This window comes from Streptomyces sp. CB02414, from assembly GCF_001905385.1.
Taxonomy (GTDB): Bacteria; Actinomycetota; Actinomycetes; order Streptomycetales; family Streptomycetaceae; genus Streptomyces.
This window is the reverse complement of the sequence record NZ_LIPF01000004.1, coordinates 227,903-285,573: the sequence shown is the minus strand read 5'-3', so window position 1 is coordinate 285,573 and position 57,671 is coordinate 227,903. Positions and strand designations below refer to the sequence as shown.

Sequence of the window (57,671 nt, the reverse complement as noted above, 5' to 3'; positions counted from 1 at the left end):
CACTCGACGGCGCGACCGCCGAGGTCAACGACGCCGTGCGCGGCGCTGGTTCCCACGCCACCGCCCTGCGCGCCATGGGCCACCTGGCCGACGCCGGGATGAAGAACTTCAAGCTCTCCGTGGTGTGCACCCGGCACAACATCCCGCAGCTCGACGACTTCAAGGCGCTGGCCGACCGGTACGGCGCCCAGCTGCGGCTGACCCGGCTGCGTCCGTCCGGCCGGGGCGCGGACGTGTGGGACGACCTGCACCCGCTGCCCGAGCAACAGCGCGAGCTGTACGACTGGCTGATCGCCCACGGCGACAACGTGCTGACCGGCGACTCCTTCTTCCACCTGTCGGCCTTCGGGGAACCGTTGCCGGGGTTGAACCTGTGCGGCGCGGGACGCGTGGTGTGCCTGATCGACCCGGTCGGCGACGTGTACGCCTGCCCCTTCGCCATCCACGACGAGTTCCTGGCCGGGAGCGTGCGCGGGCAGGGCGGCTTCGCCGGCGTGTGGCGCACGTCGGAGCTGTTCCTGCGGCTGCGCGAGCCGCAGCAGGGCGGAGCCTGCGCCTCATGCGCCTTCTACGACACCTGCAAGGGCGGCTGCATGGCCGCCAAGTTCTTCACCGGACTGCCGCTGGACGGCCCGGACCCCGAGTGCGTCCAAGGATACGGCGAACCGCTCCTCGCGACGCGGGGCGCGGTGCCGAAGCCGTCCGGCGACCACTCCCACCGCACCGAGCCGCGCGCCCGCCGCTCGACCGCCGTCGACGTCGCCATCGTCCGGCGCGAGGACCTCGACGGACCTCCGGTCAGCGCGTGCGCCGAGTCTCCGCTGGCCGGGCTCCGGCCGGCACACCTCACGGACGAGGCCGGGCATCTCGTCAGGTGACCCCACACGCTGCAACAGGAAATGGGTGCATGGTTCCATGAGCAGAAACCCCTGGTTCGAGACGGTCGCCGAGGCCCAGCGCCGGGCCAAGAAGCGCCTGCCGCGCATGGTGTACGGCGCGCTGGTCGCCGGGTCCGAACGCGGCCGCACCCTTGACGACAACAGCCGCGCCTTCGCCGCACTGGGCTTCGCCCCCCGCGTGGTGGGCCACCACGCGCAGCGGGACCTGAGGACGACGGTTCTGGGCATGGAATCGGCCTTCCCGGTGATGATCTCACCCACCGGGGTCCAGGCCGTCCATCCGGACGGCGAGGTGGCCGTCGCCCGGGCCGCGGCGAACCGGGGCATCCCGATGGGGCTCAGTTCGTTCGCCAGCAAGCCCGTCGAAGAGGTCACCGCGGCCAACCCCGACACGGCCTTCCAGATGTACTGGTCCGGCAGCCGCGACACCATGCTGCAGCGTATGGAGCGGGCCAGGGCCGCCGGGTGCAAGGCCCTCATCGTCACGCTCGACTGGTCGTTCTCCAACGGCCGCGACTGGGGCAGCCCCACCATCCCCGAGAAGGTCGACCTCAAGACGATGCTGAAGCTCGCACCGGACGTGCTGCCGCACCCCGGCTGGCTGTGGCGGTTCGCCCGCAGCGGCCGCATCCCGGACCTGACCACGCCCAACCTCACGGCCCCCGGCGGCGCGGCGCCCACCTTCTTCGGCGCGTACGGCGAGTGGATGCAGACCGAGCCGCCCACGTGGGAGGACGTGAGCTGGCTGGCCAAGGAGTGGGACGGGCCCTTCCTCCTGAAGGGCGTCACCCGCGTCGACGACGCCAAGCGCGCCGTGGACGCCGGCGTCACCGCCCTGTCCGTCTCCAACCACGGGGGCAACAACCTCGACACCACCCCCGCGACCGTCCGCGTCCTGCCCGCCGTCGCCGAAGCCGTCGGCGACCAGGTGGAGGTGCTCCTCGACGGGGGCGTACGGCGCGGCGGCGACGTGGCGAAGGCCCTGGCCCTCGGCGCGCGGGCCGTCCTGATCGGGCGGGCGTACCTGTGGGGCCTGGCCGCCAACGGGCAGGCCGGCGTGGAGAACGTCCTCGACATCCTCCGGGGCGGCCTCGACTCCGCCGTGCTCGGCCTCGGGCACTCCTCCGTCGGCGAACTGGGCCCGGACGACCTGGTGATCCCCGACGGCTTCACTCGCACCCTGGGCGCCGGCGACTGACCCGTGAGGATCGAACTCGCCCGCGCCGTTTGGCCGGCCGTGCCCGCCGACGGCCCGCTCGTGCTCGTACCGGTCGGCTCTACGGAGCAGCACGGACCACATCTGCCGCTCACCACCGACAGCGTCGTCGCCCGCGCGGTCGCCGACCGAGTGGCGGGCCGGCTGCCGGGACCCGTGCTGGTCGCACCGACCCTCGCGTACGGCAACAGCGGTGAGCACGCCGGTTTTCCCGGCACGGTCTCCATCGGTCACGAGGCCCTGCGCATCGTCCTGATCGAGACCGTGCGGTCACTGGCGCTGTGGGCCTCGCGGGTGGTGTTCGTCAACGGGCACGGCGGCAACGTGCGCACCCTCGACGAGGCGGTGACACAACTGCGCGACGAAGGGCACGACGTCTCCTGGACGGGGTGCGCCTTTGCGGGCGGTGACGCGCACGCGGGCCGGACCGAGACCTCCGTGATGCTCCATCTCGCGCCGCACGAGGTGGCGGTGACCGCGGCCGCCGCCGGGGACACCCGCCCGTTGGACGTCCTGATGCCGGCGCTGCTCGCCGGTGGCGTCCATTCGGTCGCGCCGAACGGAGTGCTGGGCGATCCGGGGGGCGCTTGCGCCGAGGAGGGCCGCCGACTGGTGGACGCGCTGGTCGACGCGACGGCGCGGCGCATCCTCACCGCCGCCCCGGACCGGCGCGGTCGCCTGGCCGGCCCGGCCGCGGAGGCCTCCCGGTGACCGGGCTGCCGCACGGTTTCGCCGTCGCCCTCGATCCGCACGCTCTCGTCGTCGACGACGGGCGTGCGCTGCTCGGCGGCGCCCCGGTGACCCGCCTGCTGCGGCTGACACCTCGCGCCCGCGCGTTGTTGGAGGGACGCACAGCGCGGGTGCGCGACGCCGCGAGCGCCGTGCTCGTCGACCGGCTGCTCGACCTCGGCCTCGCCCATCCGCTCGTCGCGGAACTGCCGCCGCACCCGGATCCACGGTGCACATACGTCGTACCGGTCCGCGACCGGGCGCGGCAGCTCGACCGGCTCCTCGGCAGCATCGCTCCCGGCAGCGAGGTGATCGTCGTGGACGACGCCTCACGGGACGCGGCCGCGATCGAGGCGGTCGCGGTGCGGCACGGCGCCCAGTTCCTGCCGCTGTCGGAGAACCTCGGCCCGGCGGGTGCGCGCAACGCGGGCCTCCGTCTGGTCCGCACCCCCTTCGTCGTGTTCGTCGATTCCGACATCGTGCTCGCCGAGGACACCGTGCCCACCTTGTTGAGGCATTTCACGGACCCGCGCCTCGGTATCGCCGTGCCCCGCATCACCGGGCTGAGGACCGCCGGGTCGGACAACTGGATCGGCCGGTACGAGCAGGCCCGCTCCTCCCTGGACCTGGGTTCGCGCCCGGCGCTGGTCCGTCCGGGATCGTTCGTGTCCTGGGCTTCCACCGCCTGCGTGGTCGCCCGCGTCGACGCGCTCGGTGACGGCTTCGACGAACGGATGCGGGTGGGCGAGGACGTGGACTTCGGCTGGCGCGTGATCGCGCGGGGCTGGCGGATGCGGTACGAGCCGGCGTCGACGGCCGCCCACGAGCACCGGGTCGACTTCCGCGACTGGTTCGTCCGCAAGGCCGAATACGGCACCGGTGCGCATCCCCTCGCCGAGCGGCACCCCGGTTCGGTGGCCCCGGCGGTCCTGGCACCGTGGAGCACCGTGGCGGTCGCGGCCCTGCTGGCCCAGCGGCGCTGGTCGGTGCCGGTCGCCGCGGCGTGCGGCGCGGTGACGGCGATGCGCATCGCCCGGAAGCTCGGCCCCGTCGAGCACTCCGGCCGGCTGGGGGTACGGCTCACGGCCAACGGCGCCGTCGCCGCGCTGAGCCAGACCGGCGCGCTGATGACGCGGCACTGGTGGCCGCTCACCGCCGTGGGCTGCCTCGTCTCCCGCCGGGTGCGGCGCGCGGCGGCCGTGGCAGCGTTCGCGGACATCGCGCTCGAGTACCGACGCTCGCGAGTCGGACTGGATCCGGTCCGCTACGGACTGGCGCGGCGCCTCGACGATCTCGCGTACGGAACCGGGGTGTGGATCTCCGCCTTCAGAGGCCGTTCCGTGGCGGCACTGCGGCCTCGGCTGCTCCGCGCCTCCGGGGCCGCCGGGGAGCGGACCACTAGGGACACGTCAGCTCAGAAACCGGCCGCGAGCCGCCGGAACGCCGCGTCCATCAGATCCGGCAGCTCGGCCGTACCGTCCTCCAGCCACAGTTCGTAGGACGCGACGGACGCGGCCAGTGCCAGGTTCCCGATCAGCCGGGGTTCCAGGTCGCGCGGTGTGCACCCGGTCCGTTCGGCGACGAATTCGGTGATGATCGAGCGCCAGGAGTTGTAACGCAGCGCGGAGTCGGCCTGCAGTGCGGGCACGTTGAGGATCAGCTCCATCCTGCGGCGGTGCCACGGCACGGTGTCACGGTCGAAGCTGTTGAACTCGATGATGGTGGCGCGCAACCCGTCGATCAGCGACACGTCCTCGGGAACCGCCGCCAGCAGTTCCCGCAACCGGACCAACTGTCCCTCGAAGTCGCCCCACACCAAGTCGTTCTTGGAGGCGAAGTACCGGAAGAACGTCCGCCGGCTGATGCCCGCCGCGCCCGCGATGTCGTCGATCGTGCTCTCCTCGAACCCCTTCCGCTCGAAGAGTTCGAAGCCGATCCGCTCGAGATCGGCCCGCGAGGTCGACCTCGGACGGCCGCTCCTGCCCCGGGCGTCGTCGACCGTGCCGATCGCGGACGGCTCCACCGGTTCTCTCCCCTCACCACGGCCTCGGCCCCCTGGGCGGGCCGCGCTGCACTGCACTGCACTGCACTGCACAAAGATACGCCGCGTGCGCGCTCGCGCCCAAAAAGCGCGGAAATACCGACGGTGATCGTCGGGAAATTCGCGGCGCCGAGTGACCCGCTGCATTCCTTTTTTCGTCCCCACCGCGCTATTGCCCAAGCTTTTGGCCCCTCATAAAGTGAGTGCGCTCCTCACCGTTGCATACGCCTTGGTCCGCGGGACGACCGCGCCTTTCGGACAGGAAAGTGAGGCCGACGTGATACCCGTTCAGCGTGACCTGATGCATGCCCGTGCGACCTTGCGGCGATGGCTTCAAGCGCGCCACACCACGGGGCGAGTGGTGGAAGTCGGCGACCTCCGCGCGTTTTCCGACGGATTTTCCGGAGAGCTGTACGCCTTCGAGGCGACCTACCGCGACGAGCACGCGGAGCACAGCGAGGATCTGGTCGTCCGCTTCGAACCCGGCACCGGGTACCAGCTCTTCCTGGAGACGATGTTCGAGGAGCAGTACCGCGTCATGGCGGCGCTGCGTACGCACGCCGTGCGGGTGCCACGGCCCATCGGCTTCGAAGCCGACGCCGGCGTCCTCGGGGCCCGCTTCTTCGTGATGGAGAGGGCTCGCGGCAGGACCGGCCAGCTGGGGCAGGACTGGATGAACGAGATCGGCCCACAGGGTCGGGAACAGACCTGGTGGAGCGGGCTTGCGGCCATGGCCGAGCTGCACCGGTGCGATCCACGGCGGTTGGACCTCGGCTTCCTGGACCGACCCGGGCGAGGATCGGACCCGATCGACCAGCAGCTGCAGTACTACTGGGAGTACTACGCGTGGGTCTCCGCGGGCGATTCGCATCCGGTGATCGAGGAGGCCTACCAGTGGCTCCGCAGGCACCGGCCGCCACTCCCGCCGCCGGCCGGACTCGTGTGGGGCGACGCCAAGCGCGGCAACCAGTTGTTCACCGAGGATTTCAAGTGCAGCGCGATCCTTGATTTCGAGATGGTCGCGCTGGGTCCGGCCGAGGTCGATCTGGCGTGGTGGCTCGAGGGTGAGTACCAGACGGCCCAAGGGTTGGGCTTCGAGGCGCAACCGACGGTGGAGGAGACGACCGAACGGTACGCCGACCTCCTCGGTCGTGAGATCGCGGACCTCGACTACTACATCGTCTTCGCAGCCTTCAGGCTCGCCGTGCTCCGCATCAAGCTGTACCAACTCAGAGAAGGCCAGAAATATCGCGGAAAGCCTCGCGACGGGGACAAACGGCTTGCTCGCGTCCTCGCAGAGTGGGCCGGTATCACCGGACTCCGCGTGTAGCGGCTCCGCGATCCGTCACAGGAAGGGCAATCATGTCGTCACTGACGCGCAACGACGACCTGTTCGTGCACCAGTCACCACTGCTGCTGTCGCAACCAGCCACCACCGACATGCGTTTCTTCGAACGCTGCTACTTCAACGTCCATGATCAGCAGGGTGAGTTCTCGCTGTGCGTCGGCCTCGGTTCGTACCCGAACCTGAACACGATGGACGGGTTCGCCGTGGGGGTCACCAGGGACGACCCCCAGCAGCACAACGCACGCTTCTTCCGCGAGCTGCACGGTGACCCCGCTCGACTCGACGTCGGATCCCTGCATCTCGACATCGTCGAACCCATGCGCCGTTGGAGGCTTCGGATGGAACCGAACGCCTACGACATCGACTTCGACCTGGAGATGGAGGTGCGGTTCGATCCCTGGGACACCCGCCTGCACGCCACCCACGGAGGCGTCCTGGTCTTCGACTACGCCACCTTCGTCCAGTCGGTGACCTACCGCGGCCGGGTGCGCATCGGCGACCGGACCATCGAGAGCGAGGAACTCTCCGGATGCCGCGACCGGTCCTTCGGCCTGCGTCCCGTGGGCGGCATACCGATGCCCGCAGGTGCCGGCCGGCCGTTCGGGGCGCACTACTGGCTGAACCCGCAGTTCGAGGACGCGGCCTACTTCGTGCTGTGCACGGAGAGCGACGAGGGCGAGCAGTTGTCGGTCCACGGGGGCATCGCGGGCGGCAAGTACGACGGTCGTGCCATCGTGGCGATGGAGCACGAGCTGACGCTGCGCCAGGGGATCCGGATCCACGAGGAGGGGGTCATCCGGCTCACCGACGACACGGGGCACGTGCACGAGCTGCACACCCGGGCGGCACTGCCCGGGGTCTACCTGCTCGGCGGTGGCTACTTCGGCCAACAGGGCAAGCCGCTCGGGGACCACGAAGAGGGTGACAAGTACGACGTGGCCTCACAGGATCCGCGCGTACTGAGCCGGTATCTGGCCGACTTCGGTGCCGACCAGCCTGCGGTGTACACCCTGGCGGAGACGGGCGAGCGGGGCTACGGCGTGCTGGAGTACCAGCTCGGACCCGACCATCGGAAGTACCCGGCGAACAACCTCCATTAGCTGCTCCGCGCCCACCGGGCCAGAACGCCGGCGGTCCCGGTACCGGGACCGCCGGCGACACCGCGGGTGGCCGCGGGATGCCTGAGCGGGCGGAGCGGTCAGGCTGCCCTCATCGGTCCACGAACCTGAGAGCCTGGTTGGGGCATGAGGCGACCGCGCTGCGGACGGCGGCGAGCCGGTCCGGCGGCACCTCGCCCGGGCGCGCCCGGACCACGCCGTCGTCCTGGACCTCGAAGTGTTCGGGAGCCTGCAGTTCGCAGATCGCCAGGCCAGCGCAGCGCGTCCGGTCGACCTCTACTTCCACATGGTTGCCGCGATCGGTTGCTGGTTCCATGGGGCGTGTGTGCCTTTCCCTCAGCTCCAGGCGTTGCCCGGCAGCAGATTCTGGTGCAGGACGTGCATGTCGGTGAACTCATGGAGGCCCCAGACCCCGTTCTCCACGCCCAGCCCGCTCCATTTGACGCCACCGAAGGGCAGCGAGGGCAACAGGTAGAGGTGGCAGTTGACCCAGGTCGTCCCCGCCTCGATACGGCGCGCGATGTCGCCGCCCCGTTCGACATCGCCGGTCCAGACAGAGGAGCCGAGGCCGAAGGGTGAGGCGTTGACGCGGGCCACCACGTCGTCGAGGTCGTCGTACGGCAGCACGGGCAAGGCTGGGCCGAACTGCTCCTCCGACACGATGGGCATCTCGTCGGTGACGTCGGTGAGGATCGTCGGGGCGTGGAAGTATCCCGGTCCCTCGACGGTCGCCCCGCCCGCAACGACGCGGGCACCGGCGTCGACCGCGCTCGCGACCAGGTCCGTCACCCGGTCCAGTTGCGGTCGGTTGTTCAACGGGCCGTGCGTGACGCCTTCGTCGAGACCGTTCCCCAGGCGCACGTTCTTGGCGCGCTCGCTCAGTGCTGCGAGCATGTCGTCGTAGACGGCACGCGCCACATACGTGCGCTTGACCGCCACACAGATCTGCCCCACGTTGGTCATGGCGCTGCCGAAGATGCCGGCCGCGGTCGTCTCCACGTCGGCGTCCTCCAGAACGATGGCCGGATCGTTGCCGCCGAGTTCCAGGGTGACCCGCTTGAGATCCTCGGCGGCCGCGATGGCCACTTTGCGCCCGCTGGCGGTCGAACCGGTGAAACTCACCTTCCGGATCGCCGGGTGCGAACTCAGCTTGGCCCCGAGCGGGTCGCGTCCCGAGATGACGTTCAGGACGCCCGGTGGAAAGACGTCTGCCAGGAGTTCACCGATCCTCAGCGTCGTCAGAGGCGTGTACGGCGAGGGCTTGAGCACGACCGTATTACCGGCACGGAGCGCGGGTGCGAGTTTCCAGAACGCCAGCCCGACCGGTGCGTTCCAGGGCGTGATCGCCGCGACCGGGCCCAGCGGCCGCCGCGACAGTTCGATCCGGGCGTGCGCGCTGTCCGCGAGAACCTCGGTCGGGGACTCCATGTCCGCGTAGTGGCGCAACCACTCGCTCGCCTGGAGCACTTCTCCCGTGGCCTCCCGCACGGGCTTGCCCTGCTCCTTCGTCAGCAGGGTGGCCAGGTCCCGGGTATGGCTCTCGATCCGCGCCGCAGCCTCCCGCATGGCCTCGCGGCGGCCCCGCTCGTCGGTCCGCCACTGCGCGAAGGCGGTGCGCGCCGCGCTGACGGCCCGTTCCAGGTCGGCGTCCGAGCAGTCGGGGGCAGCGGCGAAGACCTGGCCGGTGGCCGGATTCACCACGTCGAAGGATTCGCGACCCGCGACTCGCTCGCCGCCGATGGTCATGTCGAAGTCCGGCACATCGTCTCCTGTCTTCCGTTCACAACGCTGTGGTCTGGGTGGGTGTCGGAGCGGCCCTCAGAGGTGGGCCGGTGCGGGCCGTGAAACGACCAGCGACACGGCTCGGCACGCCCGGGACAGCCGCCCTCCGGTTCCTGCCCGGTCATGGCGAGAAACCCGGTGCCGCATTGGCACCGTTCGCGGCGAAGCCGTATCCGCAGCCGCGGAGCACCATGTCGACAAGGTCGGACAGACACGCGTCGCCGTCGGCGGCCAGCTCCGTGTGCGGCGTGGACGAGGCAGTCATGACATGCATGGCGACGCCCCCGATGATCGCGTCGATCACCGCGTTCGCGGACGGGGCGAGGGGAAGACTCCCCCGGCTCATGGCCAAGCGGACCACTCCCCGTGCCCGGGAAACGGTTCGCGGAAAGAGGCCGAGGTGCAGGGCGTCCAGCAGCTCGGGATTGTGCATGGCCTCGATGTAGACGCGCAGGTACTCCAGGCGCGTCTCCCTGGTGTACATGACGAAGTGGTCCTTCGCCACGGCGATGAGGTAGTCCCGGATGCCGGCATCGGCCGGCAGGGCCAACTCGTGCCGGTGTGCCTCCTCGTTCTCGGGCCAGCTCGCCGTCAGCAGGTCGACCTGACTCCCGTACCGCCGGTAGATGGCGTCCTTGCTCACCTGCGCCCGGCGGGCCACGGTCTCGAAGTTGAACCCTGACCGGCCGCGTTCCGCGTACACCGCCTTGGCCGCCGCGAGGATGCGTTCGTCGATGTCCGTGTCCCTGGGGCGGCCGCGTCGGGACGCCCTGCCGCCCCGACCCGCGTGCGTCATGCGGTCGTCCGTGCCCGAGTCGTTCATCGTCTGCCCTCCTCGCCTCGGCCTCGCGATCCGACCGCCCAGTGGTCGGCAAGGACCGGGCGTCCACCCCTGCGGCCCGCTTCCCCCCGAACTCGGCGGGGCAGGAGACAGGGGTTCACGCACCCTCACATCGCGTTCCTCGTCCTTTGGGTCGGCACAGCGGCCCGGCCGGCGTCCCGGCGTCAGCCTGTCTCGTGCCGGACGGGCAGATGCTTGATGCTGTGGAACATGTTCGAGCGCATGAGACTCGCCTCGCCGGCAAGTTCCAGGTCGGGGAGCAGCGTGAACAACTCCTCGAACATCACCCGAGCCTCCATACGGGCGAGACTGGCTCCCAGGCAGAAGTGCGGCCCGCCACCTCCGAAAGCCACGTGCGGGTTGGGATCGCGTTTGATGTCGAAGCGGTAGGGGTCCCGGAAGACCGCCGGGTCGCGGTTGGCCGCGATGTACCACAGCACGATCTTGTCGCCCGCGGCGATCTGCTGTCCCCCGAGCACCGTGTCCTGCGCGGCGTCTCGAGCGAAGTGGATCACGGGTGTGCCCCAGCGCAGCATCTCCTCTACCGCGCGCGGGATGAGACTGCGGTCCTCGCGCAACTCGGCGCGCTGGTCCGGATGCTCGATGAGCGCGAGCATGCCGTGGGAGATCAGGTTGCGAGTGGTCTCGTTGCCTGCCGCGCTCAGCAGCTGGAAGAAGGCGAGGTACTCCGCGTCTGTCAGCTTCTCACCGTCCAGCTCGGCCTGGAGCAGCAGGCTGGTGAGGTCGGAGCCGGGCTTCTTGCGGCGCTCGACGGCCAGCTCCGCCGCATACGCGTACAGCTCCGACACAGCGCTGCGGGCATCCTCGACGCTGGCGGAATACTCGGGGTCACCCGGCCCCATCATCCTGTTCGTCAGCTCGAAGATGAGCGGCTTGTCGGCGTCGGGGATGCCCATCAGGTCGCAGATCACCGACAGCGGGAGCTCCGCCGAGATCTCGTGGACGAAGTCGAACTCGTCCTTGTCCGCGACCCTGGCGACGATCGACCTGGCCAGTTCCCGTGTACTGTCCTCCAGCCGGGCGATGACCCGCGAGGTGAACGCCCGGCTCACCAGTCCTCTCAGGCGGGTGTGGTCGGTGCCGTTCATCATGTGCATCTGGTTCATCATGGCGCGGCCGATCTCGTCCGGTTCGGCACCCACCGGATACTGATCGCTGGCCGAGTTGTTCAGGGTGCACAGGAACCGCGCGGTGTCCCGGCTCGCCTCGACGAGTTCCGCGTGGCCCGTAACGGCCCAGAAGTCACGTCCGGCCGAGTTGGCGTGGCGTTGCACGGGGCCGGCGTCGCGCAGCGTGTCGAAGGCGTCGTACGGGACTCCGCCCGCCCAGGTGTCGAGGTCCACCAGCCCTACGTCAGCCATGGAGGTCTCCCTGCGCCTTGATGCTGCCGACGCTCACTCCGGCGACCAGGCCGCCGTCAACCGGCAGATCCGCACCGTTGACGAAAGCGGCATCGGGCCCGAGCAGGAACACGACCACCTTTGCCACGTCCTCGGGCGTGGCGTGCCGCCCAAGGGCCTTCTCGGACCAGTCGATGGCGCCCTCCTCCATCGACTGCTTGAAGTCCTCCAGGATGCCGGTCGTCGTGGCACCGGGACAGACGGCGTTCATACGGACGCCATGGCGCCACGCGGCGTGCGAGCGCCGCTTGGTGTAAAGGATGGCGGCCTGCTTGGAGACGTCGTACGCCCTCGTTCCCGAGGACGGCCCCTTCTCCACGACCCACTTGAGTCCGGTTTCGAAGTCCGGCGAGTCGACGAGTTCGGTGAGTTTTTCGACGTGCATCTGCCACGCCGCCCCCGCGATGGATGCGACGTTGACGACCGCGCCTCCGGGGCGGATCCGGTCGATGACGCTCTCGGTGAGTTGCCGCAGTCCCAGGAAGTTGACCCGGAACACGGATTCGGCCGGGCGCGTTCCCGGGATGCCGGCGACGTTGGCAAGTCCGTCGAGCTGGTCCGGCAGCTCAGCGACGGCCTGCTGGATGGATGCCTTGTCGGAGAGGTCGCACCGCACGTACGTCACGCGCGGATCGCCCGGGTCGTCCCTGTCGAGAGCGACCACCCGTGCCTCTTCGGCCAGCAGTCGCTCCCGCACCGCGGCACCTATCCCCGCCGTGGCGCCCGTCACCGCGATCGTCCGCCCTGCCCATGTCATTCGGGTCTCCTTCTTGCCCTGTTCCTGTTCCATGCTCGATGCGCCGCGCTCGCGGCGTGCCCTTGCTCCCGCATACGAGGTGGAGGCCGATGTCGGGGAGAAGGTGTCGCTTGTGGCGTCACCGTCGCTCCGCCCACGCCGTCGCCGGGCGAGTGGTGGTCCCGCACGACGGCCCCGCAGCGGCCAGTGGTGCCTTTCCTGTGCGAGCCGATCGTCAGTGGCGGCTCTGTCGCCATGAGGACAAGAGAGGTCCTTGACGCGTCGCAGGAACCCGCGTCCCGGAAGGGCCGACCCCCGGGATCGCCGTGAACGACGGTTCCGGCGTCCAGCGGGTGAGCGAGCCGGGAACCGAGGTCTCCTCCCCCGGACCTCCTTATAGTGCAGTTCAGAACCTGGTTCTGAACGCTAGTCGTCGCGGAGGCACCGGGTCAACAGCCCGTGCGTCTCCACATGTTGCGCCACGGACCGGCGCGATGAGCCAATGAGAGGATCAGCGAATGAGGATCGCCCCCGAGATGAGCGTCCGCGAGGCCGTGGCCGCGATGCTGGCCCGGCACAATGGGAACTTGTCGGCCCTCCACCCCTTCTGGACGGCGTCGCGCGCCGGCCAACAGGAGCGCTACGAAAGGATCCTGGTCGCCGCCATAGAGCTGGCACGCACCCAGGGGTACGACGCGATGCAGATGCGCAACGTCGCCCTGCGCTCGAACGTCGCGCTCGCCACGGTCTACACGTACTTCCAGTCTCGCGACCACCTGATCCACCGGGCCTCCGTCGCCTGGAACTCGATCTTGACGGAGGCCGCTGCCGAGCACGCGCACGCCACCCGCGCATCCGACGAGGGCGGGCGGACCCCTTTCCTCACCTTCATCACCGCACTCACCGGCATGTTCGTCGCACAGCCCAAGGTGCTCGAGGTTTGGGTACGGTCGACCATGACTCGGGACAAGTCGGTGACGAGTACCCAGGCGAACATCGACTGGCTGCACTGGGCGCGCGCCTTCGATCACGACGTGTCGCCCGGAAGCGACCTCGAACACCACATGCTCGTGATCGGCGACGTCTTCTACGCCGGCGCCGTACGCTGGGCGTTCGGCCAGGCCGAACTCGACCAGGTCATCGATCGCACCCTCGGCGTCACCGAACGCCTCCTTGGCGCGCCGAACAGCGTCGACGGGTGACGGTCTCGCACGCGCCTGAAGGCCTCCATGTCCTGCTCTCGATGGCTGATCCCGGAATGCGGGCGAAGGCTGAGCCTGGAAATAGTGTGGTGGCACATCACAAATGTCGACCGCACCTACGCGGTGTCCGTTTCGCCGGCCCTTCCGTGTGCGACAGGCCGGAGGTGCAGCCGCGATGGAGAGTGAAGTCGGGCACCGCCCCCGCCGCGGAACAACCGCCGGTGGGCGCGATGGCGCTATCGTCCACGAGCCCCGTCGGTTCCGCCCCGGTTACCCTTTCGTGGCTCCGCAACGGGACTACCGGCCTCCAGGTCCGGCATGACTTTCCCCCTAGTTGTTCATGATCTGGCGCCCCGAGATCCGTGTGCCCTTCACCTCCGGCGGCGTGGAGGTCGAACAGGGACGCGTCCTGATGGTGGAAGCATCGGACGGGCACACCGTCTACCGGGCCCAGTCGCACCGGACAGTTCTGCGGATCGCCTGACACATGAAGGGTCCGGGCACCCTGGGCGCCCGGGCCCCCAGTTCTGCCAGGTGACGACACCGAAGCTGTGACGCAGTATTGACCTTGCCCAAAATCTAGCTCTATAAAATTTTTAGAGCTAGCCTGCGCCCCCGGGACTACAGGACTCCACCTGATGGAAAGCCGGGAACCCGCCATGACACTCAACGTCGAGTCATCGAACCGAGATGAGAAGGCCGGCGGCACAGCCGGCTTCGGGGCACGCTTGGCCCTCATCCTGATCGCACTCCTGTGGGCATCGCAGTTGAACGGCCTCATCGGCCTGATCTCCGGAAACGTTCAGTCCGAGATCGCCATCAACTTCCACACCACGCAGATCGTCTGGTTCAGCCAGATCAGTCTGCTGGTAGGCACCTTCACATCACCGTTCGTCTTCAAGTACGCCACGATGTACGGCAAGAAGCGCGTGCTGGTCGTCATCACCGTGCTCGGCCTCATCGGCGACACGATCGCCGCCGTCGCGACGAACTACGAGACGCTTCTGGTCGGCCGAGCCATCGCGGGCTTCTACGCTCCGTCGATCGCACTCGTCTACGCCATGGCCCGTGACGTCTTCCCACGGCATCTCGTGGGTCAGGCAAGCGGATTTCTCGGCGGCGGCATGGGGGTGCTCGCGCTGGGCGGCCCGTTCCTGTCCGGCTGGATCATCGACGACTTCGGATACCGCGGCGCCCTGTGGTTCATGGTCATCGCCACCGCGATAAGCCTGCTGGGCCTGCTCGTCCTCGTCCCCGAGAGCCCGGTCCGCGAACCCCGCACACGCATGGACTGGGCCGGCGGTGTCCTGGTGGGCGGTGGCCTGACGGCCGTCATATACGGTGTCGGCGAAGGCGCCGACTGGGGCTGGGGCGACGGACGCACTCTGGGCTGCATCATCGGCGGCCTCGCGGCGGTGGTCGCCTTCGTCGTCGTCGAGGGCAAGGTCGCCCACCCGATGTTCCCCATATCCCTGCTGGGACGCCGTCGAGTGTGGGCGACCTTCCTGGTCACAGGCCTCATCATGGGTGCGGTCTTCGCGCAGGGCACCGTACTGAACCTCCTCGTCCTCATGCCGGACATCCCCGGTCTCTCCGACGGACTGGGGTGGACGGCGACGAAGAACGCCTGGGTCGGTGCCCCCACCAGTGTCACCATGATCGTCGTGTCGGTCTTGGCGGGCTCGCTGGCCCGCCGCTTCGACTCACGCCTGCTGTTGGCCATCGGTGGCGCGTTGGTGGCCATCGGCATCGCCCTCACGTCGCAGTTCCACTACAGCGTCGGTCAGTTGATGTCCGTCGGCATCGTCAGTGGCCTGGGCATGGGGCTGGTGGTCGCTCTGGTTCCCATCATGATCATCGAATCCGTATCACCGGAAGAGCAGGCCCTGGGCAACGGAGCTCAGAGCAAGATCCAGGGCGTCTTTCAGGGAGTGTTCACGCAGATCGCCTTCGTGCTCGTCGCACGGAACAGCAAGGAGATGCAGGGCACCGCCTTCTACAATGACGACAGCTTCAGCAACGGCTTCCTGTTCTTCGCCGGGGCAGTCGCGCTCGCCACCCTGCTCGTACCGCTGATCCCCAGGGCCAAGCGCCTTGACCAGGTGGAGGCAGGCCATGCGGTGTGACCGGTTTCCGCCCCATGCACCCCGGCCGGCGCCGTTCAGCGGAGCCGGCCACTGCCCAACCGGCCGCCCACCGCTCAGCCGACCCGCCCCTCCTCGACACCGGGGGCGCCAGCCGAATCGATGAACATCCTGGCGAAGGTCTCCGCCACGGCCGCCACATCGACCGAAGGATCATGCATCCACTGGATCTGCAGACCGTCCAGCACCGCGAGCAGCACGCGCGCCAGATTCTCAGCCGGCTCGTCCGCACGCAGTTCGCCTCGTTCCTGCTGTGCCTCCAGGTCTTTGGTGACCTCTTCCGCGAGACTGCGATAGCGCCGGGCGAAGTATGCGTGCGCGGGGCTCTCCGGGTCCGTGGCGGCCGCCGACAAGGTGACGTAAAGCTTGGCGAGACCGGGATGGTCCGTGGTGTGGCGGACACTGGCAACCATGTTCCGCGCCATCCCTCCGGCCGCCCCGGCGGGCTGGGCAACCGCCTTGCCTATCAGATCACGCCGCTCCAGTACGGCCAGCAGGAGATCGTCACGCGTAGGGAAGTAGTAGGTCAGCGCCGGCTGGGTCACCCCCACCCGGTCGGCGATGTCCTGCAGAGAGGCGCGCTCCCCGTGCTCGTCGACGGCCTCGTAGGCGGCCTCGAGAATCCGCTCCCGTCGCTCACCGCTCTTACGGTACGGTCCCCGCGGCTTCCTTTTGCTGGTCACTGGTCGACGGTACTTCACCGTCGGACCTCGTGGCCCCTCCGGCTGACACATCGAAGACGTCGGCACGCTGACCCGTCGGGTGCAGTTCCACCGGCCGGCGACGCCTCACCCGCACCCTTCAACACCGTAAGTAGTGCGAGGGGTACTGCCTGTATCTGAACCCTGTCGGCCTTCAGGAGTGCACCGGAGGCCAGCGAGAACCGCCCAGCAGTTCACTCGACCTCGAGAGGTCTGCAGCGCTTCGCGGCAGCTGTACCGGGCTTAGTGAAACGTTTTAACCTTCTTCGCGCTCAACGCGCCGACCGTGACTGCGGGAGAACAACGGGGCCTTGACGACTCTGACAAGGCGGGCTAACTTTCAATGAATCGATTCATTCGAGCCGTATCCAGCGAAGTCACGCCACACCTCTCGTCGGTCCTGCTTCCGGTCCTGCGCTCATGCCATTCAAGGTGGACATGCCCGTCATCGCTGCCGCAAAGGCCGCTCTCACCGATCAGCGGATCGAGACGCCGTCATGGGGATGCGGCAACTGCGGCACCTGCTTCAAGGTGTTCGTCCAGCCCGGCGTCCCGCGCACTCCTTGGGAGAAGCCGGACGGCGCCGCGGATGGTGTACGAGGTCACCGGGATCGCACCGAAGGTGTCCCTGCGCATCCGGCCCGCCGAGACCGGCTCACCGAAGCGCTGGCGACCGTGTACGAGCGACTCGGTGACGACCAGCGTCTCCTGCTCGAGTACCAGTTCTTCGCGCCAGCCTTCTGCGCGACCGACGTGCCGGACTGGGGAACCTCCCACCTGCAGCGCGTCCAGCTCGGCGAGAATGTCCACGTCATGATCGACACCGGTCGCCACGCGCCGGGCACCAACATCCAGTTCATCGTGGCGCTGCTGCTGCGCGGGGCGAAGCACGGCGGCTTCGACTTCAGCTCCCGCTTCCACGCGGACGACGACCTGATGGCGGGCTCCGCCGACCCGTTCCAGCTCGCTCCTGCGCGAGGCCACCGCAAACAGCGGATCAGCGCCGGAGACGAAGTGGCGTTCATGCTCGACCAGTGCCGCACCATCGAGGCGAAGATTCCGGCCGTGATCCGCACCGTGATCAATGTGCAGGAGGCGACGGCCAAGGCGCTGCTCGTCGACACCGAAGCGCTGCGCGCCGCAGGGGCGGCGGGCGATGTGCTCGCCGCACCCGTGGTGCTGATGGACGCCTACAGCACCGATGTGCGTCCGCCTGCCCCCGGCCCCGTCGTTGCCTACACGGCGACCAGACCGGCTGAGGGCTTGACCAGACCGACGCCCTCTCCGGACACCCGCACCCCGATCACTCGAAGGAACACGCCATGACCTCCGTCCATTCTGAAGTCGCCGCACTGCTGGCGCGCTCGAACCGCCTGGGCGCCGACCCCCGCAACACCAACTACGCGGGTGGCAACACCTCCGCCAAGGGCACGGCCACCGACCCGGTCACCGGCGGCGACGTCGAGTTGATGTGGGTCAAGGGCTCGGGGGGTGACCTCGGCACGCTCACCGAGACCGGACTCGCCGCCCTGCGCGTCGACCGGCTGCGCGCGCTCACCGAGGTGTACCCGGGGGTGGAGCGCGAGGACGAGATGGTCGCCGCGTTCGACTACTGCCTGCACGGCAAGGGCGGCGCTGCGCCGTCCATCGACACGGCGATGCACGGTTTGGTCGAGGCCGCGCACGTGGATCACCTGCACCCTGATTCGGGAATCGCGCTCGCTTGTGCCGCCGACGGCGAGAAGCTGACCACCGAGTGCTTCGGCGAGAAGGTGGTCTGGGTGCCGTGGCGGCGCCCCGGCTTCCAGCTCGGTCTGGACATCGCCGCCATCAAGGCGGCCAGTCCGCAGGCGATCGGCTGCGTGCTGGGCGGACACGGCATCACCGCGTGGGGTGACACCTCCGAGGAGTGCGAGGCGAACTCCCTGTTCATCATCCGCACCGCGGAGCAGTTCCTCGCCGAGCGCGGCAAGGACGAACCGTTCGGTCCGGCCATCGAGGGGTACGCCGCCCTCAGCGCCGACAAGCGACGGGCGCGCGCCGCCCGACTCGCTCCCGTCATCCGTGGACTGGCGTCGACGGACCGGCCCCAGGTAGGCCACTTCGACGACTCCGAGACCGTCCTGGACTTCCTGGCGCGTGCCGAGCACCCGCGTCTGGCCGCGCTCGGCACCTCCTGCCCCGACCACTTCCTGCGCACCAAGGTCCGCCCGCTGGTCCTCGACCTGCCGCCGACCGCCGAACTCGAAGCGGTGGTGGACCGTTTGAAGGAGCTGCACACCGCCTACCGCGAGGAGTACGCGGCCTACTACCAGCGCCACGCCACCCCGGGCTCCCCCGCAATGCGCGGTGCGGACCCCGCCATCGTCCTGGTCCCCGGCATCGGCATGTTCAGCTTCGGCAAGGACAAGCAGACGGCTCGGGTCGCCGGCGAGTTCTACCTCAACGCGATCAACGTGATGCGCGGCGCCGAGGCGGTCTCCACCTACGCGCCCATCGAGGAGTCGGAGAAGTTCCGCATCGAGTACTGGTCCCTCGAAGAGGCCAAGCTCCAGCGGATGCCGAAGCCCAAGCCCCTGGCCACCAGGGTGGCGCTGGTGACCGGCGCGGGATCCGGCATCGGCAAGGCCATTGCCCACCGGCTGGTCTCCGAGGGCGCGTGCGTCGTGGTCGCCGACCTGAACGGGGACAACGCCGCCGCCGTCGCCGAGGAGCTGGGCGGTGCGGACAAGGCCGTCGCGGTGACGGTGGACGTCACCTCGGAGGCGCAGATCGCGTCGGCCTTCGATGCGGCCTCCCTCGCTTTCGGCGGGGTCGACCTGGTGGTCAACAACGCGGGCATCTCCATCTCCAAGCCGCTGCTGGAGACCACCGCGAAGGACTGGGACCTCCAGCACGACATCATGGCCCGCGGCTCCTTCCTCGTCTCGCGTGAGGCGGCCCGGGCAATGCGCGCGCAGGAGATGGGTGGCGACATCGTCTACATCGCCTCCAAGAACGCCGTCTTCGCCGGCCCCAACAACGTCGCCTACTCCGCCACCAAGGCCGACCAGGCCCACCAGGTGCGGCTCCTCGCCGCCGAGCTGGGCGGCGACGGCATCCGCGTCAACGGCGTCAACCCCGACGGCGTGGTCCGCGGTTCGGGCATCTTCGCGGGCGGCTGGGGTGCCCAGCGGGCGGCGACGTACGGCATCGAGGAGGAGAAGCTCGGCGAGTTCTACGCACAGCGCACCCTCCTCAAGCGGGAGGTGCTACCGGAGCACGTCGCGAACGCCGTGTTCGCCCTGACCGGCGGCGACCTCACCCACACGACCGGTCTGCACATCCCGGTCGACGCGGGTGTGGCAGCGGCGTTCCTGCGCTGACGCGGCAGACACCCTCGCGGGGCGCCGGGGAACCGGCGCCCACCGGGGGCGCTGGGTCCCGCGCGGGCGACCACACACCGACCGCCCCACGAGCAAGCCGAACCGGGAACGGCGCGTGGAGACGACAGGGAGGCGGAGACCGCGCGAGCCACTCCCCGACCCGTACGACAAGCACCTTCACGGAGCCTCGCTTGAACAACCTCCCCTTCGCCGCAGCCGACCTGGGTGCCACCAGCGGCCGGGTCATACTGGGTCGTGTCGGCCCGGACTCCCTCACACTCACCGAGGCGCACCGCTTCCCCAACGTCCCCGTCCCACTGCCGGACGGTCTGCGCTGGGACGCCCTCTCCCTCTTCCAAGGCGTCCTCGACGGCCTGCGCGCAGGAGGTCAGGTCGCTTCCGTCGGCATCGACACGTGGGCCGTCGACTACGGGCTCCTGGACGCGGACGGTGCCCTGCTCGGGCACCCGTTCCACTACCGCGACACCCGTACCGAGGGTGTTGCCGTCGAGGCCGTGTGGCCCAAGATCGGGCCCGATGAGCTGTACCGGGTCACCGGAATGCAGCACCTTCCGTTCAACACCGTCTTCCAGCTGGTGGCGAGTGCGGGCAGCGCTCAGCTCGGTGCCGCACGCACCCTGCTGCTGATCCCGGACCTGCTGATCCACTGGCTGACGGGATCCATCGGCGCGGAGGAGACGAACGCCTCCACCACCGGTCTGTTCGACGCCGGCACCGGCACCTGGGCCGACGGCTTCCCGGAGCGGCTCTCCCTCGATCCGGCGCTGTTGCCCCCGCTGCGCGCACCCGGTGACCCCGCGGGCACGCTGCTGCCGCACGTCGCCGCCTACACCGGCCTCCTTCCAGACACCCCGGTGACGACCGTCGCCTCGCACGACACCGCGTCGGCCGTGGCGGCCGTCCCGGCCACCGAGCCGGACTTCGCCTACATTTCGTGCGGCACCTGGTCCCTGGCCGGCCTGGAGCTCGACAAGCCCGTCCTGACCAAGGCGTCCCGCGCGGCGAACTTCACCAACGAGCGGGGTATCGACGGCACGGTGCGCTACCTGCGCAACATCATGGGCATGTGGCTCCTCGAGGAGTGCCGACGCGTCTGGGCCGCGCAGGGGCGGCCCACCGATCTGCCCACCCTGCTCGGAGAAGCCACCCGTGCCGAACCGTTCGTCAGCCTCGTCGACGCGGAGGCGCCGGAGTTCCTGCCACCCGGCGACATGCCCGAACGGATCCGCTCCTACTGCCGCCGAACCGGCCAGCCGACCCCCGATGGTCAGGGCGCCCTCGTCCGCTGCATCTTGGAGTCCCTGGCCCTCGCGCACCGCACGACCCTGCGCAAGGCCTCCGCGCTCGCCGACCGTGACATCAGCCACGTCCACCTGGTGGGCGGCGGTTCACACAACGAGCTACTGTGCCAGCTCACCGCCGACGCCCTCGGCATCCCGGTGATCGCGGGCCCCGAAGAGGCCACGGCCCTCGGCAACATCCTCGTCCAGGCCCGGGCCCAAGGCCTCGTCGGCGACCTGCCCGCCATGCGCCGCCTGGTCGCCGGCACGCAGGCGCTTCGCCACTACCCCCCGCGTGGCGACCGGGCCACCTGGGACGCAGCCGCTACTCGTCTGCCGGCCACCGAGAGTTCAGGGACGGAGTCATGATGCGCGTCGCCCTCTTCGCCACGTGCGTCAACGACGCGGTGTACCCCTCGACGGCCGTGGCCACCGTCAGGCTCCTGGAGCGCCTCGGCGTGCAGGTGGATTTCCCTGCTGCCCAGACCTGTTGCGGTCAGCCCCAGTTCAATACCGGTTACCGCCGGGAGACCGAGCCCCTGGTGCGCCGCATGGGGCGCGCCTTCGAGGACTACGAGTACGTCGTGACCCCGTCCGGCTCGTGTGCCGCGATGGTCCGCGACAACTACCCGCGGATGGCCGCGAAGAGCACGGACCCGCGACTGGTCCGGGCCTCGGACTCGCTGGTGCCCCGCCTGTACGAGCTGACCGAGTTCCTCGTCGACATCCTGGGGATCATCGACGTCGGCGCGTACTTCCCGCAAAAGGTGACGTACCACCCCTCCTGCCACGGCCTGCGCATGCTGGGTCTGGGCACCCGACCCACCCGGCTTCTCCAGGCGGTCCGAGGGCTGGAGTTGGTCGAGTTGCCGGGTGCGGAGGAGTGCTGCGGGTTCGGCGGCACCTTCGCTGTGAAGAACGCGGACGTGTCGGCGGCGATGGGCGCGGACAAGGTGCGCAACGCGCGTTCCACCGGCGCCGACGTCCTGTGCGGTGCCGACAACTCGTGCCTGATGCACATCGGCGGCATCTTCCGCCGACAGAACGCCCCGCAGCGGGCTCTGCACATCGCGGAGATCCTCGCCAGCACCGAAGAGGAGCCCTGGTCATGAGCGGCACGTTCGTCGGCATGCCCGCCTTCCCGAAGGCCGCGCACGACGCCGTGCGCGACACCACCCTGCGCGGCAACCTGCGCCACGCCACCCGCACCATCCGGGAGAAGCGGGCCCGCGCGGTCGCGGAGCTGGACGACTGGGCGCAGTTGCGCGAGGCCGGCCGGCGCATCAAGGACCACACCCTGCGCCACCTCGACCGGTACCTGGTGCAGGTGGAGGAGGCGGTCACGGCGGCCGGCGGGACCGTGCACTGGGCCGCCGACGCGGACGAGGCCAACGCGATCGTCGCCCGGCTGGTCGAGGAGACCGGCGAGCGGGAGGTGGTCAAGGTCAAGTCGATGGCGACGCAGGAGATCGGTCTCAACGAGGCCCTGGAGGCGGTGGGCATCCACGCCTACGAGACGGATCTCGCCGAGCTGATCGTGCAGTTGGGCAAGGACCGGCCGTCGCACATCCTGGTTCCGGCGATCCACCGCAACCGCGGGGAGATCCGGGACATCTTCCGCTCCGAGATGAGCGAGTGGGGGCGCCCGGCACCGGAGGGCCTGACGGACACGCCCGCCGAACTCGCGGAGGCGGCACGGCTTCACCTGCGGGAGAAGTTCCTGCGGGCCAAGGTCGGCATCTCCGGCGCGAACTTCGTGGTCGCCGAGACCGGCACGCTCGTCGTCGTGGAGTCCGAGGGCAACGGACGGATGTGCCTCACCCTGCCCGAGACGCTGATCTCGGTCGTCGGCATCGAGAAGATCGTGCCGAAGTGGCAGGATCTGGAGGTCTTCCTCCAGACCCTCCCCCGCTCCTCCACCGCCGAGCGCATGAACCCGTACACGTCCATGTGGACCGGCACCACCGACGAGGACGGCCCCAGCACCTTCCACCTGGTCCTGCTGGACAACGGCCGCACCGACACCCTCGCCGACGAGGTCGGCCGCCAGGCGCTGCGCTGCATCCGCTGCTCCGCCTGCCTCAACGTCTGCCCGGTGTACGAGCGGGCGGGCGGCCACGCCTACGGCTCGGTGTATCCCGGCCCGATCGGCGCCATCCTCAGCCCGCAACTGCGGGGCACGGGCAGCGAGATCGACGCCTCCCTGCCGTACGCGTCCTCGCTGTGCGGCGCCTGCTACGAGGTGTGCCCGGTCGCCATCGACATCCCCGAGGTGCTGGTGCACCTGCGGGAGAAGGTCGCCGACCAAGGAGGCCCAGGTCACCGGCTGGAGAAGGCCGCGATCAAGGGCGCCGGCTGGATCCTCGACCGCCCCGGTGTTCTCGCGGCGGCCGAACGCGTCGCGGCGAAGACCCGCAAACTGCACCCCAAGAGGCTCCCCGGGCCCGGCGCGAGCCAGTGGGCGAACAGCCGGGACCTGCCGGAGATGCCGGCCGAACCGTTTCGCGACTGGTGGAAGAAGAACCGGACATGACCTCCTCCCCCACGACCTCCTCGTCGCGCGAGCGGATCCTGGGCCGCGTGCGCGACGCCCTCCGCGACGCGCACGCGGCACCCGAGCCCGAACGCGGCTACCTCACCACCCACACCGCGGACGATCCGGACACCATCCTCGACCTGCTCCACGAGAACCTGGTCGACTACCGGGCGATCGTGCACCGTTCGACCGAGAGTGAGCTTCCCGGCCTCGTGGGCAAGGTGCTCGGCGACCACGGAGCCCGCACGGTCGTGGTCCCCCCAGGCCTGCCGACCGCCTGGCTCTCCGAGGCCGTCGCGGAGCAGCGCCCCGAGGATGGTGCGCGGTTGTCGCCGTACGACCTCGACGCCACGGACGCCGTGGTCACCGCCTGTGCCCTGGCAATCGCGGAAACCGGCACGATCGTCCTGGACGGCGGCCCAGCGCAGGGCCGGCGCGCCCTGACCCTCGTTCCCGACGTGCATATCTGCGTGGTTCGCGCCAAGGACCAGGTCGTCGCCTCCGTCCCGCAGGCGCTCCCCGGCCTCGACCCGCTCCGTCCACTGACCTGGATTTCCGGTCCGTCGGCGACCAGTGACATCGAACTGGACCGAGTCGAGGGCGTCCACGGCCCCCGCACCCTGCACGTAGTGCTGCTCACCTCCTGAGGCGCGTCCCTCGCCCACCGCACCGGCCGCCCGATGTCGGGTCGCCGATCACGGCGGCGCCGCCTCGCCTCTGCGTCTTGATTACGTCACCGGGTGCCGATATCGTCCAAGCCATTCGGCACTCGGTGTCAAAACGCTGCATCCGCAGCGGGTTCGCCCTCTCAACCTCTTCTTCCGGGGAGCGGAGACTTGGCAGACGCACTCTCCTTGCCGGCCCGGTCGCGGGACACCCGGTTCAGCGCGGGGTCGGCCGGCGCCGTCAGTGGCACCCGACAGGAACAACTTCCCTCCTTCGACGTTTCGAGGACAGGCCCGTGACCTGCTGCGACACCGGATCCGTTGCGGAGCCGCAGAGTCGGCTCGTCGACGTCGACGGCGTGACCCTGTCGGCGCTGGTGTGCGAAGTTCCGCGCCCGAAGGCCGTGTTGCTCGCCCTGCACGGCGGCGGCACTTCCTCCACGTACTTCGACTGCCCGGGCAGGCCCCGCCTCTCGCTGCTGCGTACCGCCGCGCACCTCGGCTTCACCGCCCTCGCGCTCGACCGGCCCGGCTACGGCGTCTCCGCGGAGCACGCCGACCGGTTCACCGACCCCGAGCATCATGTCGACCTCGCCTTCGCGGCGCTCGAATCCCTGCTCGCGGACCGGCCACGGGGCGCGGGCGTCTTCGTCCTCGCCCACTCGGCGGGCTGCGGACTCGCCCTGCGGATGGCGGCGGACAAACGCGGTCACGACTTCGTCGGCCTCGAACTGGCGGGCACCGGACGGCACCACCAGCGGACGGCCGACAGCGTCTTCGAGTCCACCGAACGCGAGGCCGACGCTCGGCCGGCGCGCCCGCGCGGCTTGAGGGCCCTGTTGTGGGGCCCTCGCCATCTGTACGCCCCGGACGTGTACGTCGACCCGACGATCGCCGCGCGATCGCCCCGCTACGAGTACGAGGCGCGGCACTGGGTCCAGGACTTCCCCGGCCTTGCCGCGCGGGTGTCCGTCCCGGTGGAGCTCTCCCTGGGGGACCACGAGACGGTCTGGCGGTCCGGTCCGGACGCGCTTGCCGACATCGCCGGCCTTTTCACGGCGTCGCCGCACGTACGGGTCAACGAGCAGACCAACGCCGGTCACAATCTGAGCCTCGGACTGACGGCACGCGCCTACCACCTGAAAGTGTTGTCGTTCGTGGAGGAGTGCGCGGTGTTGCGCGAGGCGGGTGACCAGCTGTGAATCAGGCGGCTTGAACCCGAGGCCGGGGTAGTGGGCGCCTCGTCTCGTCCCGTACGACCGCTGGGGACCCCGTCGCCACGGTTCGATCGCGACGCGGGACGAGACGGGCGATCATCACGGAATCCGCAGAACGGTCACCGTGCCGCCCTCGCTCCGCGGGCCGATGAACCCGTCCGCCAAGACCGTCGGCTCCAACCACCGCGAGACGAGGGGCCGAGGATCGATCACACCTTCGCGGAAGAGACGCACAGCCGTGTCCCACACGGCAGGCGCGTCCACGGCCGCCGCGCGCACGGTCAGCCGTCGCAGCGCCAACTGCGCCTGGTCCAGTGGCTTCGTGCCGGGCGGGAAGGCGCGGGTGAACACGACCTGCCCGGCTCGGGCGGCCAGGAGACACGCGGCGCCCGGGGAACCCGCCGATCCGGTCGTGTCCACGACGACGTCGAAGACACCCTCGGTCCTCGCCGCCTCGACCGTCGTGCAGTGCCGGGTCGCTCCCCACGCCAGGGCGCGCCCGCCCCGGTCGGGTGACGGGTCGACCACGACAAGGGCGAGCGGTGACATGGCGGTCATCATCTGGACGAGCAGCAGTCCCACACAGTCGGCGCCGAGGACCGCCACGCGCGGCCTCGTCTGGACAGCGGCCGCTTCGAAGGCAGCTGCCGCGACCGCCGCAGGCTCCAGCAGCGCCGCCGTCGCGAGGTCGGCGTCGGAAGGCAGGAGATGCAGCCTGTCCAGCGGGACGACCAGATGGCGGCGCAAGACGTACCGGCCGGCCGCGGAGCGTTGGCCGTACCCCCCGGAGGAGGTGCTCGGGCGAGGGGCCGGAAGGGTACGGACCACGGTCTTGCGGCCCCGAAGTCCGGTGTCCACTCCGGGGCCCGTCTCCTCGACACGGCCCGACCAGCCCACTCGGCGCGGGACCGCGGTCCGCACGGTGGCGCCCTTCTCCCACCGTTCCTCGTCCGCCAGCGCGACAGCTTCGACCGCGACGACGACGTGACCCGGGCCGGGGCGCGGAGCCTCACTCCTGTCCACGCCGAAGCCGACGCAATCGCCGGTGGGCGCACATCCGTGACGGGAACCGAACGGGTCGGAGGCGGTCATGGGTTCACCTTGTTCTCTTCCTTCCGGCCGTCGTCTCAGCCGGTCACGGGGTTCCCGTAGTACGCGTCGGGTCCGTGCTTGCGGGTGTAGTGACGGTCCAGCAGGTGCTGGGGCGGCGTGCCGGCCCCGAGGGCGAGTGAGTGGATGGCCATCTGAGCCACGGCCTCGCAGATGATCGCGTGTTCGAGCGACTTGGTCGCCGTGGCTCCCCAGGTGAAGGGACCGTGACCGGAGACGAGGGCCGCAGGCACTTCCGCCGCCCGCCGGTCATCGCGTCCGAGCAGGTCGACGATCACCTGGCCGGTGTTGAACTCGTAGTCCCGCGCGCACTGTTCGGGAGTGAGGTCGGCGGTGACCGGGATGGGACCGTTGAACGTGTCGGCGTGCGTGGTCCCGAGGACGGGAACGGGCCGACGGGCCTGGGCGAAGGAAACCGCGTGCGTGGAGTGGGTGTGGGTGACGCCGCCGATGGAGGGGAAGGCCAGGTAGAGACTGCGGTGGGTCTCCGTGTCGGTCGAGGGGCGCAGATCGCCCTCGACTACACGGCCGTCCTCCAGCGCTACCACGACCAGGTGCTCCTCGCGCAGCAGATCGTAGGGCACACCGGACGGCTTGATGACGAAGACGCCCGCCGCCCGGTCGACCGCGCTGACGTTGCCCCAGGTCAGGGTCGCCAGTCCGGCTTGCGGGATGCGGAGGTTGGCTTCCAGTACCTCGCGGCGCAGCTCTGGGGAGACGGCGCTGCCGGGCGCGTGCGTTCCAGCGGTGCTCATGAGGGAACTTCCTGTCGAAATCGGGTGGGAGCGGCGGCAGGCGCGGTCACAAGCCCTGGGCCAGTCGGTGGTAGGCCTGGTTCCAGCGCAGTTCCCTGGTGAAGCCGCGGACCGTGGTGTCGGAGTCGATGACCGCGAGTTCCACGTGCAGCATCTCCGCGAGGTCCTCCAGCTCCTCGGTCCCGAGGGCGGAGGTGAGGACGGTGTGGTGGGGCGCGCCCGCCGTCAGCCACGACTCCGTCGAGGTCGTCAGGTCAGGGTGCGGACGCCACACGGCCCTGGCGACGGGCAGCTCGGGCAGCGGTTCGGGAGCCTGGACCACGTCGATCGTGTTGGCCACCAGGCGGAACCGGTCGCCCATGTCGGCGAGCCCGACGACGACGGCGGGCCCGGGTTCGGCGTCGAAGACGAGACGGACGGGATCCTCCCGGCCGCCGATGCCCAGGGGATGGATCTCGCAGGAGGGCGTGCCCGCGGCGATGGTGGGGCAGACCTCCAGCATGTGCGCGCCGAGGATCAGTTCCTCACCGGGCACCAGGTGGTAGGTGTAGTCCTCCATGAAGGACGTGCCGCCGGACAGGCCCTCGGCCGCGACCTTGAGTGTGCGCAGCAGCAGAGACGTCTTCCAGTCACCCTCTCCGCCGAAGCCGTACCCGTCGGCCATCAGCCGCTGCACGGCCAACCCCGGCAGCTGCCTCAGCCCGCCGAGGTCCTCGAAGTTGGTGGTGAACGCCCGGAAACCGCCGTCCTCCAGGAAGGCGCGCAGTCCGGCCTCGATCCGGGCGGCGTAGCGCAGAGAGTCGTGCCGCTCCCCGCCGGCACGGAGCTCGGGGGCGATCCGGTACTCGTCCTCGTACCGCTCGACCAGCGAGGTGACCGCCGCCTCGTCCACCGAGTCGACCACGGCGACGAGGTCGTTCACCCCGTAGGTGTTGACGGACACGCCGAGTCTCAGCTGCGCCTCCACCTTGTCGCCCTCGGTGACGGCGACATCCCGCATGTTGTCGCCGAAGCGGGCGAGCTTGAGCGTCGCCAGTTCGGCCCGTCCGCACGCCGCACGTGCCCAGGCGTCGATACGCCGGACGACCCCGGGGTCGGAGACGTGCCCGGCCACCGTCTTGCGGGCGACACCGAGACGGCTCTGCACGTACCCGAACTCGCGGTCGCCGTGGGCGGCCTGGTTCAGGTTCATGAAGTCCATGTCGATGGTGGACCACGGCAGCTGCCGGTTGGCCTGGGTGTGCAGATGCAGCAGCGGCTTGGTGAGGGCATCGAGGCCGGCGATCCACATCTTCGCCGGGGAGAAGGTGTGCATCCAGGCGATCAGCCCGACGCAGTGGTCGGCCGCGTTGGCCTCCACGCACGCCCGGCGGATCGCGGCCGCGTCGGTCAGCACGGGCTTCCACACGATCCGTGCCCGGGTCCGCAGGCCCTCGGACAGCATCGCGCTGATCTCCCGCGACTGTTCGGCGACCTGGGCCAGGGTGTCGTCACCGTACAGACCCTGGCTGCCGGTGAGGAACCAGATCTCACATTCGGGCTGGGCGGACATGTGGTGCTTCTCCTTGCGTAGATGAGAGGGCTGTGGTGCGCCGGCACGGCGGTCCTGCGGCTAGTCCCGGGCGGCGAGGGCCGGCGCGGTGGTGCGGGCGGAGTTGCGCACCCGGCGCAGGCGGTGCAGGAGGAGGTCCCCTCCGCGCCCGAAGCCGTCGTGCAGTTCCCGGTAGACGGTGAAGAGCCCGTCGTAGGCCTGCGCGCGGTCGGGATCGGGGAGGTAGGCGTGCCGGCGCACGCGTCCCATGACGGCGGCGGCTGAACGCACGTCCGGGTAGGCACCCGCGGCGACGGCGGCGTGGATGGCCGAGCCGAGGGCGGGGCCCTGCTCCGAATCGGCCAGCGAGACCGGGCGGTGCAGTACGTCGGCGTAGATCTGCATGAGCAGTTCGTTCTTCTTCAGACCGCCGGCGACCACGAACTCGGTGACCGGCACGCCGTTGTCCTCGAACGCCTCGACGATCATCCGGGTGCCGAAGGCGGTGGCTTCGAGCAGGGCCCGGTAGACGTCCTCCGGGCGGGTGTCCAGGGTCAGGCCGACGAGCACGCCCGAAAGGTGGTGGTCGACGAGGACGGACCGGTTCCCGTTCATCCAGTCCAGTGCCACCAGACCGTGCGCGCCCACCGGCTGGTCGGCGCACTTGCGGGTGAGGAGCTGGTGCAGGTCCTGCCCGTCGCGCTCGGCCTCGGCCAGGTACTCGGCCGGCACCCCCTGACGGAGCCACCAGGCGAAGATGTCGCCCACGGCGCTCTGCCCGGCTTCGTAGCCGTAGGCGCCGTCGAGGATGCCCCCGTCGACGACACCGCAGATGCCGGGGACGTCCGCGAGTCGGTCGCTGTTGAGGACGTGACAGGTCGAGGTTCCCATGATGGCGAGGAGCTGGCCGTTCTCCACGGCCCGCGCGGCGGGTGCGGCGACATGGGCGTCGACGTTGCCCGCGGCCACGGCGATGCCCTCGGGCAGACCCGTCCAGGCCGCGGCCTCGGCGGTGAGGGAGCCGACGCGGCTGCCGAGTGGCGCCAAGGGGTGGTCCAGCCGGGTGCGCGCGAAGTCCGCGAAGCCCGGGTGAAGTGCGGCGAGGTAATCCTCGGCGGGGTAGGAGCCGTCCTGATGGATGCCCTTGTAACCAGCGGTGCAGGTGTTGCGGGACTCCGCTCCCGTGAGCTGCCAGACGATCCAGTCGGCGGCCTCGATCCAGCGCGCGCAGGCGGTGTAGGTGTCGGGGTCCTCCTCCAGGACCTGCAGGGCCTTGGCGTACTGCCACTCCGCGGAGATCTTGCCGCCGTAGCGGTGGATCCAGGACTCCCCGCGTTCGTGCGCGAGTGCGTTGATCCGGTCCGCCTGGCCCTGGGCGGCGTGGTGCTTCCACAGTTTGGGCCAGGCGTGCGGACGGTCGGCCAGCTCGGGGGTCAGGGCGAGCGGGGTCCCGTCGGCGAGTGTGGGCAGCACCGTGCACGCGGTGAAGTCGGTCGCGATGCCCACGACCCGGGATGCGGGTACACCGGCCGCGGCCAGGGCGGCGGGCACGGCAACGCGCAGGACATCGCGCCAGTCCTCCGGGTGCTGGAGCGCCCAGTCGGGTGGCAGGGGGGCGTCGCTCCCGGGCAGGCTCTTCTCGATGACGGCGTGCGGGTACTCGTGCACGGCCGATCCCATCTCGTGTCCGTCGCGCACGCGGACCACGACAGCCCGACCGGAAAGCGTTCCGAAGTCGACGCCCACCGTGTACTGCTCGGACTGCTCACCGGAACGTGTGCTCAGTCTGTTGGAACCGGACATGGGTCTTCTCTCGATCGAGGGGGCTGAAGCGGATGACTGACCTGCGAGGGGGGAACGTGAGTTCGCGGTGGCGCGGACTCACCGGACGGGAGTCAAGAGCCGGATGCCGTCAACGCGCCGTGCCGCCGTCATGTCGGGGGCATACGGGCCACTTGAAAATCTATCACTTATAAAAATAGGTGACCAGCGTGTACCAACGCGAAAAAGCGCGCTGTGTGCCCGAGAGCGGTCCGGGCACACAGCGCTGCCGGGGCCCTGGGTCAGGCAGGGCCGCCGACGCGCCTCACACCCGACGTCCAAGGGTGTGAGGACGTGTGTGTCAGACCGCCGACCAGGCGTCGTCGACGGGCAGGACCACGCCGTTCACGAACGACGCGGCGTCGGAGGCGAGGTAGACGATCGCGTCGGCCTGCTCGTCGGCCGACCCCAGTCGTCCGATGTTGGCGGTGATGAGCCCGCCGACCACGGCCGGGCCGTGGGCCTCAGCAGCCGTGTCGGGCCGCATCGCGGTGGCCGTGGGACCGGGGGCGATCGCGTTGGCCCGGATGCCCTGCTTTCGGTACATCACCGCCAGGTTCTTCACCAGACCGACGATTCCGTGCTTCGAGGCGGTGTAAGCCGCTCCCGCGGCACTGCCCCGCAGACCGGCCTCGGAGGCGGTGAAGACGATCGACCCCCGGCCGGCGGTGAGCATGTGCGGCAGCGCCGCGCGGGTCAGCAGGAAGGGCGCCGTCAGGTTGATCCTGAGCGTCCGCTCCCATTCCGCGTCCCCGGTCTCACCGAGCGCCGACATGCGGTCCATGATGCCGGCGTTGTTCACCAGCACGTCGATGCCGCCGAAAGCCTCCACGGCCTTGGCCGTGACGGCGTCCACCACCTGCTGGTCGCTCAGGTCGCCGACGACGGCGTGCGCGGTGCCGCCCGCCTCGGTGATCTCCTTGACGGTGCCCTCCGCACCCGCCTGGTCGAGGTCGGCGACCACCACACGTGCGCCCGCGCGGGCGAACTTCAGGGCCGTGGCCCTGCCGATGCCCGAGGCGGCGCCGGTGACGATCACGCTGCGGTCTTCAAGGCCCGTAATGGCCATGGTCTTTCCTTCTTTCAGTGGTTCCGCCGGCCCGGGGCGGTCAGTGCGACACCCCGCGGCCGGCTCGGTGGGCGGGAGGACGCGGAGGACCATCCGGCCGCTCCCGCCGGTGCCGGGGCGGATGCGGCCGGTGCCGCCGGCCCGCCCCGGTGCCCTGAGGTCAGGGCACGGTGATCGTCGCGGTGGATGCGAGCGCGTCACTGGCGAGGCCCACGAGCAGGGTGACGTCACCGGGCTCGATGCCTCGGCGACCGTCGCCCATGGTGTAGTGCAGCCGCTCCAAGGGCGCTTCGAGGACGAGGTCGCGCGACTCGCCCGGCGCCAGGGAGACGCGCGAGAAGGCGAGCAACTGGCGCACGGGGCGGACGACGGTGGCGAACTCGTCGCGGGCGTATAGCTGTACGACCGTCTCACCGTCGACGGAACCCGTGTTCGTCACCGTGATCCGGGCTCGCACCATGCCGTCGTCGAGCTCTGCGGCGGGCGTGCTGTCCTGCTCGGTGAAGACGGCCGAGAACGTGGTGTACGACAACCCGTGGCCGAAGGCGTACAGCGGCCCCTGCTCGGTCAGGTCTCCGTAGCCGTGGCGGGTGCCCGTCGGGTGGCCGTAGCCACTGCCGTGGTGGTGGCCGTGGTAGAGCGGGATCTGGCCCAGGTGCCTCGGGAAGGTGCTGACCAGCTTGCCGCTGGGGTTGACCAGACCGTAGAGGGCGTTCGCGACGGCGGTTCCGGCCTCCTCGCCCAGCAGTGGTGCCAGCAGGACGGCGTTGGAGACCCTCGCCGCGGTCTCCAGGATCAGTGGGCGCCCGGAGATGATCACGGACACCAAGGGCTTGCCGGTGGCGCCGAGGAGTTCGAGCAGTTCCTCTTGGTCACCAAGCAGCGAGGGCGAGACCGAGGTCTGTCCCTCGCCTGCAGTGTTGTTGCCGACCCAGCCGGTGCGCTCGCCGAGCACCGCGATCACCAGGTCGGCATCGCTCACGGCCTCCATGACGACCGAGGCGTCCAGGGCGTCCGCTGCACCCCTCTCAAAAGAGCCGAGGGCGACGTAGTCGACCTGCGCTCCGTTGTCACGCAAGGCCTGGAGCACGGTGGGGGCCTCGGGGTGCAGTTCGCGGGCCGCGGCCTCGAAGGTGTCGTCCATGCCGGGCATGCGGGTCTGGAAGATGTCGGTGAAGACGAAGGACGCCGGGTCGATGCCGGGGACCTTGCCCTCCATCACGGCCATCATGCCGATCGGCATCTCGGCGTTGGAGACGGACGTATACGCACCGAAGTGGACGCGCATCTCATCGGCGGCCGGTCCCACGACCGCGATGCGCCCACCGGTGCGCGGCAGCGGCAGCACGCCGTCGTTCTGGAGCAGCACGGTGCTGCGGGCGGCGATGGCGCGGCGCACCTCCGCGGCCTCCGTGCGATCCGGACGCACGGGCGCCGGAGCGGTCCCGATTCCGGGGATCAGGCCGACCCGGGCCTTCACCGTGAGTACGCGGGTCACCGCGAGGTCGACGACCTTCTCGTCGATCCGGCCGGCGGCGACCTCCTCGGCGAGGTGGCAGTAGTTCACGTCGGCGGGGAGTTCGACGTCCAGGCCGGCCGAAAGCGCCTGGACCGCGGCCTCGCCCTCCGTGCGCGCGGTGCGGTGAGCAGTGCGCAGCAGGTTTACCGCGTCGTAGTCGCCCACCACGATGCCCTCGAAGCCGAGGGTGTCACGCAGGAACTCGGTGAGCAGCCAGTGGTTGGCGGCGGACGGCACGCCGTCGATCTCGTTGTAGGAGTTCATCACCGAGGACAGACCGGCTTCGGTGATCGAACGGCGGAACGGCTCCGCGTACTCGTCGACCAGGGCCCGGCGGCCCAGCTGGGTGGCGGCCTGGTTCAGAGCTCCTTCCGAGTTGCCGTACCCGAGGAAGTGTTTGCCGGTGGCGAGTACGCCGGTGTCCTGGCCGGTGCCCTGGATACCGCGTACGAAGGCCACGGACATCTGTGCCGCCAGCTCCGGGTCCTCGCCGTACGTCTCGTGCACACGCCCCCAGCGCGGGTCACGGCTGATGTCCATCACGGGAGCGAACATCAGCTGGACGCCGGTCTGGAGCATGTGCGCGCCGGTCACCGCGGCACCGCGCCGGACCAGTTCCGGGTCCCACGTCGTCGCCTGTGCCCACGCCGTGGGGAACTGCGAACCCGAGGCGTGGAGGAAGCCGTTGATGCCCTCGATGTGGACCAGCGCGCCGATCCCGAAGGGCGACACCTCCCGGACGCCTGCCTGGATGGTGTCGAGCTTCGCTCGCAAGTCGTCGGCGTCGCCACCGATGAACCAGGCCATGGACAGGTGGCCGACACCGTGCGGACGGATCGTCTTCAGGCGCTCGGTGTCGATGCCGGGGGCGCCGCCCAGGCCCGCTCCGTCCATCGCAAACAGTTCGGGGGTGTTCAGGCCGCTGAGCTGCGCGACCTTCTGTTCCAGGGTGAGCTTGGACACCAGCCTGGTGATGTCGTCGGGGCCCCAGCCGCCAGTAGCCATGTCTTCTCTTTCGCTCGCGGGATTCGGATTCGTTCGTGGTTCTCGAGGCCCTAGGGCCAGGGGATGAAGCCTTCGTGCCGGACCTGCCAGGTGCCGTCCCCGGGAAACCCGGGGCAGTCGGCGGCTCCGTCCCAGCCGGCGGCCATGAGGGAGACGGCCGCGAGCAACGCACCGTTGGCGGGCAGGTAGAGCGAGAGCAGGCTGCCGATCTGCGGGCTGTGCCCCGTCGCCAGGTACTGGTTCTTCCCGGCGTCCGTCAGCAGAGCGGCCACCGCGAGGTCCGGACGGCCCACGGTTGCCGACCGTCAGCACGGATGCGGGGTCGGGCTGATCGACGTCGAGCGTGTGACAACGGACCAGATGTTCGCGGTCGATCATGTGTGCCGTTCCTTGGCGTGTGCGTGTGCGGATCGGTGGGGCGGCGGCGTTGGCCGGGTACTGGAGCTGGTCACGATTCCTGTCCACCTCCCGCACGGTGAGCCGAAGACGCCCGGCGGGTGCCCGGCAGGCCTGCCGCGAAGGGCCGCTGCGCGGCCGCACCCCTCCTTCACCTACGGAGCCACCGGGCGACGCCGGACCGTAAGCGCGTCATGTGATCTCCATCCGGATCCCGGCGGCGCGAGACGCGCCTGGACGGTGCCCGTTCATATGGCCGCAGCATTTCGGTGTCGAAAATCTATCATTCCAAAAATTTGAAGGCTAGGGTGTCGGCACGTCCTTTTCGGAAGCGATCCGGTCAGGAGAGGCAGCACCATGGACCCGGCCGCCACCACCCCTGCCACCACCCCCTCCCCCTGCTGTGCCCCGCATCGGATGCGACCGACCGACGTACGGGTCAGCACGGTCACGGCGGGACATCTGGGGTCCGTGGACGACATGGTCCGCCTGCCGGGCGGTGATTTCCTCATGGGCGCCGACGACCAGGAGGGTTTCCGGTCGGACGGCGAAGGTCCGATGCGTACGGTGCGCCTGAAGGCCTTCCACATCGACGTTCATGCGGTGAGCAACACGCGCTTCGCCTCGTTCGTCGACGCCACTGGCTACGTCACCGAGGCAGAGCGCATCGGCTGGTCGTACGTTTTCGCCGGTTTCTTGCCGGCCTTGCTGCGCCGCGGGGCTCCGCGGCCGCCCCGTACGCCTTGGTGGTGCGGTGTCTCCGGGGCCCGGTGGGACCGCCCGGAGGGCCCCGGCAGCACCTGGGAGGGCCGTGAGAACCATCCGGTGGTGCACGTCTCCTGGAACGACGCCGCAGCCTACTGCGCCTGGGCCGGCAAACGGCTGCCGACCGAAGCGGAGTGGGAGTACGCCGCGCGCGGCGGTCTGGAGCAGAAACGCTACCCCTGGGGCGACGAGCTCGACCCGGACGGCACCCACCGCTGCAACATCTGGCGCGGTACCTTCCCGACCAAGAACACGGCCGCGGACGGCTATCGCGGAACAGCCCCTGTCGACGCCTTCCAACCCAATGGGTTCGGGCTGTACAACACCTCCGGCAACGTCTGGGAATGGTGCGCCGACTGGTGGACCACGAAGCATTCCGCGGCTCCGGTGACCGACCCGTCGGGCCCGCTGACCGGTCACGACAAGGTCATCCGGGGTGGCTCGCACCTCTGCCACGCGTCCTACTGCAACCGCTACCGCGTCGCGGCCCGGACAGCCAATCCACCCGATGGAGGCAGCGGACACACCGGTTTCCGCTGTGCCCGGGACGCGGAGGCCGCACCGGCCGGCCACGGTTGACGGCGGGACCACCGCCACGCGCCACCGCGCCCACCGGACCCCGCTCCCCTCTCGACGCAGTCCGCCCCACGGGACGAGTACCCCTCTCTTCCGACACACCTCAGGAGCGCCTCGGCATGAAAGCCATCATGGTCATGTTCGACAGCCTCAACCGCCACATGCTGCCGCCGTACGGCTGCGACTGGACCGACGCGCCCAACTTCGCCCGGCTCGCGGAGCGGACCGTCACCTTCGACAACTGCTACGCGGGTTCCATGCCCTGCATGCCGGCCCGTCGCGAGATCCACACGGGCCGCCACAATTTCCTGCACCGCAGCTGGGGCCCGTTGGAGCCGTTCGACGACTCGATGCCGGAGCTGCTCAAGCGGAAGGGCGTCTACACCCACCTGGCGAGCGACCATCCGCACTACTGGGAGGACGGCGGGGCCACCTACCACGGCCGCTACTCGACGTGGGAGTTCTTCCGCGGCCAGGAGGGCGACGCCTGGAAGGGGCATGTCGGCGAACCGCCGATGCCGGACGAGGACGTCAAGGGGATGCGGTTGGAGGGCTACCGCCAGGACTGGGTGAACCGGTTGTACATGCAGACCGAGGACCAGCACTGTCAGACCCTCACCTTCGACGCCGGCCTGCAGTTCATGCGGACCAACCGCGCCGAGGACCGCTGGTTCCTGCAGATCGAGACCTTTGATCCGCACGAGCCCTTCTTCAGCCACGAACGGTACAAGGACCTGTATCCGCACGACTACGACGGGCCGCACTTCGACTGGCCCGACTACCGGCAGGTCACGGAGACCGACGACCAAGTGCGGCACGCGCGTCTGGAGTACGCGGCGCTGCTGTCCATGTGCGACCGGTCGCTCGGCCGCGTCATGGACCTCATGGACGAGCAGGACATGTGGCGGGACACGATGCTGATCGTGTGCACCGACCACGGTCTTCTGCTGGGTGAGAAGAACTGGTGGGGGAAGTCGGTGCAGCCCTGGTACAACGAGCTGGTCCATCTGCCGCTCTTCGTCTGGGACCCGCGGGCGGGGACCTCCGGCGAGCGTCGCGACGCGCTGGTGCAGACCATCGACCTCGCCCCGACCCTCCTGGAGTTCTTCGAGGTGGAACGCCCTGCGGACATGCAGGGCCGTCCGCTGCCCGTCGCAGCAGACCGGCCGGTGCGCGAGGCGGGTCTGTTCGGCATCCACGGCGGGCACGTCAACGTGACCGACGGACGCTACGTCTACATGCGGGCTCCGGCATCGCCGGACAACGCCCCGCTGTACGAGCACACCCTCATGCCGACCCACATGCGCGGTCGATTCACCCCGGACGAGCTCACGGACATGGAACTCGCCGCGCCCTTCTCCTTCACCAAGGGAGTCCGGACGGTCCGCGTGGCCGGCCGTACCTTCTTCAACCCCTTCCAGTTCGGCACGCTTCTGTTCGACCTGCACACCGATCCGGAGCAGACCACCCCGATCGCGGACGACGAGCAGGAGCTGCGGATGGCCAACCTGCTGGTCGACCTGATGCGCGACTGCGACGCCCCGGCCAGCCAGTACGAGCGCCTCGGGCTGCCGCTGGAGGGCCCGGCGGCCGCGGAACATCTTTTGGTGCGGGCCCAGCGGGCCCAGGCCGAGGCGGCCCGCGAGCCGCTGCCCCGACCGGAGGACTACCCGGCCGGCCGATTCTCCCTGCGGACACCGATCGCAGCCCTCGTCGCGGACCCCAGGGCGGTGGAGGTACTGCGCACACACGCACCCACCCTGGTCGACACCGAGCTGCTCCAGATGATCGGCACCACGTCGCTGATCTCACTGGCGGCCATGTCCGGCGGCTCCTTCCCCAAAGCCACGCTCCGGGATCTCGCCGAGGAACTCTCGGCGCTGTGATGAGGTCCTTCGGCATGACCCGGCGGAACCGACACTGACCGACCGGGTCCGCCGTCCGGGGCGGTACCTCGCACACGCGGTGCCCCCACGGAATGCGGTGCCTGCGGCCCGCCCCAGTCGCTGCCACCGCACGGACGATGCGGCTCGTGCCGTACGTCCTCCTGCCCTGCCCCGGTCGCTCACGGCCCTCACGCGTGTGGCGTCGCGACGGGGAGTCACATCACACCTCTCACCCATGGCCGAAGGGAATACGGCGTGAAGGACGGCAAGCACACCCCGGACCGCGAGCCGGTGCGGCGCAGAACGGTTCTGGCCACGACACTCGGCGCGATACCCGCGATGATGGCCCACCAGGCGCTGACCGCCGCCCCCGCGACGGCCGCACCCGTACCCGCCGGCGACGGCCGTACCACCGTCACCGGCCTGACGCTGGAACACCGCACCGACCCACTCGGCGTCGACGCGGCCGCCCCCCGCTTCGGCTGGCGCACGGACTCCTCCGTCCGCGGCCGACGCCAGAGCGCATACCGCGTCCTGGTGGCCACCTCTCCCGAGCGGCTCACCCCCGGCCGCGCCGACGTCTGGGACAGCGGGCGCGTCACCTCGGCGGACTCGGTCGCCGTGCCCTACCAGGGCCCCGCGCTGCGCCGCTCCACCCGCTACCACTGGACAGTGACGGTCTGGGACGAGCACGGCCGGGCCCACACCGCCCGCGACGCCGCCCACTTCGAGACCGGACTGCTCTCCACCGACGGGTCCACCGGCTGGGACGGAGCCCGATGGATCGGCATGGCAGGCAAGAAGCCGAACAGTCCCGGCGCACCCCTGCTGCGCCGCCAGGCTGCACTGCGCCGCGGTCGAGTGCGCCAAGCCCGGCTCTACGTCTCGGCACTCGGCGTGTACGACGCCTACGTCAACGGCAGGCGGGTCACCGTGCCGCATGGCGAGGGCGTCACGACGGAAGTGCTCTGCCCTGGCTGGACCAACTACGAGACGCGGATCAGCTACCTGACCTATGACGTCACCGAGCAGGTCACGGAGGGGAACGGACACGTCACCCTCGCCGCCGTCCTCGGCAACGGCTGGTACAACGGCCGCATCTCCGAAGGCAGCACGTACTACTCGTCCGACGGCAACCCACTCGCCCTGAAGGCCAAGCTGCTCATCCGTTACGCCGACGGGTCCTCCCAGACCGTCGTCACCGCCCCCGGCACCGACTGGCGGGCCACTGACACAGGCCCCTGGCGCGCCGACGACATCTACGACGGCCAGACGTACGACGCCCGCGCCGAGCTCCCCGGCTGGACGGCGAACGGCTTCGACACGAACGGCTGGAGTTCGACCTCCGAGTACGACCTCGCCGCCCGCTTCCCCGAGGTCGAAATGGTCGCCTACCCGGGCGAGAGCGCCCGGATCGTCCCCGCCTGGGACCGGAGCCCTGTTTCCGTCACCGTATACACGGGCGTCACCGGCAAGGAGGACAGCCCGCACGGCAGGGGCCGTGTCGTCGTCGACCCCGCCCGCTGCGTCACCGACCCCGCCCGCGCCGCGAAGACGCCGGTGACCCTGCGCCCCGGTGAGACCGCCGTCCTCGATCTCGGCCAGAACATGGTCGGCGTGCCCCGCTACACCTTGCGCGGCCCGGCAGGCACCCAGGTCACCTTCGCCTTCGGCGAGATGCTCAACGACACCGGCGAGGGCGCCGACGGCCCCGAGGGATCCGTCTACCGAGCCAACCTGCGCACCGCCAAGGCCACCAGTACCTACGTCCTCAAGGGTGACCGGGCCGGCGAAAGCCACCAGGACTCCTTGACCTACTACGGCTTCCGCTATGTATCGGTGACCACCTCGAAGGAGATCACCCTCACCGGCTTCACCGGCCGCGTCGCCACCTCAGCCCTCCGCGACACCGGACACCTCACCACCGACGACGACAAGGTCAACCGACTGTTCTCCAACGTGCGGTGGGGACAGCGCGGCAACTACCTCTGGGTCCCCACCGACTGCCCCCAGCGCGACGAACGCCTCGGCTGGACCGGAGACACCCAGATCTTCGCCGCCACCGGCCTGTACAACGCCGACGCGGCGAACTTCCTGAGCCACTACCAGGACACCGTCATCGACTCGCAGCGGGTCTACGGCCTGGACGGCGCCCAGTTCACCACCGTGGCACCAGGCGCCAACATCAACATCCCCGCACCGGCCAGCGGCTGGTCCGACTGCGGCGTGATCGTCCCCTGGACACTGTGGCAGATGACCGGCGACCGCACCGTGATCAACCGCAGCTGGGAGTCGATGGCCCGCTACATCCGATGGATCCGGAGCCGCAGCGACAGCGGCTTCACCGGCCAGGGCTCCCTGTTCGCCGACTGGCTCGCCCCGCAGGCCACCGGCCCGCAGCTCCTCAGCGACGTCTACTACGGTCACAGCGTCCGCCTCATGGCCCAGATGGCCCGTGCCACTGGCCGCACCGCCGAGGCCAGTGCCTACGACTCCCTCTTCGCCGGCATCCGGCGGACCTTCATGGCCACCTACCTCGACACCACCGACGGCACGATCACCGTCCGCTCCAGCCTCGGCGGCGAACCTCTCAACGGTTTCACCCCCGAGGACAACAGCCAGACCGCCCTGCTGTGGGTCCTCAAGCTCGGCTTCTACGAGACCGAGGCCCAGCGCCGCCGGCTCGTCGAACTGCTCGCGGCGAACATCGGCAACGACGACACCTACAAGGCCGCACACCCCGACAGTTCCCGGGTCCAGTACTCCGAGAACACCCTCTCCGTCGGCTTCCTCGGCGCCAACATCCTCGCTCCGGTCCTCACCGCGGAAGGCCGGGCCGACCTCGCCTACACCCTGCTCCACCAGAACGCCATGCCGTCCTGGCTCTACTCCGTGGACAACGGCGCCACCACCGTCTGGGAACGCTGGAACTCGTACTCCAAGGAGGACGGTTTCGGCCCGGTCGACATGAACTCCTTCAACCACTACTCGTACGGCGCTGTCGCGGAGTGGATGTACGAGTCCATGGCCGGCATCGCCCGCGACCCCGACCACCCGGGCTTCAAGCACTTCCTGCTGGCTCCGCACCCCGACCCCACGGGCCGGATCACCAAGGTGTCCGGCACACACCTCTCGCCGTACGGGGAGATCCGCAGCGAGTGGGTGCTTCGCGGCCGGGTACTGACCTACCGGGCACAGGTACCCGCCAACAGCACCGCGAAGCTGAGCTTGCCGGCCACCGGTCCCAATGCGGTCCGCGCCGGCCGGACCCCTCTGGACCGCCTTCCCGGGGTGGAACCCTTGGGTTTCACCGACGGTACCGCCTCCTACCGGCTCCCGTCCGGACGCTACGAGGTGTCCTCCCCGCTCGACTGACCGCGCAACGGCACGGCCCGGGGCATCACGATCGCCCCGGCGGTGCCGCGGTCGGCTCTCGCCCCCCCCCCCGGGGGCCGGGGCCGGAATGGGCGTGGGCTCAGGGCTCCCTTGTGACCGGGGCCTTCCACAGGACGACGATGACGTCGATCAGCCCGGTCGCCGTGGCGGACCAGCTGTCCCGGAACGTCGGTTGCCCGTCCGCCAGCGCGCGCTCCCGCTCCGCCGTCATCTGTGTGATCAGGTGGCGGGTCATGGCGGCCCGTTCGGCGTGCACTTCCGCGGGGAGGTGGGGAAGGCAGCGGTTCAGACCGTCCTGCAGTGCGCGCATCGAGGGTGAAGCCGTCTTGAACTCCTCCGCGGCGACCGCGTGCAGCGCCGGGTCGCCCGTCACCTGGGCGATGAACCGCGCGTACCAACTCGGGCTGCCCAGCGACTCCAGGTGGTCGGTCACAGGACGAACCGAGCAGGTCACCCAGTCCCGCAGATCGGTGGAATCGCCGACGGCTTCCAGCATGCGCAGGCGCCCGGCCTCGATCGGCTCCGCGTGTCTGCGCAGGATGGCCCGCACCAGATCGATCTTCGTCCCGAAGTGGTAACTGACCGCGGTGTTGTTGCCCTGCCCGGCCTCCGCGCTGATCTGGCGGTTGGCGACCTCGTGCACACCGTGCTCGGCGAACAGCTTCTCCGCCGCCGCCAACAGTGCCTCACGGGTCGCGCTCACCTGCTCGAGCCGTCTGGATCTGCCTGCCATCACCCTCACCGTTTCGGGGTCCTGAACCGCGCGAGGGCCGGCGCGACCCTCACCGCTCACTCACCGATCGTGTCGGCGCGTCGAACGGACACAAGCCTACGCAAGTGCACGATCGGGTTGCCGACCGCGGATCGCCCGCCCGCGAGAGCCTCGTCCGGGCCCATCCCCGGACGTGACCGGAACGAGCGTGCGTCGAGCGACAGCGGCCGATCGGGAGCGGTACAGGTCAGACCGACCACAGGGCGCGGACAGAAGCCAACGGATCAGACATCGGGCGCGAAGCGCCGGACCAGACCATCGCCGTGCGCTCATCGTTCGCATAGTCCGGCCACTCCTCGCCCGGGGCGAGCGAGCGCACGAAGTTCGCCCAGGCCCGGTGCACCGTGTCGGCGAGATCCTGAGGGGGCGCGTCGCCCAGGGCCGCCTCGACGCCTTCGGCCCCGAGGGCGTCGAAGGCGAAGGGAACGTCGACGCAGTGGGAGGCCAGGCCGGTCGCCGGCGACTTCCAGTCGAACTCGTAGAGCCAGGTGGGACGGCCACGTCTCGCACGGGCGTCCGCGACCTCTGCCGTCGGAGCACGGAAGAGGCAGTCTGTCAGGATCTGGCCGAAGTAGCCTTCGGTCGCCGACTCGGCGTAGACGCGAGCGGCGGATTCGGCCCGCTCGGGAGACAGGCCGAGGTTCCTCAGCAGTGGACCGGGGGGAGGTGTCCCAGGAAGCGTCGGCACCGTGTTGAACTCCTGCGTGGTGCAGCCCAGCAGCAGGGGGATGTCGGCTCCCGCGTCGTCCTCGGTGAGTGCCGTGAACACCGGGCGCGGGATCACCTCACCGTCGGCGAAGGGACCGAGGGTCAGGAGGAGGGGCAGCCCCTCTCTGTCGGGACCCGGCGCCAGGAAGCGTTCCTGAAGGTCGAGGAGGGTGCCGGCGTCGAGGTCACGCAGGGCGGCAGCGGTGGCCGGCACCCCCGTGCGCGCGGTGAAGAGCCGTGCGGCGGTGCGGGCGACGTCCGGCCCGTCCGGTCGCATGAGCGCGCCGGACGCGGAGATGACCGCCCGGAACAGACCGCGGGCGGCGGGAGCGGTGAGCAGTGCCAGTGCGGCGCCACCCCCGGCGGACTGTCCGGCCACGGAGACCTTGGCAGGGTCGCCGCCGAACAGGGCGATGTTGTCGCGGACCCATTCGAGGGCTGCGATCCAATCGAGCACGCCCCGGTTGGCCGGTGCGTCGTCGAGGTGGAGGAAGCCCTCGACGCCGAGCCGGTAGCCCACCGACACGACGATGACGCCGTCCCGGTTGAAGGCGGCTCCGTCGTACCACGGACTGGCCGGTGAACCTTCGACGAAGCCGCCGCCGTGGATCCAGACCAGCACCGGGAGCGGCCGGTCGGGAGCGGTGTCCGGGGTGAACACGTTGAGATTGAGGATGCCGTCCCCGGGGACGGTGGGTTCCGGGATGGTGGTGCTCGCGGCGCCGATACGGCGCTTGGCCGTCGGGCCGTAAGCGGTGGCGTCGCGCACGGTGGTCCACGCCTCGGGGGGCACGGGGGCGGCGAACCGCAGGTCACCGATGGGTGCACGGGCGTAAGGAATGCCCAGGAAACACACGCTGCCGTCCGGGCGGCAATCGCCCCGGACGGGGCCGTGGACTGTGGACACCACGCGGGATTCGGAGCTCATCGAACCGCCTCCTTCCTGCCGGCTGGGGTCAGGGGGCTCGGTCGAACCGCCGACTCTTCCCGCCCCGCCGGCCGGCGGGTGAACTGCCGTCGTGGCCGGTCGCGCCGCCCGGACCGGTGTGGTCCACACCCATCGGCTCCGCGTGGACCACACCGGGCGTCATCCCCCGCACGCCAAAATCTAGCACTCAAAAAAATTGATGACTAGGGTGTGGAATCACCCCCACTCGTCCCGCACAGCCCACCAGAGGAACCCGCATGCCCGCCCTGAACACCCGTCCGATCGTCCCCGGCTTCTACCCCGACCCGTCCGTCTGCCGTGTCGGGGCGGACTACTACCTCGTGACGTCCAGCTTCGAGTACTTCCCAGGTGTCCCGATCTTCCACAGCCGGGACCTGGTGACCTGGGAGCAGATCGGCAACGTCCTGGACCGGCCCGAGCAACTGCAGGTGCGTACCGGCAGGGAAGGCGCCAGCGCGGGCATCTACGCGCCCACCATCCGGCACCACGACGGCAGGTTCTGGATGACGACCACGAATCGCGAGAAGGTGATGGACGGTCACCTCATCGTCCACACCACTGATCCGGCGGGTGACTGGAGCGAGCCGGTCCACACGGCCGGCGCCCTCGGAATCGACCCCGACCTCGCCTGGGACGACGACGGCACCTGCTACCTCACCTACTCCTCCCCCGGTGGCATCTGGCAGGCAACCGTCGATCCGCTGACGGGCAAGGTGCTCTCCGAACCGCGCGTCATCTGGAGCGGCACCGGGCTGGCTCACGCCGAGGGCCCCCACCTGATCCGGCGCGGCGCCCACTGGTACCTCCTGGTCGCGGAGGGCGGCACCGGTCACGGCCACGGCGTCTGCGTCGCACGGTCCGACTCGCCCTCCGGCCCCTGGGAGCCCCACCCCGAGAACCCGGTGCTGTCGCACCGCAGCCTGGACCATCCGGTACAGAACACCGGTCACGGTGACGTGGTCGAGCTGCCCGACGGCTCCTGGGCCATGGTCCATCTGGGCGTACGGCCCCGCGGTTCCTTCCCCGAGACGCATGTCAACGGCCGCGAAACCTTCCTTACCGGCGTCGACTGGGTGGACGACTGGCCGGTCGTCGTCGAGGACCGCTTCACCGTTCCGCAGACGGCGACCGCGTTCACCGAGGAGTTCGCGGATGCCCGGCTGGACCCGCGCTTCATCTCCCCGGGTGTCGACCCGCGGTCGTTCACCCACGTCACGCCGGGCGAGGGTGCGCTTCTGGCTGCCGGGCGGGCGCCCGGGGCGCGGGAGGCCGAGCGGCTCCTCGCCGTCCGCGCTCGTGACGCCGCCTGGACAGCCACAGCGACCGTCCCCCAGGGCGACGTCGCGCTGGTCGTGCGGATCGACGACGCGCACTGGGCGGCAGTGGAACGGCGCGGCGGGACAGTCTCGGCGCGGGTCGTGATCGGCCCCTTGGACCAGACCCTGGCCTCCGTCGACGATGTCGGCCCGGAGCGGCCCCTCGCCCTGCGGGCGACCGCGAACACCGAGCAGTACAGCTTCGCCAAGGGCCCGGACGACCTCCACCTCGGGTACTTGGCCGACGGGGAGTTCCAGTCGCTGGTCACCGTCGACGGCCGCTACTTCTCCACCGAGGTCGCCGGCGGCTTCACCGGCCGTGTGATCGGCGTGGAGGCGCTGGGCGGGGAAGCCCTCGTCACGCGGCTCACCTACACACCTGAACCGGTACCGGAGCCGGCGCCGGTCCTGCCGCCGACCACGGAGTCCTGACCCCTCCACCACGACGCCCGCGGCCCGGCGCTCGGACCTCCGAGTGCCGGGCCGCGGTGTCGGCAAGGCCACTCGGAAGCTCAGCGGCCGGCCGTAACGCTCACTGTTGGGTCTCCTCCTCCAGGAGACCACGCCTGCGGGCGACGCTGCCGAGCCAGGCCAGGCTCGGCTTGGGCGTGCGCACGAAGGTCCGGCGGTCGACGGCGATGAGGCCGAATGTCGGCGCCCAGTGCCCCCACTCGAAGTTGTCCAGCGCGGACCAGTGCAGGTATCCCCGCACGTCGACTCCGTCGGCGACAGCGGCGTGCAGGTGTCGCAGGGCCTCGCCGGTGTAGGCGATACGGCGCGCGTCGTCGGCGGTGGCGATGCCGTTCTCGGTGACGAGCAGGGGGATGCGACCACCGGTGTCCGCCCAAGCCTGGCGCAGCGCGATACCGAGGGCGTCCGGCCGGTACGCCCAACCGGTGAGCGTGTTGTCCGGGCTCTCCGGCGCGGGGACTATACCCCTTTCGTCCACCGTCTGGCTGGTGTACGACTGCACGCCCAGCCAGTCGTCCCCCTCCGCACCCTGGTGATAGAGGCCCTCCCATGCCCACCGCAGCCGGTCGTACAGGTCCTCGCCTCCGGGTGCGGGAACGAGGGCCTGCTGCGCCACCGTCCAGCCGACCCTCGCCGACGTGCGCTCCCGCACGACGGCCGCGGCGGCCCGGTGCGCCTTCACCAGTGCCTCGCCGATCTCCGTACCTGGGGTGGGCATCCGCCGGCCCGCGCCGAGGTTGAGGTCGGCGCCGTCGGCCACGGCGTTCGCCATCCCGGCCATCAGGGCGAGGATGTTGGGCTCGTTGATGGTGCAGACCCATGAGACGTCGCCGAGCATGTCGCAGGCCTGCACGACGTATCGGGTGAACCGGTCGACGGCCTGAGGACTCGTCCAGCCGCCCTCGTCGGTGAACCAGCGGGGGCTGCTGAAGTGGTGCAGGGTGACCACCGGCTCCAGGGAGAGGTCACGCGCGGTGTCGATCATGCGCCGGTAGTGGTTCAGCTCGGCCCGGGAGAACTCCCCCGGCTCGGGCTCCACACGCGCCCACTCGATACCGAAGCGGTAGGCGTTCAGCCCCGCCTCGGCCAGCAGGCGCATGTCCTGCGGGTAGCGGTGGTAACTGTCGCAGGCGTCGCCGCTGAGTTCCAGGTGTCCCTGACTCTGGTGCTCCATGCGCCACCAGTCGCTGTTGAGGTTGTTGCCCTCGACCTGGTGGGGCGATGTGGAGGCTCCCCACAGGAAGTCGGGGCGCAGCGCAGTGGCCCGGTTCATCGGGTGGCCTCCAGGATCTGGTTCAGATCGTCGGCGGTGACCGGTACGCCGGGGAAGTGGAGGTACTGGCCTGCGGGGATGGACGCGACCATCTCCATCAGGTCGCTGTTGGCCTCGTGCTCTCGGCGCTGTTCCTCGGTGGCCCCGGCGAGCAGTGCCTCCTGGAGCATCGGTCCGGCGACCGGGTGGGCGAACCAGTCGCCGATGGCAGAGTCGAGCGTCAGCACCACGGCGTCGGTGTCACCGGTCAGGGTGACGGTTCGCTCGGCGACGACCTGAGAAGCGTTCTCGGCGATCTGCACGGTGTACTGGCCCGGGGCCACCGTCCAACGGGACCCTTCGATGTCCCAGTAGGCGAACGCCCGCCGACCGAGGCGCAGCTCGACCTCGCGGGACTCCCCCGGGGCCAGCTCGACCTTGCTGAAGGCACGCAGTTCGCGCAGAGGGCGCCGGACACGGCCCGCAGTGGTGGCGACGTAGACCTGGACGACGTGCTTCCCGGTGCGCTCGCCGGTGTTGGTCACGGTGACCCGGACAGTGGCGGTGTCGTCCCCGTCGATGTCGACCACCGGCTCGCCAGTGCGGAACTCCGTGTAACTCAGGCCATACCCGAAGGGGTAGCGCACCGCGCGGCCGACGGACTCGTAGTGCCGGTAGCCGACCATCACGCCCTCCCCGTAGCGGACGTGTCCAGCTTCCCCGGGGAAGGTGAGGTAGCTCGGGTTGTCCTCGAGACGCAGCGGGATGCTCTCGGCGAGGCGACCGGAGGGGTTGACGGCGCCGGAGAGGACGTCCGCCAGGGCACCGCCCACTGCCTGTCCGAGTAGCCAGCCGGCGACGATCGCGTCGGCGTCGTCGTGCCATTCCTCCAGGGAGACGACGCCTCCGGTGGCGAGCACCACCACCGTCCGCGGCGCGACGGAGGCGACCTCGCGAATCAGGGCCACCTGCTCGGGAGGCAGGCTCAGGTGGTCACGGTCGGAGCCCTCGGTGTCACCTCGCAACCCGGCGAAGACCACCGCGACCTCGGCCTCACGGGCAGTTCGCAGCGCCTCCTCGCGCAGCTCCGCGGCGTCACCCTCACCGGCGGTGGAGAAGCCGGGTGCATAGGTCACCGGGTTGCCGAGGGCCTTGAGCGCGTCCAACGGTGTGTCGACGCGGGTGGCGTTGACCAGGGAGCTGCCGCCGCCCTGGAACTGCGGTTCGGCCGCGAACTCGCCGATCACGGCGAGGCGCACCCCGTACGCCAGCGGAAGGACACGGTCGTCGTTCTTGAGCAGAACCACGCAGTCCGCAGCAGCTGCTCGGGCCAGCTCGTGGTGCTCCGCAGGCACGGACGCGTCGGGGTCCTCGTCGACGGCGAGTTCCGCGAGCGCCGCGACCCGCCGCGCGCTCGCGTCGACCAGCGCTTCGTCCAGGTCGCCCCGCCGGACCGCGTCCACAACGGCCGCTACGTGGGCGTCGTTCGGCCCGGGCATCTGCAGGTCGAGGCCGGCCGCCAGGGCCGCCACCCGGTCCCCGACACCTCCCCAGTCGGAGACGACCGCACCCTGGAACCCCCATTCGGTGCGCAGGACGTCGGTGAGCAGCCAGCGGTTCTCCGAAGCGGGCACACCGTTGATGCGGTTGTAGGCCGACATCACGGCGGCCGGCGCGGCCTCGGTCACCACGCGCTCGAAGGCGGCCAAGTAGATCTCGCGCAGGGTGCGCTCGTCGACGTCGGCGCTGACGCGCATCCGGTCGGTCTCCTGGTTGTTGGCGGCGAAGTGCTTGACGGTCGCGCCCACGCCCTGTTCCTGCAGGCCCCGGACGAACGCGGCGCCAAGGACGCCGGTGAGCAGGGGATCCTCGGAGAAGTACTCGAAGTTGCGGCCGCACAACGGCGACCGCTTGATGTTCACGCCCGGGCCCAGCACCACGCCGACGCCGCGCGCCCGCGCCTCTCGACCCACCGCCTCGCCCACCCGGGCGGCCAGCAACGGGTCCCAGCTCGAGGCCATCGCCACGGCCGGCGGGAAGCAGGTGGCGGGCTCGCTCGCATGGAAGCCCAGGTGGTCGGCGCCCTTCTTCTGCCTGCGGATGCCGTGCGGACCGTCGGTCAGCACGACCGGGCGCACACCCGCTCGGTCCAGGGACCGGGTGGACCAGAAGTCGCCTCCGGAGAGCAGCGACGCCTTCTCCTCCAGGGAGAGGGCTGTGAGGTCGGACTGAGGCATGGAACGGTCCCTTCTCAGAGGGTGGCTGCGGGATCGAGGGAGTCAGGGAGGAGCCGGCGGCGCTCCGTCCACCTGAAGGTCACAGAAATGTTTCCGCGTTGAAAATCTACCATTCAAAAAAATTGGGAGCTAGCCTGCGCGCTGGGAGCACAAGGGCTCCACCTGTACGGAAGGCCTGGGTGCCGCATGTCACTCAACGTCGAGACACCCCACCGCGACGAGGAAGCCGGACACTCCGGCTTCGGCGCGCGGTTCGCAGTCATCCTGATCGCACTCCTGTGGGCATCCCAGCTCAACGGCCTCATCGGCCTGATGGCCTCGAACGCCCAGTCCGAGATCGCGATTCACTACCACACGACCCAGATCGCCTGGTTCAGCCAGATCGGCCTGCTGGTCGGCGTCTTCTCCACCCCGTTCGTGGTGAAGGCCGCCGGCATGTACGGCAAGAAGCGCGTCCTGCTCGTCATCACCGGGCTCGGCCTCCTCGGCGACCTCATCGCCGCCGTCTCCACCAACTACGAGACCCTTCTCGTCGGACGGGCCATCTCCGGCTTCTACGGCCCCTCCATCGCCCTCGTCTACGCCCTCGCCCGGGACGTCTTCCCGCCCAGGCTGGTGGGCCCGGCCAGCGGATTCCTCGGCGGCGGCATGGGCGTTCTGGCCCTGGGCGGCCCGTTCCTCTCCGGCTGGGTCCTGGACGACTTCGGCTACCGCGGGGTTCTGTGGTTCATGGTGATCGCCACGGCGGTCAGCCTGGTCGCCCTGCTGACCACCGTGCCCGAGAGCCCGGTCCGGGAAGCGCGCACTCGCATGGACTGGGCCGGCGGCATCCTGCTCGGCGGCGGCATGGCCTCCATCATCTATGGTGTCGGCAACGGCGAGAAGTGGGGCTGGACCAGCGGCGACACGCTCGCCTTCATCCTGGGCGGGCTGGCAGCCCTCGTCGTCTTCGTCCTGGTCGAGCGCAAGGCCGAGCACCCGATCTTCCCCATCACCCTCCTCGGGCGCCGCCGGGTGTGGTCGACGTTCCTGGTCCTCGGCCTGATCATGGGAGCCGTATACGCCCAGGGCACGGTCATGAACCTGCTCGTCCTGATGCCGGACATCCCCGGCCTCTCCGACGGACTCGGCTGGACGGCCACCAAGAACGCCTGGGTCAGCGCGCCCAACAGCCTGGTCCTGCTCGCCGTCTCGGTGGCGACCGGCTTCCTCGCCCGGAAGGTCGACACCCGCCTGCTCCTCGGCATCGGAGGCGCCCTGGTAGCCGTCGGCATCGTGCTCATCTCACAGTTCCACTACAGCGTCGCCCAGATGATGGGGCTCGGCGTCATCAGCGGCATCGGCATGGGCATCGTCGTGGCGCTGGTCCCGATCATGATCATCGAGTCCGTCAAGCCGGAGGAACAAGCCATCGGCAACGGCGCGCAGAACATGATGCAGGGCGTCATGCAGGGCGTCCTCACCCAGATCGCCTTCGTCGTCGTCGCACAGAACCACAACGTCGTGAAGGGCACCGCCTTCTACGTCGACTCGGCCTTCACCAACGGTTTCCTGCTGTTCGCCGGCGTGGTCGCGGTCGCGACGCTGCTCGCGTTCTTCATCCCCAGGGCCAAGTCCCTGGACGAGGCCGAGACCGGTCAGGCCGCCTGACGCACGCTCCGCCGGAGCCACGCTCCCCCACCTGGCTTCCCGGACCGGGCTCCGTCCATCCGGAGCCCGGCCCGCCTGGTGCAGCACCTTCGAGCAGAGCCTGATCCGCGGTCTGAGTAACTGAACGTTCGGGGACGATGCCGGATTCGGAGGCTCGTCCGCCGGCCGAACCGGTCCTGGTGCACGGCTTCGGCCATCCGACTGTGTCGGCCGCCGCTGCCGGGCGCGGGTGGACGATCCGGGGAACGAATGATCCGTACCACCGGCGGTGACCCGGCCCGCAGGCGCGTTCCCGCGCGAGCCGGATGCGGGACGTCACGGCCCTACGGGTACACCGACTGACGTGCCGCAGCTCCCCCAGGGGCGCTGACGACGTCTGAGCCGGGCAGGAGGGGACACGCCCCTGACGACTGCGGTGGCGGAGCAATGTCGCGCCGACTGTCACTGCTGCAGCCGCTCCGACCAACGTGGGGCAGTCCCCTCCCGGAGCAGCGCGTCGTGAGAAACGCGACGAGCCGCGGAGGCCCGTGACGGTCGCACCGTCCACCGGGTCGCCGCGGCTCGTCGGTTCCGCAAGCTTCGTGCAAAGGCTGTCTCGCCGCTGTCAGCCGGAAAGCGCCTCCACGAGGAAGTCGAGCGAGCGATCGACTTCCTTCAAGGCCGGCGTGCGGTTCAGGTGGCCGTGCAGCATCCCCGCCGCGAGATAGGTACGCACGGGCACTCCCGACTCCTCCAACTGCAGAGCGAGCAGGTCACCGGAAGGGCGGAGATCGTCGTACTCGGACAGGACGACGGCGGTCGACGGCAGTCCCTCAAGCCTGGCGGCACCGGGCATGGCTGCCGGAGGGAGGTCGCTCAGGCGGCCCACGTAATTGCGCACCATGTGCTCGATCGACGCCGTGGAGAAGCGCAGGAGCGGCGGCAGGTCGCGCATCTCGGCAGCTGTCTCGTTGTCGAGGGCAGGCGTCGGGAAGTGGACGAACGGGTACGCGAGCAGAAGCGCGTCCGGGCTCGGACCCGATCCCTCCTCGTCGCGCAGGCGCACAGCCGTGGAAAGGGCGAGCGCGGCACCAGCACTCGCACCGCCCAGGCCCACTGGACCGGAGACCAGGCCGCAGCTCGCCGTCAGCCACTTCCACGCGGCATGGACATCGTCGACGGGCACTGGGTACCGGGTGCCGTTCACGGCCAGTCGGTACCCGACCGAGACGACCAGCGCGTCGGCTCGCGCAGACAGTTCCGCGGAGACCAGGTGGGCCTCGGGCATGTCCATGTCGCCGCCGGCGAATCCACCACCGTGCAGCCACAGCAGGGCCCGCCGTATCTCCCCCCGGGGCGTGTAGACACGCACCGGCACCTCACCGTGCGGGCCCTGAACGGTGTGGTCGGCGACCGACACGTCAGGCGCGGTCCACTGACCCGGGTCTCGGTGGAACTCGAGGAAGCGGCCCATGGCCTCGGCGTCTGCTTGTGCCTTCTCCCAGGTGAGCCCTTCGAGCAGGCGGGTCCTGTCGGCCAGGTAGGGATCGAGCGGCATGTGTGCTCCAGAGCGTGGTGTCGGTTGGGACCTGCATCGATCAAGGCTTCGACCGTCCGCTCTTCCCCACCCGCCGGACTCCCGGCGGTGGGCTTCAAACGGCGGACCGGTCCTCGTGCGCCACCGACTCGGACGTGCCCGTGAGCCCCAGCAAGCGCGTGAAGGTCTCGGCGATCGCAGCGATGTCCACCGAGGGATCATGCATCCACTGGATCTGGAGGCCGTCCAGGACGGCGAGCAGCGCCCGTGCCAAGTGGTCCGCCGGTTCGTCGTCCCGAAGGGAACCGGCCTGCTGCTGGGCCTCGAAGTCACGCGTGACTTCATCGGCGAGCGTGCGGTAACGGTTGCGGAAGTGCTCGTAGGCGGGACTGTCCGGGTCGGTGGCCGCCGCCGACAGCGTGACGTACAGCTTGGCCAGCCCCGGGTGATCCGTCGTGTGCCGCGCACTCGCGACCATGCCATCGATCATGGTGCTGCCCGCCGAGGCGGCCGAAGCGGTCGCTTTCCCCAGCGCGTCGCGCCGCTCCAGGACGGCGAGGAGCAAGTCGTCGCGGGTGGGGAAGTAGTAGGTCAGAGCCGGTTGCGTGACGCCGACCCGGTCGGCGATGTCCTGCAGGGAAGCTCTTTCCCCATGTTCATCTATGGCCTCGTAGGCCGCCTGGAGGATCTGCTCGCGCCGCTCCGCGCTTTTGCGGTAGGGGCCCCGGGGTTTGCGCTGACCGGTCACTCCGGGGCCTCCTGTCTCTCTCTGGTCCGTCACGCGTCAGACCGTACTTCAGTACGCCGACGAACCCGCGCACGGCCTGCGCGGGTGGCTCGTTGCACCTCGCGCCATGGCGTGCTACTCGACCGTGACGACGACGTCGACGGGGTCGCATCCTTCGGCTGCCACTGTGAGGCGGATCTTCCCCGGCCCGGTGGGACGCACGACGGCCAGTGCGCGTCCTTCATAGGTGTGGTGTGCGCAGGAGCCGAACGACTCGTCCGTCGCCGGGTCAGCGCTGCCCAGTGCCAGCAACTCGCCCGCACCGGAGACCTCGACGCGAACCTGACGGTCGGTGGCCGTGTGCACCGTGCCCCGGGCGTCGGTGAGCGCGAGGTCCACGTACGCCAGATCGCCGCCCGTCCCCTTGATCACCTCGCGGTCCGCGCGGATGTCCAACCTGACGGGACCGTCGGCCGAGCGCAGACTTGAGCGGCCGGTCTCGGCGCCATCGCGGTAGGCGACCGCGACCAGCTCTCCCGGCTCGTGAACGAGTTCGAACTCGGTACGGAACCGCTGCCCTGCGCCGACGGTCCGCCGTCCGAGCGACGTGCCGTTGAGGAGGAGTTCCACCTCATGGGCGTCGCTGTAGACCTCGACCGTGACCGGCATGCCCACGTGCGCCGGCCAGGTCCAGCTCGCGACCGTGTCGCTCCATGCCCAGGGCGAGCCCGCCCAGTTCTTGCCGTGATGTGCCGGCCTGCGCACCGCGATGTACGGCTCGGCGCGCAGGCCGAAGACGATCTCCCGGTAGAAGGACGCCGGCCTGCGGTACCCAGTGATGTCGATGTCGCCGCAACCGGCCACCAGGTACGGATAGGGGGCGTTGTGCGCGTGCTGCGGCCCCTCCTCGGTGTGGTACTGGGGGCGGCCGATGCCGACTTCACCGAGGTACTCCCAGCCGGTCCAGGTGAAGTCACCGATGACGTGGCCGTAGCGACCGACCAGTTCCCAGTTGCCGGCGATGCGGGTGGGGAAGGTCTCGGTGCCGAGGATGATCCGGTTCGGGAACAGGTCCTTGTCCAGGGCATAACGGGCTTCGGCGTAGTTCATCCCGGCGACGTCGAGGACGGCGAAGGACTCCGCGGTGCGCTCGCTGACCAGCTCGGAGGAGCTGACGGCGTTCATCGCGTCACCCGCGTCCGCCATGAGGGTGTTGATGCCGGCCCCGTCCTCCACCGCCTGCTCCATCGCCTGCTGCTGGAGGGCGCCGAGTTCGGACATCACCGCCAGCATGCCGTTGATGGCGTTGGTGACGTAGCGCGTCGGGTCGAGCGAACGGACCTTCTCCGCCAGCCGGCGGCCCCACGCGGCACCGAAGGGCGATCCCGTCTCGGGAATCTCGTTGCCGATCGAGTACATGATGACGCTCGGGTGGTTGAAGTCCTTGGCGACCATGGCCTCGATGTCACGCTCCCACCACTCGGGGAAGCTGAGGCTGTAGTCGAACTCGGTCTTGGCGGACGTCCACATGTCGAACGCCTCGTCCACGACCAGCACTCCGAGCCGGTCGCAGGCGTCCAGCATCGCCGTGCTGATCGGCTGGTGGGAGATGCGTATCGCGTTGAAGCCGGCCTCCTTCAGCAGCGCGACCCGCCGCTCCTCCGCCCGGGCGTAGGTCGCGGCGCCCAGAACACCGTTGTCGTGGTGCACGCAGGCCCCGCGCAGCTTCACCGTCTCGCCGTTCAGGCGCAGGCCGTACTCAGGATCGAGCTGGAGCGTGCGTATTCCGAAGGTGACGACCTCCTCGTCCACGCCCTCGAGGGAAACTCGGCAGGTGTAGAGGTTCGGTGCCTCAGGGCTCCACAGAGCCGGAGCGGGAACGTAGAGGCGCTGACGGACGACGGCGGGTTCACCGGGCAGCACCGTGACCTTCGAGACGTCCTGGGCCGCGACTGCTCCGTCGGCGTCGCGCACCTCGGTGACGACGGGGACGGTACGCACTTCGATCGAATCGTTGACGACCCTCGTCGTGACCTCGACCACGGCTCGTGAGGCATCGATGTCAGGGGTGCTGACCTGGACTCCCTCGGGGGCGATGCGGACCACGTCCCCCACGAGGAGCCAGGTGTCGCGGTAGATGCCGGCACCCGTGTACCAGCGCGAGTCCCGGTGTGCCCGGGCCTCGACGCGGATCTCGTTCTCCTCACCGAAGCGCAGGAAGCGGTCGGCATCGATGCGGAAGCGTGAGTAGCCGTAGGGCCGCTGGCCCGCGTAGTCACCGTTGATGTACACCGTGGCATCCCGGTACACACCTTCGAACTCGATGTGGACGCGCCTCCCCCGGTCCGTTTCCGGGACGGTGAACGTCTTGCGGTACTCGAACACACCGCTCGGGAAGTAGGCGTTCCCGGCGCCCTCCATCGTCACAGCGCCTTCAGGTGCGGTCCGCCACTGCTCGATCATCGCGTCGTGCGGCAGCGTCACCGGCCGGAAGGGAACGACCTGACCGGACAGTTCGGCGAAGGGGTTGACCTTCGGCCGTACCTGCCAGCCGTCGTTGAAGGACGTGCGGTACATGAGGACTCCATGAGTTGTCGGCTCGCGCCGTGGGGCCGTGAACGCTGCCGATCCGAGCGCGGAACGCCTGGCACCCCGCTTCGCACGACCCCGTTGTGACGGCACCCCAGATTTCTATCATTTAACGAATTTCACAGCCAGTACGTGGCCGGTCGCCGTCCTGCGCCCCGGCCGGGTGCACCGGCCGCGACCGTCAGCCGAACGACGTACGATCCGCGGATCGTTCCGCCACGGCGCGGACGGCCTCGGGTTCGCGGGGCACACGTCCCGCGACGGCCGCCTGTGCCAGCACGTTGCCCAGTGCTGTGGCCTCCGCGGGACCGGCCAGGACCCGGAGACCGGACCGCTTCGCGATCGCCTCGCAGAGCAGCGCGTTGCGGGATCCGCCGCCCACCACGTGGATGCGCCGGACGGGCCGGCCGGTCAGCCGGGAGGCGGCCGCCAGGGCGGCGGCGAAGCTCTCGGCCAGACTGTCCACGATGCACCGGACGAACTCGGCCGGGAAACCCGGCGGCTCAAGGTCTCGGGCGCGATACCAGTCGGCGATCCTGCGCGGCATGTCGCCCGGTTCGGCGAAGACCGGGTCGTCCACGTCGAAGACGGGTCTGCCGGCCGCCGACCGGGCGGCGGCGAGCAGTTGCGGGAGAGCCTGGTCGTCGCCCTGCTCCCTCCACCGGCGAACGCATTCACTGAGCAGCCACAGCCCCATGAGATTGCGCTGGAAGCAGATACGGCCGCCGTACCCCGCCTCGTTGGTGAAACCTTCCCGGTAGGCGGCCTCGTCGAGGAATGGGGCTTCCAGCTCCACCCCGGCCAGTCCCCAGGTCCCGCAGCTGATGTAGGCGTCCCCCGCGGCGAGAGGTGTCGCGGCCACGGCGGAGGCAGTGTCGTGCGAGGCGACAGCTGTCACCGTCAGCCCGTCGCTGCCGAGTACCCGCCCGAGGTCCGCGAACAACGGCACCCGCTCCTGACCGGCACCGACGAGGGCGGGAAGCGCCGACACCGGAAGGCCCAGCTCCCGGGCCAGCTCGAGGTCCCAGGCGCCGTCCGCGCCGAGCAGGCCCGTGGTCGAGGCGATGGTCGCTTCCGTACGCGCCACGCCTGTCAGGGCGTACTCGACCAGTTGCGGCATCAGGAGGACGGAGTCGCCCTCCGCCAGGCGCCCGGTGCGGTGGTCGTCCAGCAGTTGGTAGAGCGTATTGATGGCCATGGGCTGCACGCCGCTGCGACGGTAGAGGCGGGCAGCCGAAATGCGCCGGTGCGTCTCTTCGACGACCTCGGCGGTGCGGGAGTCCCGGTAGTGGAACGGGTCGTCGACCTGACGGCCGCTGCGCACCAGACCGTAGTCGACACCCCAGGAGTCGACCGCCAGGCCGGAAAGCTCCGGTTCCTGACGGACCGCCTCCCGCAACCCCTCCGTGATCTGCTCCATGAGGTCACCGAAGTTCCAGCGCAACTCAGTGCGGCCGCCGTACGTCCTGCGGACGGGAGCGTTCGGGAACCGCCTGACCTCCCGGAGTGACACGCGGTCGTCCGTGAAGGTTCCGAGCATGACCCGTCCGCTCGTCGCACCGAGATCGACCGCGGCCACCGCGAACGTCATCGCAGAGCCTCGACGGGACGGGCCGTACGGTGCGCCACGGCACGCCGGCGCACCGTGGCGCAGGGTCGACGGCTGCGGAACCGGTGTGCGTGCACGGTCGTCACCAGCCCGCCGGGGTGCCGACGCGTTCCTCGACGCGCTTGCGACGCTCGTCGGACCCCGCGAACTCGGCAAGCGGGTTCTCGGGCACGCCGAGCCGTCCCCGCAGCTCGCGCAGGATCGGTCGGACATCCGTCTCGTAGGCGTCCGTGAGCACCTCGTTGGCGCTGACCACGTCGCCCGCGGCCTGGTGCTCGGCCAGTTCGTCCCGGTCGACCAGCAGTGCCTTGGCGAAGGCGGTCTGCATGGCGGTGACGCTGCGCAGCATGGCGGGGATCTTGTCCTCGATCATGGCGCACTGATCGATCTTGTACAGAACCGCGCGGGCGGTCTCCGAGACCGTTGCCGTCGGGTCGTCCTCGCCCTTCACCAGTTCCAGAGCGATCAGGAACAGCTCGTGGGGGTTGATCGAGCCGACGAAGAGGTCGTCGTCGGCGTACTTCTTGTTGTTCAGGTCGAAGCCGCCGAGCCGGCCCTCGTCGAGGAGGGTGGCGACGATGTGCTCGATGTTCACGCCGAGGGCGTGGTGGCCGAGGTCGACCAGCACCTTGGCCCGATCACCGATCTTCTGGCACATGGTCAGGGACTGACCCCAGTCGGCGAGGTCGGTGTGGTAGAAGGCCGGCTCGAAGAGCTTGTACTCCAGGATGAGGCTCATGTCTTCGTCGAGCGCCTCGTAGACCTCGCGCAGCGACTGGAGTAT

At 69.8% G+C, this 57,671-nt stretch carries 44 protein-coding genes (2 of these 44 running past the window's edge); 21 read left to right on the top strand and 23 right to left on the bottom strand.

Annotated features, from left to right (window positions below; translation table 11 throughout):
- The 4 genes in view from mftC to mftF are tightly spaced (at most 37 nt apart) and all read left to right on the top strand, a layout consistent with a single transcriptional unit that may run on beyond the window.
- A protein-coding gene (mftC, locus tag AMK11_RS15335) for a mycofactocin radical SAM maturase (protein WP_073727311.1) crosses the window boundary here: on the top strand, positions 1-878 show its 3' portion. Its footprint begins 388 nt before the window's first position; the window shows 878 of its 1,266 coding nt (coding positions 389-1,266); its start codon lies beyond the left edge, outside the window; it ends in the stop codon at positions 876-878.
- Between the two features lie 37 nt (positions 879-915).
- The gene (gene mftD, locus AMK11_RS15330; protein ID WP_073727309.1) at positions 916-2,097 is read left to right on the top strand and encodes a pre-mycofactocin synthase MftD; all 1,182 of its coding nucleotides are present in this window, start codon (positions 916-918) and stop codon (positions 2,095-2,097) included.
- A gap of 3 nt (positions 2,098-2,100) precedes the next feature.
- A complete protein-coding gene (mftE, locus tag AMK11_RS15325) occupies positions 2,101-2,826 on the top strand; it encodes a mycofactocin biosynthesis peptidyl-dipeptidase MftE (RefSeq protein WP_073727307.1) in 726 nt (241 codons plus the stop codon).
- On the top strand, positions 2,823-4,343 hold the full coding sequence (gene mftF / locus AMK11_RS15320; RefSeq protein WP_073727305.1) for a mycofactocin biosynthesis glycosyltransferase MftF: 1,521 nt from the start codon (positions 2,823-2,825) through the stop codon (positions 4,341-4,343). The genes mftE and mftF overlap by 4 nt, the downstream gene beginning before the upstream one ends.
- On the opposite strand, the gene mftR is transcribed toward mftF, so the two are convergent.
- Positions 4,259-4,867 (bottom strand): mycofactocin system transcriptional regulator, encoded by a 609-nt coding sequence (mftR, locus tag AMK11_RS15315; RefSeq protein WP_241846979.1) that lies wholly within the window; start codon positions 4,865-4,867, stop codon positions 4,259-4,261. The two genes, mftF and mftR, sit on opposite strands and share 85 nt — an antisense overlap.
- Positions 4,868-5,243: 376 nt before the next feature.
- Between mftR and AMK11_RS15310 the strand changes: the two genes are divergently transcribed.
- Together AMK11_RS15310 and AMK11_RS15305 are read left to right on the top strand one after the other, a co-directional pair.
- Entirely contained in the window at positions 5,244-6,215 is a 972-nt protein-coding gene (locus AMK11_RS15310; protein WP_158070975.1) for a phosphotransferase family protein, read from the top strand.
- 32 nt (positions 6,216-6,247) lie between these two features.
- A complete protein-coding gene (locus tag AMK11_RS15305) occupies positions 6,248-7,333 on the top strand; it encodes a hypothetical protein (protein ID WP_073727301.1) in 1,086 nt (361 codons plus the stop codon).
- A 109-nt stretch (positions 7,334-7,442) separates the two neighbouring features.
- Here AMK11_RS15305 and AMK11_RS15300 read toward each other — a convergent pair whose 3' ends face one another.
- The 5 genes from AMK11_RS15300 to AMK11_RS15280 form a co-directional block, all read right to left on the bottom strand.
- Positions 7,443-7,667 (bottom strand): ferredoxin, encoded by a 225-nt coding sequence (locus AMK11_RS15300; RefSeq protein WP_073727299.1) that lies wholly within the window; start codon positions 7,665-7,667, stop codon positions 7,443-7,445.
- A 20-nt stretch (positions 7,668-7,687) separates the two neighbouring features.
- Positions 7,688-9,112, bottom strand: coding sequence for an aldehyde dehydrogenase family protein (locus AMK11_RS15295; protein ID WP_241846978.1), 1,425 nt, complete (start codon positions 9,110-9,112; stop codon positions 7,688-7,690).
- 142 nt (positions 9,113-9,254) lie between these two features.
- The gene (locus AMK11_RS15290) at positions 9,255-9,956 is read right to left on the bottom strand and encodes a TetR/AcrR family transcriptional regulator (RefSeq protein ID WP_073727297.1); all 702 of its coding nucleotides are present in this window, start codon (positions 9,954-9,956) and stop codon (positions 9,255-9,257) included.
- A gap of 182 nt (positions 9,957-10,138) precedes the next feature.
- The gene (locus AMK11_RS15285) at positions 10,139-11,356 is read right to left on the bottom strand and encodes a cytochrome P450 (protein WP_073727295.1); all 1,218 of its coding nucleotides are present in this window, start codon (positions 11,354-11,356) and stop codon (positions 10,139-10,141) included.
- On the bottom strand, positions 11,349-12,152 hold the full coding sequence (locus tag AMK11_RS15280; protein WP_073727294.1) for a coniferyl-alcohol dehydrogenase: 804 nt from the start codon (positions 12,150-12,152) through the stop codon (positions 11,349-11,351). Before AMK11_RS15280 ends, AMK11_RS15285 begins: the two co-directional genes overlap by 8 nt.
- 497 nt (positions 12,153-12,649) lie before the next feature.
- On the opposite strand from AMK11_RS15280, the gene AMK11_RS15275 reads away from it, so the two are divergent.
- The 3 genes from AMK11_RS15275 to AMK11_RS15270 all read left to right on the top strand — a co-directional run bounded on the left by AMK11_RS15275 (position 12,650) and on the right by AMK11_RS15270 (position 15,459).
- A complete protein-coding gene (locus AMK11_RS15275; RefSeq protein WP_073727292.1) occupies positions 12,650-13,333 on the top strand; it encodes a helix-turn-helix domain-containing protein in 684 nt (227 codons plus the stop codon).
- A 340-nt stretch (positions 13,334-13,673) separates the two neighbouring features.
- A complete protein-coding gene (locus tag AMK11_RS37950) occupies positions 13,674-13,817 on the top strand; it encodes a hypothetical protein (RefSeq protein ID WP_158070974.1) in 144 nt (47 codons plus the stop codon).
- A gap of 175 nt (positions 13,818-13,992) precedes the next feature.
- Entirely contained in the window at positions 13,993-15,459 is a 1,467-nt protein-coding gene (locus AMK11_RS15270; RefSeq protein ID WP_073727918.1) for an MFS transporter, read from the top strand.
- Positions 15,460-15,533: 74 nt separating this feature from the next.
- On the opposite strand, the gene AMK11_RS15265 is transcribed toward AMK11_RS15270, so the two are convergent.
- Complete coding sequence (locus AMK11_RS15265; RefSeq protein WP_073727290.1) at positions 15,534-16,160, bottom strand: TetR/AcrR family transcriptional regulator; 627 nt, start codon at positions 16,158-16,160, stop codon at positions 15,534-15,536.
- A 456-nt stretch (positions 16,161-16,616) separates the two neighbouring features.
- Between AMK11_RS15265 and AMK11_RS15260 the strand changes: the two genes are divergently transcribed.
- From AMK11_RS15260 to AMK11_RS15230, 7 genes are all read left to right on the top strand, one after another.
- Positions 16,617-17,504, top strand: coding sequence for a hypothetical protein (locus AMK11_RS15260; protein ID WP_073727288.1), 888 nt, complete (start codon positions 16,617-16,619; stop codon positions 17,502-17,504).
- Positions 17,501-19,543, top strand: a complete 2,043-nt coding sequence (locus AMK11_RS15255; protein WP_073727286.1) for a bifunctional rhamnulose-1-phosphate aldolase/short-chain dehydrogenase — start codon at positions 17,501-17,503, stop codon at positions 19,541-19,543. The genes AMK11_RS15260 and AMK11_RS15255 overlap by 4 nt, the downstream gene beginning before the upstream one ends.
- A gap of 191 nt (positions 19,544-19,734) precedes the next feature.
- Positions 19,735-21,213 carry a rhamnulokinase gene (locus AMK11_RS15250; protein WP_073727284.1) on the top strand — a complete coding sequence of 493 codons (1,479 nt, stop codon included), beginning with the start codon at positions 19,735-19,737 and terminating at the stop codon, positions 21,211-21,213.
- Entirely contained in the window at positions 21,213-21,956 is a 744-nt protein-coding gene (locus AMK11_RS15245; RefSeq protein WP_073727283.1) for a (Fe-S)-binding protein, read from the top strand. The genes AMK11_RS15250 and AMK11_RS15245 overlap by 1 nt, the downstream gene beginning before the upstream one ends.
- Positions 21,953-23,377 (top strand): LutB/LldF family L-lactate oxidation iron-sulfur protein, encoded by a 1,425-nt coding sequence (locus AMK11_RS15240; protein ID WP_073727281.1) that lies wholly within the window; start codon positions 21,953-21,955, stop codon positions 23,375-23,377. The genes AMK11_RS15245 and AMK11_RS15240 overlap by 4 nt, the downstream gene beginning before the upstream one ends.
- A complete protein-coding gene (locus AMK11_RS15235) occupies positions 23,374-24,027 on the top strand; it encodes a LutC/YkgG family protein (protein ID WP_073727279.1) in 654 nt (217 codons plus the stop codon). The genes AMK11_RS15240 and AMK11_RS15235 overlap by 4 nt, the downstream gene beginning before the upstream one ends.
- A gap of 314 nt (positions 24,028-24,341) precedes the next feature.
- Complete coding sequence (locus AMK11_RS15230; protein WP_073727277.1) at positions 24,342-25,247, top strand: alpha/beta hydrolase; 906 nt, start codon at positions 24,342-24,344, stop codon at positions 25,245-25,247.
- Positions 25,248-25,361: 114 nt separating this feature from the next.
- Here the strand turns inward: AMK11_RS15230 and AMK11_RS15225 are convergent, their stop codons facing one another.
- The 7 genes from AMK11_RS15225 to AMK11_RS15195 all read right to left on the bottom strand — a co-directional run bounded on the left by AMK11_RS15225 (position 25,362) and on the right by AMK11_RS15195 (position 34,365).
- Positions 25,362-26,354 carry a zinc-binding dehydrogenase gene (locus AMK11_RS15225; RefSeq protein WP_073727275.1) on the bottom strand — a complete coding sequence of 331 codons (993 nt, stop codon included), beginning with the start codon at positions 26,352-26,354 and terminating at the stop codon, positions 25,362-25,364.
- 35 nt (positions 26,355-26,389) lie between these two features.
- Positions 26,390-27,127 (bottom strand): L-ribulose-5-phosphate 4-epimerase AraD, encoded by a 738-nt coding sequence (gene araD / locus AMK11_RS15220; RefSeq protein WP_073727273.1) that lies wholly within the window; start codon positions 27,125-27,127, stop codon positions 26,390-26,392.
- A 46-nt stretch (positions 27,128-27,173) separates the two neighbouring features.
- The gene (gene araA / locus AMK11_RS15215; protein ID WP_073727271.1) at positions 27,174-28,679 is read right to left on the bottom strand and encodes an L-arabinose isomerase; all 1,506 of its coding nucleotides are present in this window, start codon (positions 28,677-28,679) and stop codon (positions 27,174-27,176) included.
- A gap of 60 nt (positions 28,680-28,739) precedes the next feature.
- Complete coding sequence (gene araB, locus AMK11_RS15210) at positions 28,740-30,461, bottom strand: ribulokinase (protein ID WP_073727269.1); 1,722 nt, start codon at positions 30,459-30,461, stop codon at positions 28,740-28,742.
- 319 nt (positions 30,462-30,780) lie between these two features.
- Positions 30,781-31,548 (bottom strand): SDR family NAD(P)-dependent oxidoreductase, encoded by a 768-nt coding sequence (locus AMK11_RS15205; protein WP_073727267.1) that lies wholly within the window; start codon positions 31,546-31,548, stop codon positions 30,781-30,783.
- Positions 31,549-31,708: 160 nt separating this feature from the next.
- Positions 31,709-34,072, bottom strand: a complete 2,364-nt coding sequence (locus AMK11_RS15200) for a glycoside hydrolase family 3 N-terminal domain-containing protein (RefSeq protein ID WP_073727265.1) — start codon at positions 34,070-34,072, stop codon at positions 31,709-31,711.
- 50 nt (positions 34,073-34,122) lie between these two features.
- The gene (locus AMK11_RS15195) at positions 34,123-34,365 is read right to left on the bottom strand and encodes a hypothetical protein (protein WP_073727263.1); all 243 of its coding nucleotides are present in this window, start codon (positions 34,363-34,365) and stop codon (positions 34,123-34,125) included.
- A gap of 460 nt (positions 34,366-34,825) precedes the next feature.
- Between AMK11_RS15195 and AMK11_RS15190 the strand changes: the two genes are divergently transcribed.
- The 3 genes from AMK11_RS15190 (at position 34,826) to AMK11_RS15180 (ending at position 41,070) form a co-directional block, all read left to right on the top strand.
- The gene (locus AMK11_RS15190) at positions 34,826-35,812 is read left to right on the top strand and encodes a formylglycine-generating enzyme family protein (protein WP_383584709.1); all 987 of its coding nucleotides are present in this window, start codon (positions 34,826-34,828) and stop codon (positions 35,810-35,812) included.
- Positions 35,813-35,928: 116 nt separating this feature from the next.
- Positions 35,929-37,695 carry a sulfatase gene (locus tag AMK11_RS15185; RefSeq protein WP_073727261.1) on the top strand — a complete coding sequence of 589 codons (1,767 nt, stop codon included), beginning with the start codon at positions 35,929-35,931 and terminating at the stop codon, positions 37,693-37,695.
- A 342-nt stretch (positions 37,696-38,037) separates the two neighbouring features.
- Complete coding sequence (locus AMK11_RS15180) at positions 38,038-41,070, top strand: alpha-L-rhamnosidase (RefSeq protein ID WP_073727914.1); 3,033 nt, start codon at positions 38,038-38,040, stop codon at positions 41,068-41,070.
- Between the two features lie 100 nt (positions 41,071-41,170).
- On the opposite strand, the gene AMK11_RS15175 is transcribed toward AMK11_RS15180, so the two are convergent.
- Both AMK11_RS15175 and AMK11_RS15170 read right to left on the bottom strand, forming a co-directional pair.
- Complete coding sequence (locus AMK11_RS15175) at positions 41,171-41,824, bottom strand: TetR/AcrR family transcriptional regulator (protein WP_073727259.1); 654 nt, start codon at positions 41,822-41,824, stop codon at positions 41,171-41,173.
- A gap of 226 nt (positions 41,825-42,050) precedes the next feature.
- Positions 42,051-43,499, bottom strand: a complete 1,449-nt coding sequence (locus tag AMK11_RS15170; RefSeq protein ID WP_073727257.1) for a carboxylesterase/lipase family protein — start codon at positions 43,497-43,499, stop codon at positions 42,051-42,053.
- Between the two features lie 257 nt (positions 43,500-43,756).
- Between AMK11_RS15170 and AMK11_RS15165 the strand changes: the two genes are divergently transcribed.
- Positions 43,757-45,268 (top strand): glycoside hydrolase family 43 protein, encoded by a 1,512-nt coding sequence (locus AMK11_RS15165; protein WP_073727255.1) that lies wholly within the window; start codon positions 43,757-43,759, stop codon positions 45,266-45,268.
- 100 nt (positions 45,269-45,368) lie between these two features.
- On the opposite strand, the gene AMK11_RS15160 is transcribed toward AMK11_RS15165, so the two are convergent.
- Both AMK11_RS15160 and AMK11_RS15155 read right to left on the bottom strand, forming a co-directional pair.
- Positions 45,369-46,580 (bottom strand): glycoside hydrolase family 1 protein, encoded by a 1,212-nt coding sequence (locus tag AMK11_RS15160; RefSeq protein ID WP_073727253.1) that lies wholly within the window; start codon positions 46,578-46,580, stop codon positions 45,369-45,371.
- Entirely contained in the window at positions 46,577-48,796 is a 2,220-nt protein-coding gene (locus tag AMK11_RS15155) for a glycoside hydrolase family 3 C-terminal domain-containing protein (protein WP_073727251.1), read from the bottom strand. The genes AMK11_RS15160 and AMK11_RS15155 overlap by 4 nt, the downstream gene beginning before the upstream one ends.
- Positions 48,797-48,982: 186 nt before the next feature.
- On the opposite strand from AMK11_RS15155, the gene AMK11_RS15150 reads away from it, so the two are divergent.
- Positions 48,983-50,446, top strand: a complete 1,464-nt coding sequence (locus AMK11_RS15150) for an MFS transporter (RefSeq protein ID WP_073727249.1) — start codon at positions 48,983-48,985, stop codon at positions 50,444-50,446.
- 604 nt (positions 50,447-51,050) lie between these two features.
- On the opposite strand, the gene AMK11_RS15145 is transcribed toward AMK11_RS15150, so the two are convergent.
- The 5 genes from AMK11_RS15145 to rhaI form a co-directional block, all read right to left on the bottom strand.
- On the bottom strand, positions 51,051-51,983 hold the full coding sequence (locus tag AMK11_RS15145) for an alpha/beta hydrolase fold domain-containing protein (protein WP_073727247.1): 933 nt from the start codon (positions 51,981-51,983) through the stop codon (positions 51,051-51,053).
- A 94-nt stretch (positions 51,984-52,077) separates the two neighbouring features.
- Complete coding sequence (locus AMK11_RS15140; RefSeq protein WP_241846977.1) at positions 52,078-52,743, bottom strand: TetR/AcrR family transcriptional regulator; 666 nt, start codon at positions 52,741-52,743, stop codon at positions 52,078-52,080.
- A gap of 81 nt (positions 52,744-52,824) precedes the next feature.
- A complete protein-coding gene (locus tag AMK11_RS15135; RefSeq protein WP_073727243.1) occupies positions 52,825-55,266 on the bottom strand; it encodes a glycoside hydrolase family 2 protein in 2,442 nt (813 codons plus the stop codon).
- A 193-nt stretch (positions 55,267-55,459) separates the two neighbouring features.
- Complete coding sequence (locus tag AMK11_RS15130) at positions 55,460-56,869, bottom strand: rhamnulokinase (protein ID WP_073727241.1); 1,410 nt, start codon at positions 56,867-56,869, stop codon at positions 55,460-55,462.
- A gap of 100 nt (positions 56,870-56,969) precedes the next feature.
- On the bottom strand, positions 56,970-57,671 hold the 3' portion of the coding sequence (gene rhaI, locus AMK11_RS15125) for an L-rhamnose isomerase (protein ID WP_073727912.1). It continues 471 nt past the right edge of the window; the window shows 702 of its 1,173 coding nt (coding positions 472-1,173); its start codon lies off the right edge, out of view; its stop codon occupies positions 56,970-56,972.

Coding starts and splice junctions, on each gene's coding strand:
- mftD (WP_073727309.1), top strand. CDS start 916: ATGAGCAGAAACCCCTGGTTCGAGACGGTCGCCGAGGCCCAGCGCCGG.
- AMK11_RS15305 (WP_073727301.1), top strand. CDS start 6,248: ATGTCGTCACTGACGCGCAACGACGACCTGTTCGTGCACCAGTCACCA.
- AMK11_RS15300 (WP_073727299.1), bottom strand. CDS start 7,667: ATGGAACCAGCAACCGATCGCGGCAACCATGTGGAAGTAGAGGTCGAC.
- AMK11_RS15290 (WP_073727297.1), bottom strand. CDS start 9,956: ATGAACGACTCGGGCACGGACGACCGCATGACGCACGCGGGTCGGGGC.
- AMK11_RS15285 (WP_073727295.1), bottom strand. CDS start 11,356: ATGGCTGACGTAGGGCTGGTGGACCTCGACACCTGGGCGGGCGGAGTC.
- AMK11_RS15280 (WP_073727294.1), bottom strand. CDS start 12,152: ATGACATGGGCAGGGCGGACGATCGCGGTGACGGGCGCCACGGCGGGG.
- AMK11_RS15275 (WP_073727292.1), top strand. CDS start 12,650: ATGAGGATCGCCCCCGAGATGAGCGTCCGCGAGGCCGTGGCCGCGATG.
- AMK11_RS37950 (WP_158070974.1), top strand. CDS start 13,674: ATGATCTGGCGCCCCGAGATCCGTGTGCCCTTCACCTCCGGCGGCGTG.
- AMK11_RS15270 (WP_073727918.1), top strand. CDS start 13,993: ATGACACTCAACGTCGAGTCATCGAACCGAGATGAGAAGGCCGGCGGC.
- AMK11_RS15260 (WP_073727288.1), top strand. CDS start 16,617: ATGCCCGTCATCGCTGCCGCAAAGGCCGCTCTCACCGATCAGCGGATC.
- AMK11_RS15255 (WP_073727286.1), top strand. CDS start 17,501: ATGACCTCCGTCCATTCTGAAGTCGCCGCACTGCTGGCGCGCTCGAAC.
- AMK11_RS15245 (WP_073727283.1), top strand. CDS start 21,213: ATGCGCGTCGCCCTCTTCGCCACGTGCGTCAACGACGCGGTGTACCCC.
- AMK11_RS15240 (WP_073727281.1), top strand. CDS start 21,953: ATGAGCGGCACGTTCGTCGGCATGCCCGCCTTCCCGAAGGCCGCGCAC.
- AMK11_RS15235 (WP_073727279.1), top strand. CDS start 23,374: ATGACCTCCTCCCCCACGACCTCCTCGTCGCGCGAGCGGATCCTGGGC.
- AMK11_RS15225 (WP_073727275.1), bottom strand. CDS start 26,354: ATGACCGCCTCCGACCCGTTCGGTTCCCGTCACGGATGTGCGCCCACC.
- araD (WP_073727273.1), bottom strand. CDS start 27,127: ATGAGCACCGCTGGAACGCACGCGCCCGGCAGCGCCGTCTCCCCAGAG.
- araA (WP_073727271.1), bottom strand. CDS start 28,679: ATGTCCGCCCAGCCCGAATGTGAGATCTGGTTCCTCACCGGCAGCCAG.
- araB (WP_073727269.1), bottom strand. CDS start 30,461: ATGTCCGGTTCCAACAGACTGAGCACACGTTCCGGTGAGCAGTCCGAG.
- AMK11_RS15205 (WP_073727267.1), bottom strand. CDS start 31,548: ATGGCCATTACGGGCCTTGAAGACCGCAGCGTGATCGTCACCGGCGCC.
- AMK11_RS15200 (WP_073727265.1), bottom strand. CDS start 34,072: ATGGCTACTGGCGGCTGGGGCCCCGACGACATCACCAGGCTGGTGTCC.
- AMK11_RS15190 (WP_383584709.1), top strand. CDS start 34,826: ATGGACCCGGCCGCCACCACCCCTGCCACCACCCCCTCCCCCTGCTGT.
- AMK11_RS15185 (WP_073727261.1), top strand. CDS start 35,929: ATGAAAGCCATCATGGTCATGTTCGACAGCCTCAACCGCCACATGCTG.
- AMK11_RS15180 (WP_073727914.1), top strand. CDS start 38,038: ATGGCCCACCAGGCGCTGACCGCCGCCCCCGCGACGGCCGCACCCGTA.
- AMK11_RS15175 (WP_073727259.1), bottom strand. CDS start 41,824: ATGGCAGGCAGATCCAGACGGCTCGAGCAGGTGAGCGCGACCCGTGAG.
- AMK11_RS15170 (WP_073727257.1), bottom strand. CDS start 43,499: ATGAGCTCCGAATCCCGCGTGGTGTCCACAGTCCACGGCCCCGTCCGG.
- AMK11_RS15165 (WP_073727255.1), top strand. CDS start 43,757: ATGCCCGCCCTGAACACCCGTCCGATCGTCCCCGGCTTCTACCCCGAC.
- AMK11_RS15160 (WP_073727253.1), bottom strand. CDS start 46,580: ATGAACCGGGCCACTGCGCTGCGCCCCGACTTCCTGTGGGGAGCCTCC.
- AMK11_RS15155 (WP_073727251.1), bottom strand. CDS start 48,796: ATGCCTCAGTCCGACCTCACAGCCCTCTCCCTGGAGGAGAAGGCGTCG.
- AMK11_RS15150 (WP_073727249.1), top strand. CDS start 48,983: ATGTCACTCAACGTCGAGACACCCCACCGCGACGAGGAAGCCGGACAC.
- AMK11_RS15145 (WP_073727247.1), bottom strand. CDS start 51,983: ATGCCGCTCGATCCCTACCTGGCCGACAGGACCCGCCTGCTCGAAGGG.
- AMK11_RS15135 (WP_073727243.1), bottom strand. CDS start 55,266: ATGTACCGCACGTCCTTCAACGACGGCTGGCAGGTACGGCCGAAGGTC.
- AMK11_RS15130 (WP_073727241.1), bottom strand. CDS start 56,869: ATGACGTTCGCGGTGGCCGCGGTCGATCTCGGTGCGACGAGCGGACGG.